The following is a 45,915-nucleotide window of genomic DNA, read 5'->3' as shown; positions in this document are numbered from 1 at the left end:
CTCATCGCGGCGACACGGGAAACGAGCGGCGACCTTTTCGGCAAGGCAATGGTCGCCTGGCTTCGGCAGCATGTCCGCTTCGATCACTGCGTGATCTTCGGCTATCGCGGCGCCTCGCGCCCACCGCTGCTTTTCGAGACATTCTCGCCGGCCGAAAGCCACGTCTTCGTGGCGTTGTACCAGGAAGGGCCTTATCTGCTCGATCCGTTCCATCACGCGGCGGTCGAGCGCAAGGAAGGTTTTTGGCGCATGCGCGAACTGGCGCCTGACCGCTTTTATGCCAGCGAATACTACCGCTCCTACTACAGCCAGACCAAACTGGCCGAGGAGGTCGGCTTCTTCGTGCCGCTGCCAGGCAAGGATGCGCTGGTGCTGTCGCTGATGCGGTTGCGCACTGCGGGGACATTCGGAACCGCCGATGCCAGGCTGCTGCGCGATATGGCGCCGGCAGTGATCGGTTTCGCCAGGCTGCGTTGGCCGGCTCTTCCGAATGACGAACCGGCGAGGACGAAACAATACGAAGCGATCGCTCCGACCCATGAGTTCGACCGCGCCCACATCTGGAAGAGCCTTTCGCTGACGCCGCGCGAAAAGCAGGTCGTCGACCTGGTGCTGCAGGGCCATTCCACGGAATCGATCGCCAGAGCCATGCGGATCGTGCCGGGAACGGTGAAGGTCCACCGCCGCAATATCTACCGCAAGCTGAAGATCAAGTCGCAGGCCGGTCTCTTCGCGCGCTTCGTCGAGATCATAGACGCGCGGATCAGTAGTCCATAATTTCGCAATGGCCTTGCTCAAGCGGTTAGCTGGCGACGCCCTCCCATGAGCCGGACACTGCCATCTGCCGGAGCAGGGGCGTTACCCGAAAGATCTCCTTGCCGGTCTGCTCGTGCCAATGGTCGAGCCGCGCGACGATCTTGTCCACCCCTTCGAGGCCGGCCCAGAACATCGGCCCGCCCTTGCCCACCGGAAAGCCGTAGCCATTGACCCAGACGACATCGATGTCGGAGGCGCGGGCGGAGATCTTCTCCTCGAGGATTTTCGCCCCTTCATTGATCAGCGGATAGAGCGTGCGCTCGATGATCTCATCGGCGCTGATGGTGCGCGGCGCGATACCCTTTTCGGCCGCCTTGGCGCGGATCAGCGCTTCGACGTCCGGGTCGGGAGCCGGTACGCGTGAACCGTTCTCATAGAGATAAAAGCCCCTGCCGGTCTTCTGGCCGAAACGCCCTTGTTCGCACAGCGCATCGGCGATCGCGGCTGTCTGGCCGCGCGCCTTGCGGTTGCGCCAGCCTATGTCAAGGCCGGCAAGGTCGCCCATCTGGAACGGCCCCATCGGCCAACCGAAATCGGTGAACGCCCGGTCGATCTGGCTGGGCGTCGCGCCTTCGAGCAACAGCGCCTCGGATTCGGCGCCACGCGCCGCCAGCATGCGGTTGCCGACGAAACCATGGCAGACGCCGACGACGACCGGCACCTTGCCGATCCGCCGCGCCAGCTCGACGACCGTCGCCAGCGCATCGGGGGCCGTCTTCTCGGCCCGCACGATCTCCAGCAGCTTCATGACGTTTGCCGGCGAAAAGAAATGCAGGCCGAGCACATCCTGGGGACGCGAGGTCGAGGCAGCGATTTCGTTGACGTCGAGATAGGAGGTGTTGGTGGCCAGGATCGCGCCCGGTCTGGCCACCGCGTCGAGCCTGCCGAACACTTCTTTCTTGACCGCCATCTCCTCGAACACCGCCTCGACGATCAGGTCGCAGTCGGCGAGATCGTTATAATCCGTCGTGCCCTTGAACAGGCCGAGCCGCTGGCGCTTGGCCTCTTCGCTCAACGAGCCGCGCGCGACGGAAACGGCATAATTCTTGTCGATCGTCGCCAAGCCGCGTTGCAGCGCCTCGCCGCTGGTTTCCAGCAAGGTGACGGGGTAGCCGCCATTGGCGAAGGCCATGGCGATGCCGCCGCCCATCGTGCCGGCGCCGATAACGCCAATGCGGGCGATCTTGCGCCGTGAAAGATCCTTGCCTGGAATCTTTGCCGCCTCACGTTCGGCGAAAAACAGATGCCGCTGGGCGCGCGACTGGTCGCCTCCGACCAGTTTCAGGAACAGCGTGCGCTCCGCCGCCAGCGCTTCGTCAAAGGGCAGCGTGATGGCATTGCGCACTGCCTGCGCGCAGGCGATCGGCGCTTCGAGGCCCCGCGCCTTTTTGGCAAGCTCAGCAGCCTGCTTGTCGAATTCAGGCAATTCGGCCGGATCGAGGCGATCGAGGCGATCGCGCACCGGCGTAAACCGGCCTCCCTTGGCGGCCATGTCCCTGGCGAAACTGATCGCCTTCGCCGTCAGGTCGCTATCGAAGACGGCATCCACCAGGCCTGCGGCGAGCGCCTCGGCTGCACCGATCGGTGTTCCCGATACAATCATGCCGAGGGCTTTCTCTGCGCCGACAAGGCGCGGCAGGCGCACCGTGCCGCCGCCGCCCGGCAGCAGGCCGAGTTTCACCTCCGGCAGGCCGAGCTTGGCGCCCGCATCGGCGACACGGACGTGGCAACTGAGCGCCAGTTCCAGACCACCGCCGAGCGCGGTGCCGTGAATGGCGGCGACCGTCGGCTTGGCGATAGCCTCCAACACGGCAATGATGGCGCGCAGTTCGGGCTGCTGCATCGGCTTGCCGAATTCGGTGATGTCGGCGCCGGCAACGAAGGTCCGCCCGGCACAGGCGATGACGATAGCGGCGACCTCGGGATCGTCCCGCAACGAAACCAGCGCCTGCATCAGCGGCTCGCGGACATGGAAGCTCAGTGCGTTGACCGGCGGATTGTCGATGCTGACGACCGCGACGCCGCCATCCCTGGTAACGCTGACGAAATTGGACAAGCAAAACCTCTCGCAATGATATTGGCCGACCGCAACCGCGCGACAGGACTTACAGCGCCTATGTCCGGATGGGAACCGGATGTTTTCCGGCAGGACAGGTATGCTCGATTGGCACTGGTCGACCGGAATTGAAGCCGCCTCAGCGCAGCGCCTTCTGCCCACCCGCAGCCGTAATCACACCCACAATAATCAGCCCCGTCAGCACCAGCCGCACTCCGGCGCTTACACCGAATGTGTTGAGCATGGTGAGCAGCAGCACCAGGAACAGTGCGGCGCCCCAGACGCCCGGCACATTGGCCTTGCCGCCCGCCACCGACGTGCCGCCGATGACGACCACGGCTATCGATGCCAGGAGATACTCGTTGCCGATATCGACATTGGCGCCGCGGAAATAGCCGGCGAGCAGCGCCCCGTCGAGGCCACCGAGTGCGCCCGACAGCGTGTAGGTAAGGAAGCGGGTGCGGCCGACATTGACGCCGGCGAGCCAGGCGGCGCGGATGTTCTGGCCGATCGCCAGCACCGAGCGGCCATAGATCATGCGCTGCAATGCGATCGCTGCGCCGATGGTGAACACCACTGTCAGGATCGCCAGAACCGGAATGCCGAAAACCTGCCAGTTGGTGAAATCGGCAAAGCCCGGCGGCGGCTTGATCTGCAGGCCGCGCCCATAGCTGATGTCGATCGACTGGATGATGAAGCTGGCCGACAGCGTGGCGATGATCGGCGGAATGCGCAGCGCCCGGATCAAGAGATAGTTGGCGGCGCCGATGGCCATGCCGCAGGCGAGCGCCGCCAGCAGCCCGACGACAATCATCGCATCATTGCCGTCCATCACCTTCATGGCCACCGCGCTGGCAAGGCCGATATTGGCCGGCAGCGACAGGTCGACATTGCCCGGCCCGAGCGTGATGACGAACATCTGCCCGACGCCGACGATGACGGTGAAGACGGCGAGCGAAAGTGCGGCCGTGATCATGCCGCCGCCGCCATAGCCGCCGGTGAAGGCGACCGTCGCCAGCCACACCAGGCCCGCGCCTATGAAGGACCACACCCAGGGTTTGGCGAGCAGCAATCGCAACGAAGCCATCGCTCACCTCTCCCTGCGGCTGATCAGCACCCGGGCCGCCAGCACGATGATCAGGATCGCGCCGTTGGCCGCCACCTGCCAGTCGGGCGGGATATGCATGAAGGTCAGCAGCGGCGAGGCGGCGAGCGCCAGCGTCAGCGCGCCGAGCACCGCGCCGATCGGCGACACCCGGCCGCCGACGAATTCGCCGCCACCAAGGATGACGCCGGCGATCGACAGCAGCGTATAGCCATTGCCGATATTGGCGTCGGCCGAGGTGGTGATGCCGATCAGCGCCATGCCCGACAGCACGCCGAACAGGCCGGCCAGCGCAAACAGCACGATCTTGGTGCGGAGCAATGACCAGCCGGCGCGCTCGAGTGCCGCGGCATTGCCGCCCGAACCGCGCAGGATCACGCCATAGGAGGTGCGCATCAATCCGAAATGGACGACGGCCGCGATCAGCAGCGCGGCGATGATCGGGAAGGGAACCAAAGGCGGCTTGAAGGCCATCAGCGACAGCAGCCAGTCCGGCGCCTTGCCGCCGGGTTTCGGCAGGACGAGGATCGCCAGCCCCTGCCAGACGAAGCTCATGCCCAGCGTCACCACGATCGAGGGCAGATTGCGCAGATGGATCAGCGCGCCGAGCAGCGCGTAGACGCCGATCGACCCGAGCAGGATCAGGACGCCGATGAGCGGTGCATCCTTCAGCCATGTCGCCGTGACGCAGCCGACAAAACCGACAAAGGTGCCGATCGACAGATCGAGCTCGTTGCCGGCGATGACGAACATCTGCGCGATCGTCGCCAGCGCGATCGGGATCGCCAGGTTGAGCATCAGGCTGAAGCCGAAATAGCTGATGGCGCGCGGGTTGAGCCAGGCGATCGCCAGCAGCACCAGCACCAGCGACAGGGCCGGCAGCAGGCTGCGCAGCATGCGCGCCCTTGCAGCGCCCCGTGCCGAGGAATTGTTGCGGCTGGTTCCCAAAGAGGCTGCCGTCATCTCAGGCCGCGTCGCCGAACGACGACTGGATGATCTTTTCCTCCGTCAGCTCGTCGCGGCGAAGATTGGCGACGATGCGGCCGTTCTTGAAAACATGGATGTGGTCGCAATTGTCGAGCTCTTCGGTTTCGGTTGTGTACCAGAGGAAGGTGCGGCCGTTGCGGGCCTCTTCGCGCACCAAATCGTAGACTTCCAGCTTGGTGCCGATATCGACGCCGCGCATCGGGTCGTCCATCAGCACGATCTTGGCGTCGGAACCGAGCGCCCGGGCAAACAGCGCCTTCTGCTGGTTGCCGCCGGACAGCGAGAAGATGTTGTTGTTCATATCGGGGGTGCGAATTCCGATTTTCTCGCGCCAGAAGGTGGCGAGTTCGGCTTCGCGCTGCGGCGAGATCAAGAGGCCGTTGCGCAGCCGCGCCAGCGAGCGGATGCCGATGTTCTGCACGATCGACCATTGCGGGAAAATCCCGTCCGACTGGCGGTCACCGGCCACCAGCGCCACCGGCGCGGTAACCTCGATGCCGGTCTTGGCGCGCGACGCCGCGGCAAAGATCGCAAGCAGCAGGTCGGTCTGGCCGTGGCCGGCAAGTCCGGCAAGCCCGATGATCTCGCCGGCATGCGCCACGAGCTCCTTGCCATCGTCCTGCCTGGCCGGGCGCGCCCGCACCCGCAGAGGCCCGGCCTCCCGTTTCGCGATCTCGGCCGTGATCTTCTCGCGCGCTTCCGCTCCGCCCATGGCCGTGACCAGCCTGTCGCGATCGAAAGCCTTCGCTGCATCGGACGCGACGATCTTGCCGTCGCGCATCACCACGATGCGGTCGGCATTGCCGAGCACCTCGCCCAGGAGGTGCGAGATCAGGATGCAGCTTTTGCCGCTGGCGACGAAGCGCCGCACGAAGGCCAGCAACTGGCCGGCCGTATGCGCATCGAGCGAGGATGTCGGCTCGTCGAGGATGACCAGTTCGAGCGGATCCTGTGTCACCGTGAAAGCGCGCGCCACCTCCACCATTTGCCGCCTGCCGATGGAAAGGGCGCCGGCGATGTCGTCGGCGGAAATGCTGTGGTCCGGGAATATCTCGTCGAGCTTGGCGGCGATGAGCTCGGCCGCCCTGCGCCGCCAGCCGAAGCCGCTGAGCGAGGCGTGGTTGATGCGCGTGTTCTCGGCGACGCTGAGGTTCGGGCAGAGCGACAGTTCCTGGAACACGCAGCGTATGCCGAGCTCAAGCGCACGCGGCACCGAGTAATGCTCCTCGATGCCGCCACGCACGGCGATCCGCCCGCTGTCGGGCATCAGCGTGCCCGCCACCATATGCATGAGCGTCGATTTGCCCGCGCCATTGTGGCCGACGAGACCGACGCACTCTCCAGCCGCAACGTGGAAATCGACACCGGCAAGCGCCCGGACGGCGCCAAAGTGTTTTTCGGCCCCGTCCAACCTGATGATGTCCATACTGGCGGCGCCAAAGTGCCTTTCGGCGCCGTCCCGCCTGATGATGTCTGCGTTAGCCTCGGCCATTCCTAGCGATATCCGGTTGGCAATGCCCCTGGCAACGATTGTGCAACACTCACTTGATGTTGGCTTTGATGGCCGCGATGGCGTCTTCCTGCGTATATTCATGGCTGGCGACGCCGCCCTTGACGATCTTCGGCAGCTCGGCCTCGAAATCGTCCTGGGTGAAGGCCAGGTACGGTACCAGAAGATCGTGCGGAATATCGGTACGGCCATCGAGCACCTGCTGCGCCACCCAGAAGGCGAGCGACGACACGCCTGGCGCGATGGACGCCGACCAGGTCTGGTAGCCGTCCTTGTCCTTCTGCTCCTTCCACCATTGCAGTTCGTCCTGGCGGTTGCCCATGATGATGGTCGGGCGCGGCTTGCCGGCGGCGGCGAAGGCCTGTGCCGCGCCGTAGCCATCGCCGCCCTGATCGACGACGCCGACGATATCGGGCAGCGACGGCAGGATCGTCGCGACCGCCTTCTGTGCCGTGGTCTGGTCCCAGTCGCCGGTGACAGAACCGACGATCTTGAACTCGGGACGGGCAGCGACACCCTCCAGGATGCCGGCATGGATGGCATCGTCGATCGAGGTGCCGGCAAGACCGCGGATTTCCAGGAGATTGCCGCCCTTGGGCTGGAACTTGGCCATCTGCTCGATTTCCTGCCTGCCCATGTCCTTGAAGTCGACGACGACACGGTAGGCACAGGGTTCGGTGACGATGCCGTCGAAGGAGACGACGACGATGCCGACGTCGCAGGCCTGCTTGATGGCGCCGTTGAGCGCATCGGGCGAAGCGGCGTTGATGACGATGGCGTCATAGCCCTGCAAGATCAGGTTCTGCACCTGGGCCGCCTGGGTCGGCACTTCCTTGTCGGCCGTCGTGAAGATATCCGCGGCGGCGACCACCTTGTCTTCGACCGCCTTCTTGGTGACGATGCTGTAGCTGTCGAGCATCGCCTGCCGCCACGAATTGCCGGCATAGTTGTTGGAGAAGGCGATCTTCTTGCCGCTGGTGTCGGCAAGCGCGGTGCCTGATGCGAGCATTGCCGCGAGTGCGCCCAAAACGAGCATTTTCTTCATGTCATACTCCTCCCTGAGTTGCTGGTCTTTATTGACTGCTGATGGCTGTTAGAACTCACGTCCCTGTTTTTTATCTATTGTCAGACAAATGCAGATGGCTCGCAAGCTGTCAACTGCAATCCGTGCTGGGTTGGCGATCAACTTGCGGTGCAAAGATTGAAAAGCCGCCGGCTCTTGGGCTAGGGAAGAGACTGGAGGCCAAAATGGCAGTGACGCCGACAGTTGCGCCGGGCGCGCCCGGAATCCCGGCGCGCTGGACCTCAAGCGCCAAGAGTGGCGTCGGTACAGCACTTTCTCTGGCCAGCCGTGTCTGGTTCACGATCAGCCACGGCATCCTCAACGAGATCTACTATCCCCACCTCGACAGCGCCTGCACGCGCGACATGGGACTGATCGTCACTGGCCCCGGCGGCTATTTCTCCGAGGAAAAGCGCGACGCCGAGCACAGTGTCGAGCCGTTCGAGGATGGCGTGCCTGCCTACAGGCTGCTGAACATAGCGGCCGACGGCACCTACCGGATCGAAAAGCGGATCATTACGGATCCGAAACGCCCCGCTCTGCTGCAGGAAATCACCTTCACGTCGCTGAAAGGTGGCGCTTCCGACTTCAGCGTCTATGCGCTGCTGGCGCCACATCTCGTCAATGCCGGCATGGGCAACACCGCCTGGATCGGCGACCACGAAGGCAAGCCTGTCCTGTTTGCATCGGGGCGTGGTGTCTGCCTGGCGCTCGCCTCCTCGCTCCCCTGGAGCATATGCTCCGCCGGCTATGTCGGCTTCTCCGATGGCTGGCAGCAATTGCAGAACGGCGGCCGGCTCGATCCGGCCTGCCAAAGGGCAGAGGACGGCAATGTGGCATTGACCGGCGCGATCGGCTTTTCGGCCGAGAACCCGAAGGTCTTGCTGGCGCTGGGCTTTGGCGCAACGCCGGACGAGGCTGCGGAAGTCGCTTCGGCGAGCCTGAAGCAGGGCTTCGAGGCCGCCGCCAAGGCCTATGTCGAGAAATGGCGCGGATGGCAGGCGGGGCTGCTGCCGCTCGACCGGCGCACGGCGCAAGGGCTCAACACCTACCGCGTCAGCACCGCGGTTCTGGCGGCGCATCGGTCGATCGCCACGCCAGGCGCGGCCGTCGCCAGCCTGTCGATCCCCTGGGGTTTCAGCAAGGGCGACGACGATCTCGGCGGCTATCATCTGGTCTGGCCGCGCGATCTGGTCGAAACCGCCGGCGGCTTCCTGGCCAGCGGCGATCCTGAGCGGGCACTGGAGATTCTGGACTATCTCCGTTCCATACAGCAGCCCGACGGTCACTGGCCGCAAAACGCCTGGCTCAATGGAACGGCCTATTGGCCCGGCATCCAGATGGACGAATGCGCCTTTCCATTGCTGCTTGCCGACGCGCTGCGCCGCGCCGGGCACCTGCCGCGCCCCGAACTGACGGCCTTCATGCCGATGATCGAGCGGGCTGCTTCCTATGTCATGCGCAATGGTCCCGTCACCGGCGAGGATCGCTGGGAAGAGGATGCCGGCTACAGCCCGTTCACGCTGGCCGTCGAGATATCAGCACTGCTCGCCGCCGCCGACATGTTCGATGCTTGCGATAAACATCAGCCGGCAAACTATCTGCGCGAAACCGCCGATATCTGGAACGACCAGATCGAGCGCTGGACCTATGTCACCGGCACTTCGCTGTGCCAAGAGGTCGGTGTCAAAGGCTACTACGTCCGCATCGCGCCACGCGACGCCGCGGGTGCTGCCTCACCAAAGGACGGCTACGTGCCGATCAAGAACCGGCCGCCCGGCGATACCGACCGGCCGGCGGAGGCGATCGTCAGCCCGGATGCGCTGGCGCTCGTCCGCTTCGGTCTGAGAGCCGCCGATGACCCGCGCATCGTCGACACGCTGAAGATTGTCGACGCCACGCTGCGCTGCGACCTTCCGCAAGGGCCGGTCTGGTATCGCTATACCGGCGACGGCTACGGCGAACATGAAGGTGGCACGCCCTTCGACGGGACCGGCCAGGGCCGCGCCTGGCCGCTGCTCGCCGGCGAGCGCGCCCATTACGAGCTGGCGGCGGGGCGCAAGGAGAGGGCGGCGAGCCTGCTAAGGACGTTTGAGGGCTCGGCCGGGCATGGCGGCCTGCTGCCGGAGCAGGTCTGGGACGGTCCCGACATGCCGGAACGCGAATTGCGGCGCGGCGGACCCTCGGGCAGCGCCATGCCGCTGGTCTGGGCGCATTCGGAGCATATCAAATTGCTGCGGTCGCTCCGCGATGGCGCGGTCTTCGACATGCCGCCGCAAGGGGTGAAGCGCTACATCAGGGATAAAACAGTCTCGCCGTTCCGGACATGGCGCTTCAACCACAAGGTCCGCGCCATCCCCGCCGGCAAGCTCTTGCGGCTGGAATTGCTGGCACCGGCGATCGTCCATTGGAGCCGCGACAACTGGGCGACCGCCCATGACAGCCGGACCACCGAGAACGCCTTTGGCATCCATCTTGCGGATCTGCCGGTTGCCGACGTTCCGCCCGGCGATACGATCGTCTTTACTTTTCTCTGGTCCGATGCAGGCCGATGGGAGAATGTCGACTTTTCCGTCGCCATCGATAGGTCGGACGGCCAATGATTTCGATTCCTCAAGCCACCGGGACAAGACCATGCAAATAGGAATGATGGGACTGGGCAGGATGGGCGCCAATATGGTGCGGCGCCTGCTGCGCGACGGCCACGAATGCGTCGTCTACGACATCAACCCGGCCAGCGTCGCGGCCCTGGTCAAGGATGGCGCGATCGGCGCTGCCTCGATGGAAGAGTTCGTCGGCAAGCTGGCCAAGCCGCGCAGCGCCTGGCTGATGCTGCCGGCGGCGATCACCGGCAAGATCGCCGACCAGGTGGCAGCGCTGATGGAGCCCGGCGACATTATCATCGACGGCGGCAATTCCTATTACCACGACGCCGTCGACCAGGCCGCCGAGCTCGCGGCCAAGGGACTGCACTATGTCGATGTCGGCACCAGCGGCGGTGTCTGGGGCCTCGATCGCGGCTATTGCCTGATGATCGGCGGTCCCGATGGCGCGGTCCAGCACCTCGATCCGATCTTCGCGACGCTGGCGCCGGGCGCCGATGCCGGCGCCACTCCGGCCAAGGACGCCGGAACAGCGCCCTTCGGCTATCTCCATTGCGGACCGAGCGGCGCCGGCCATTTCGTCAAAATGGTCCATAACGGCATCGAATACGGCGTCATGGCCGCCTATGCCGAAGGCATGAACATCCTGAAGTCGGCGAATGCGGGCAAGCGCAAACGCACGGCCGATGCCGAGACCAGCCCGCTGGAGAACCCGCAATATTACCAGTTCGACATCGACCTTGCCGAGGTGGCCGAGGTCTGGCGGCACGGCAGCGTCATCGGCTCCTGGCTGCTCGACCTGACGGCTGGCGCTCTGAAGAGCGACTCCGCTTTGGCCCAGTTCGGCGGCCGGGTTTCGGATTCCGGCGAAGGCCGCTGGACGCTGAAGGCGGCGATCGACACCGGTGTGCCGGCGCCGGTGCTGTCCTCGGCCCTGTTCGATCGCTTTTCCTCGCAAGGCGAATCCGAATTTGCCGACAAGCTTTTGTCCGCCATGCGCTTTGCCTTCGGCGGCCATGTCGAGAAGCCGAAGACCGGCGTGTGAGCGGGGAAGACAGGATGAGCCAGGAACGGTCCGACACGCTGGTGCTCTTCGGAGCCACCGGCGATCTTGCCCACAAGAAGATATTTCCCGCACTCTACCAGATGGTCGCCAAGGGCACCCTCACCGAGCCGGTGATCGGCGTCGCCTTCGATCCCTGGGACATCGGCAAGCTGCAGGCGCGCGCCCGCGACGGCATCGTCAACGCCATCGGCAAGATCGACGAAAAGATCTTCGCCAAATTCGCCTCGCAATTGCGCTATGTCAGCGGCGACTACCGCGACGGGGCGACCTTCGAGAAGTTGAAGAGCGCGCTTGGATCGGCGCAGCGGCCGCTGCACTATATGGCGGTGCCGCCGACCATGTTCGAGACCGTCGTCCAGGGGCTGGAACAATCCGGAACGGCGAATGGCGCGCGCCTGATGGTGGAAAAACCCTTCGGCCATGATTTGCAATCGGCGCGTTGGCTGAACCGGGTGCTGCATCTGGTGTTCGACGAACAGTCGATCTTCCGCATCGATCACTATCTCGGCAAGGAGGCGATCCAGAATCTGCTCTATTTCCGCTTCGCCAATTCCTTTCTCGAACCGATCTGGAACCGCAACTACGTCGAGAGCGTGCAGATCACCATGGCCGAGGATTTCGGCGTCGAGGGCCGCGGCCGCTTCTATGACGAGGTCGGCTGCATTCGCGACGTCATCGAGAACCATCTGCTCAACATCCTGCTGCTGCTCGCCATGGAGCCGCCGGTCGGCCGCTCGGCCGACGACCTGATTGACGAGAAGGTGCAGGTGCTGCGAGCCATCCGCACGCTGACCAGGGACGATGTCGTGCGCGGTCAGTTCAAGGGCTATCTCGCCGAGCCTGGCGTCGCGCCGAACTCGCCGGTCGAGACCTTCGCCGCGGTGCGTTTCTTCGTCGACACCTGGCGCTGGCAGGACGTGCCTTTCTTCATCCGCGCCGGCAAGAATATGCCGGTGCATGTCACCGAGGTGGTGGTGCGGTTGAAGCGGCCGCCACTCGACGTGTTCGACCCGATCAAGCCGGCGGACCAGAACTACGTCCGCTTCCGCATCGACCCGCAAGTGGTGATCGCGATCGGCGCCCAGCGCAAGGACGCCGGCGACGACATGGTCGGCGAGCAGGTGGAACTGACGGCGCTCGACGACTCGAAGGGCGACATGCCGCCCTACGAGCGGCTGATCGGCGACGCCATGAACGGCAACGGCCAGTTGTTCACCCGCCAGGATGCGGCCGAGCTTGCCTGGCGCATCGTCGGCCCGGTGCTCGGCGACAAGACGGAGCCGCACATCTACCAGCCGAAGACCTGGGGGCCGGTCGACGCCATGGACGGCTTCGGGCCACCGAATGGCTGGATCAATCCATCGAAATAAGTTCCGGAGAGACAAAGAGATGGCCAAGACGGCAAAGCCGGCCGCGGCGAATGGCGAACAGATCGTGCTGTCGATCGACATTGGCGGCTCTCACGTCAAGATCCTGACCAGCACCGGCGGCGAGGAGCGCCGGGTCGATTCCGGACCTGGCTTGACGCCGCGACAGATGATCGCGGCCGTCAAGACACTCGCCGAGGGCTTGCCATACGACGTCATCTCGATGGGTTATCCCGGCCCGGTGAACCACAACAGGCCGCTGATGGACCCCGCCAATCTCGGCAAGGGCTGGGCCGGCTTTGATTTCGCTGCCGCGTTCGGCAAGCCGGTGAAAGTCGTCAACGACGCGCTGATGCAGGCCATCGGCAGCTATGAGGGTGGCCGCATGCTGTTCCTCGGCCTGGGCACCGGCCTGGGCGCCGCGATGATCGTCGACAATGTCGCCCAGCCGATGGAGCTTGCGCATCTGCCTTACAGGAAGGGCGGCAGTTTCGAGGATTACGTCGGCGAACGCGGGCTGGAAAAGCGCGGCAAGAAGAAATGGCGCAAATACGTTTTCGACGTGGTCGATCGGCTGCGCGCCGCCATGCAGCCTGATTACGTGGTCATCGGCGGCGGCAATGTCGACAAACTCGACGAATTGCCCGTCGATTCCAGGCGCGGCGACAACACGCGCGCCTTCGAAGGCGGATTTCGACTGTGGCGCGACAAATCACTGATCGTCTGATATTGTGATGGTGTGAAGTTTTATTTGAGCATGTCGCTGTACCAAAACCGCTGCTCACTTTTCAGGCAACATGCTCTGGAGGCCTGACCTGTTGATCTGGTCCTGCCATTAGTATTATTGTTTCAAAATAATGTGTGGCGTGGTGCGGCGTCATTGCATTGCGCAGATTTGCCGACTAGGAATTCTGCCAGCCCACGGATGGAGAAATTAGATTGACCGACGATAGCAACAACGCTCGCAAGGACATTGACCTTCTCGAGCTGACCGCCCACATCGTGTCCGCCTACGTCGAAAAGAACCGCCTGCCCGCTTCCGGTCTCGGCGATCTCATCGCCAGCGTCAGCGCCTCGATAAGCGGGCTCGGACAACCCGCCATCCCGGCTCCGGTACCGCTGACGCCCGCGGTCAATCCCAAGAAGTCCGTGACGCCGGATTTCATCATCTGTCTCGAAGACGGCAAGAAGTTCAAATCGCTGAAGCGCCATATCGGCGTCCATTTCGGGCTGACGCCGGACGCCTATCGCGCAAAATGGGGCTTGCCATCGGACTATCCCATGGTCGCTCCCAACTATGCCGCCTCGCGCTCGCAACTGGCGAAGGCAATCGGCCTTGGCCGCAAGGCCGCCCCGCCGGCGCCCGTCAAGGGCAAGGACAGGAAGGTCAAGGCTTCGGCCTGAGGCATCGTTCGAAGCCTGGCAAAGCCTCGAAGCTCGGCGGGACAGCCCCCTCTGTCCTGCCGGACAGAGGGGGCGCCAACCTCTCCATCTCCGCCAAGCGCATGCCCGGAAAATCCTTGATCCAGAGCCGTTTTTTGCGCGCGCGTTGCACCGAACCGGACTAAAAGCGTGGTGGCCGGACCAGCGCCCATCATGGAAGAGCCCCGCCGGCCGATACACAATCACGCCGGGGCCACTCTAGGATGACAGCCGAACAGACCTCACCCGACCAGCGCTATGCCGCCTTCCGGCACAAAGCCTTCCTCAGCTACTGGGCGGCGCGCTTCCTCACCACTTTCGCGACCATGATCGTCTCCGTCGCGGTCGGCTGGCAGGTCTATGACCTGACGCGCGATCCTTTCGATCTCGGCATTGTCGGCATCGTCCAGTTCCTGCCGTCACTGCTTCTGGTGCTGGTCACCGGTGTCGTCGCCGACCGCTTCGGCCGCCGTCTGATCATGGCGCTGTCGACGCTGATCGAGGCGGCCTGTGCGCTCGTCCTGCTGTATTTGACGCTGCGCGGTCTCGTCAGCCCGCTGCCGATCTTCGCCGTGCTCGCTCTGTTTGGCGTAGCGCGCGCCTTTTACGGACCGGCTTCGTCCTCGCTGTTCGCCAATCTGGTGCCGCCGGAGGATTTCGGCAACGCGATTGCCTGGAACTCGTCCGCCTGGCAGACGGCGACCATTGTCGGCCCGGTAGCCGGCGGCCTGCTCTATGGCCTCTCGGCCGAAGTCGCATATGCCACCGCCGCCGTTTTGATGGCGGTGGCCGCCCTGCTGATCTACACCATTCCGAAGCCGGCCCAACGGACCGCCACCGACAAGCCGTCGATGCAGACACTGTTTGCCGGCTTCCGCTACATCTGGAGCGAGAAGATCGTGCTCGGCGCCATCTCGCTCGACCTCTTCGCCGTGCTTCTATCCGGCGCCTCGGCGCTGCTGCCGGTCTACGCGCGCGATATCCTCGAACTCGGCCCTTGGGGCCTTGGCCTGCTGCGCTCGGCGCCAGGCATTGGCGCCATCTGCGTCGCGGTCTGGCTGGCCGGCCATCCGATCCGCAACCATGCCGGCGTGATCATGCTCGGCTTCGTCGCTCTGTTTGGCGCTTTTACCGTGCTGTTCGGCCTGTCGACCCTCACCTGGCTGTCGATTGTCGCGCTTGCGTTCCTCGGCGCCACCGACATGTTCAGCGTCTATATCAGGGAGACGCTGATCCAGTTGTGGACGCCGGACGAGGTGCGCGGCCGCGTCAATGCTGTCAACCAGGTCTTCGTCGGCGCCTCCAACGAGGTCGGCGAATTCCGCGCCGGCACCATGGCGGCGTTGATCGGCACCGTTCCGGCGGTGGTGATAGGCGGCGTCGGGGCGGTGATCGTCGCCGGATTGTGGGCGGTGCTGTTCCCGCAATTGCGCAAGGTGCGCCATCTCAACGGGCGAAACTGACCTCTACCGCGCGGCCTGCTTGCCGAAGATCGTCTGCAGGAATTCGCCGAGCCAGCGCTTGAGATGCATGTCCCAGATCAGCCGGCCGCCGAGATGATCGCGGCCGGGCTGGGCGCCGGGCAGTTCGAAGCGATGCGCGCCGCGCACGACCCAGCGCTGCATCATCGCCCTGGTCAATTCGCCATGGAACTGGATGGCCCAGGCATTGTCGCCATAGCGGAAGGCCTGGTTGGGATAGGTCTCGGCCGTCGCCAGAAGCGTCGCATCCTTCGGCAGCGAAAAGCCCTCGCGATGGAACTGGTAGACCATTTCGGGCCAGTGCATCAGCTTGCGGCCCGCTTCGGTCGCCTTCAGCGGATACCAGCCGATCTCGACCAGCCCCTCGCCATGACCCTCGACCTTGCCACCGAGATGATTGGCCAGCATCTGCGCGCCGAGGCAGATGCCGAGGAAGGGCCGGTTCTCCCTCAGTGGAACGTTCAGCCAGTCGGTCTCGCGGCGGACGAACTCGTCCTCGTCATTGGCGCTCATCGGCCCGCCGAACACCACCGCGCCGGCATGGCCGTCCAGTGTTTCCGGCAAGGCGTCGCCGAGCGGCGGGCGGCGCATGTCGAGGTCGAAACCTTCCTCGATCAGCATATGGCCAACGCGTCCGGGGCTCGAATTCTCCTGATGCAGCACGATCAGGATTTTTGGTTTCGGCCTCGGTCTGGATGGCATGGGAAGGCGGGGTCCTATTCGTCGCTCGACGTTCCGGTGGCGCCGGGCGCCTGCGCCGCCGCCTTGCGGCGCGCCTCGACACGGTCGCGGCGATCGACGCCGATCAGCTCGGCGACGCGCCAGACGGTATTGTCCTCGAGCTCATGCAGCTCGCCGTCGGCATAGACGATCTCCCACATCAGGCCGATAAAGGCCTTGCGCGCGTCCGCGTCGAGATGCCGCTTCAGCACGCTGGTGAAGGCGTAGAGGTCGATCGCCTCGTTGTCGGCGCGCTCGCCGGCCGCGGCCAGCGCATCGAGTTCATCGCCGCTGATCGAATAGCTCTCGGCCAGCACCGCCTTGAAGCGCTCCCATTCGACGTCCTGGCGCACGCCGTCGGCGCTCATCACGTGGTAGAGCAGGGCCGATGCGGCAATGCGCGGATCATCACCGCTGCTGCGAGCGCCGCCGCCAGCCGGCAGATCCCTCAGAAATGACAGGACACGTTCGAACATATGGCTATTCCCAACAGACCAGAATCATCGATTTCGGGCCAGGTCAAAACAAGCGGAACCGGCGCGGCGATTTTTCGTGTCCGTCGTCCGGATCGACGCCGGGGTCGTCGGGAAGCCGGGCCAGTTCCTCCGCCGGCTCGACGGCTTCGGCATCGGCCGGCACCGCGGCAAAGGCGGCTGCCGTGACCGGCGCGACCTGATCCTCACCCCGTTCGGAGGCCGCCCCGGCCGCGGCAGTCGATCTTTCGGCAGCGGCAGCAGGCGTCAGCTCGATCGCCTTTTCCTTCGCCGGCTTCTCCGGTGCTGCAATGACCGGCACCACGGCGTCCGGCCTGTCCTCATCGCTGTCGATCAACTGGCCAAGCCGCTCCATCGGCGCGCGCCATTCGAAGGCGTCGAGCTTGCCGGTGATCGGCGACACCGGCGCCCAATGTTCGGAGATGACGCCGTCGGCAACCCATGCCGGATCGCGCGGCGCGCGCACCGCCTTGGACAAGAGCTGGCGCACCTTGCCCTGATCGCCGGTCTCGGCCTCCTCAATGTCGGCCAGCAGCAGATAGGCGCCTTCGCGGCGATCCATGCGAATGGCCGCCTCCGCCTCCTGGCGGGCGGTCTTGTAATCCTGCGCGTCGAGCGCGGCGCGCGCCACCGTCAGCGAGGATTCGGCGTGGTTCTTCTTCATCTCCTGCAGCTTCTTTGCCCGGTTCAGACGGTCGAGTACGGCATCGGCAGGCCGGGCGTGGGTATAGAGCTCGGCGATCTCGGGATGCGGTTCGGCCTTCCATGCCGCTTCGAGGATCTTCGAGCCCTTGCGCATGTCGTTTTGCCGGAACAACGCCTTGGCGGCGGCAACCGCCGCCGGCGCGAAATCGGGCCGCAGCCGGTTGGCCTCCAGGGCGGCGGTCCTGGCGGCGTCGGGATCGCTGTCGGTCAGCGCTAGCGCCTTGGCGGTAAGCAGCACGGCGCGGCGGCGGTTGGCCGCGTCGCGCTCGATCTGCCGCGTCGATTTCTGCGCCTCGACCAGTTTCAGCGCGCCGTCCCAGTCGCCGCGCCCGGTCAGGTCCTCCAGCGTCGATTCGGCCGCCCAGGCCAGTTGCGGCGCCATCACGGCGGCACGCCCGGCATAATGTCTGGCCGCGTTGCGGTCGCCGAGGCGTTCGGCCTCGAGATAGAGGCCGCGCAGGCCGAGCAGCCGCATTTCGGGATCGTCGAGCATGGTCTCGAACTTTTCTCGCGCGCCTTCATGGTCGCCTTCGAGCAGCGAGGCCTGTGCCTCGAGCAGTTGGATCAGCGGCTCCTGGTCGGAGCGGATCAGCTTTGCCGCTTCCTTGGTCTTCTTGCGCGCCAGCGCCCCGTCGCCGGCGCCGGCGGCGATCATGCCGGTCGACAGCGCCTGGTAGCCGCGATCACGGCGGCGCACGCGGAAATAGCGCGAGATGGTGTAGGGGCTGTTCCACAGCGACTTGATCAACCACCAGACAATCATCACCGCGGCAACCACGGCGACCACGGCCACCGCCGCCACCATCAGGCTGACCTGGTACTGATAGCCGCTGAAGGTGACGATCATCTCGCCCGGCCGGTCGGCCAGCCAGGCAAAGCCGAGCCCGAGCGCGAAGACGACGGCGAGGAAGATGAGAATTCGGATCATCTGGTTTTCCTCATGCCTTCATCGCGCCGGCGATCAGCGAATCAATCTTTGTCTCGACCTCGATGCGCGCCTTCAGTTTGCCGGCAAAGTCTGCGCCGGCGGTTTTCACATCCTCCGGCAGCGCGGCGTACTCGCTGAGCGCCTTGGCGTAGTCACCCTGGTTGACAGCCACCTCCATGCGCGCGACGGTTTCCGGCGCACCGGCGCCTTCGACCGCGCCGATCGGCCTGACCTTGACCAGCGATTCGGCGCTGGACAAAAGGTTCTGCAGGAAGCCGGCATTCTGGTCGACAGGTGCCGCCGCGGTAACCATGGCATTGGCCGCGGCCTCCATTTCGGCCGCGATATCGGCGCGCTTTGCAACGCCCTTTTCGGCATAGGGACGCAGCGCAGCTAACTCCGGCGCGTCCGGCGAGATCGCCGCGAAGGTCTCAAGCTCGGCGGCAAACGGCGCGCCACGGTCGAGCGCCGCCTTCAGCGCCGAGGCCGCGATGGCGAGCGCGATCTTTGGCTGCGAGGACTGCGCCTCGACCTTGCCGGAAAGCTGCGACACCGATTGTTCCAGCGCGCCGAGCCGGCCCTCCTGCACCGTCGCCGCCTCACCGGCGGATTTCAGCGCCGCGTCGAGCCCCGCCAGCTTTTCGTCGAGCGGGCCGAGGTCGACCGGCGCCGTATTGCCGGCCTGGCCAAGTGCTGCGACCGCCGTCTCGATCTGCTTGACCTTGTCGCCCAGCGCTGCAATCCCGGCATTGTCGCCTGCTCCGCCCTGCTCGACTGCCGATTTCAGCGCGGCGACGTCCGTTCTGACCTGATCCAGCGCCGACGCCAGCCCGTCCACCTTGGCCGATGCGTCGCTGTTGCCGCCAGCTTCCTTCAAGCCTGCGATCTCGCTCCTCAGCGAAGCGATTTCACCGTTGACGCCGTCGAGCGACACACTGCCTGCAGCTGAACCCGGCGCGCCGAGCAGACCGGCAAACTGCAGCCCGCCCGCCCCGGCCAGCGCAATGACTCCGCCGATGAGGCCGGCGGCGATGCCGTTGATGCCGCCACGCTTCGGCTGCGCTGCCATGTCCGCGCTCCTCGTTTGGCCTGTTTTCGGCGCGTCTTCGGTAACGCGGGACCCTGTCCCACCGGCTTTGGCGGTCGCGTCATCGAAACCGTAGTCAAAAGATCTGGCCTGGCTCGGCGAAGCATCCGAGCTGGCCGGATAAGGAGATTCCGGTTCTTCGGAACGTCTGGCGCTGGCCTCTGCCGGCTCCTCCGCTCCGATTCGCGGCGCCGTATCGGCGTGCTCCCACGGCTCGAGATCGGTCTGGTCGGCATGCACCGGCTCTTCGGGCACTTCCGGCTGCGGAGCTGCTTCCGCGGCCTTCGCCTCGTCGGTCTGCGCCGCATTGTTCGGTGCTTTGGCCGCATCCTCCTCGACGATGCGCGAGACGGAGCCGGGCTCGAGCTCGATGGTCACCGGCTCGCGACGGTTTTTCGAATGTCGCATTTTCGGCGTCTTGACCATGCTTGGGCTCCGCAGAATTCGCTCGGGATGGTTCAGGAAGGGTCTAGCACATCACCAAGCGGTGAAAAGGGGCGGTGTGATGACGCGGCTCAACGCCGCTTCTGCAAAAGCGCCAGCAGCGCCTCTTCATCAGGCTCTTTCGCAATCTGAATTCCTTCGCTGGAAATATCCCCAAGCGCTGCGGCGATACGCCCCGACAGGGCAAAAAAACGAGTGCTTTCAAAAAGATCGTGTAGCGCTGATCGTCCGGTCAGGATCCGCATCGCTTCCGCTGCCTTGGTCGAATAAAGCAGGACCGTCTCGACCGGCCGGCCGGCCAGCCGTTCGATGATATCAGCGTCGGAATAGTCCAGCGCAATTGTGTCGTAGGTCTCGACGGCGCGGACATGTACCGCGGCCGCCTCGAGCCGCTCCTCGAAGGTTGCAAAGCGCACGCGACCGCACAGATAGGCGATCGTCTTGCCGGACAGGCTGCCCGCAATCGCACTGGCAAGCGCTTCGGCATCTCCGGAACCTTCGCTGACCGACAGAAATCCCGCTGCGCGGGCCGCTTCCGCCGTTCTTTTGCCGACGGCATGGCAAGGCAAGGCCGCGACTGTCGCAATCAGCCCCTTCGGCGCATGGCGTACCGCATTGGCGCTGGTAATGGCAACGGCCACGGCATTGTCCGGAACCGCGCCTGCCTCGGCTGGCAAGGCAACCGTTTCCGTCAGCGGCAGCAGGATCGGCAGGAAGCCCGTGTCCTGCAGCCGCCGCGCGGTGCGCGAGGCGCCCGGTTCCGGCCTCGTCACCAGGACGCGGACCATGTCAGGCCCAGCCGTCGAAGAATTTCTCGCCGGCCTTGGCCCGCACGGTCCGGGCGGCGTCCGCGCCGATCAGCGCGGCATCCCCTGCCGGGCCTTGCGTCTTGACCTCATGCCAGTCCGTGCCATCCGGCGAGATGATCAATCCGGCGAAAAAGACCGTCTCCTCCGCGATCGTCGCATGGCCGGCGATCGGCGTGCGGCAGGAACCGTCGAGCGCCGCCAGGAAAGCCCGTTCGCAGGCCAGCGCCTGGCCGGTCGCCAAATCATGGATCGCCGTCAGCATCTTTTCCACATCGCCATCGCCGATGCGGGTTTCGATGCCGATCGCGCCTTGCCCGGGCGCCGGCGGAAAAGTCTCGAGCGGCATCAGGTCGGTGACGACGTGTTCGAGCCCGAGCCGCTTCAGCCCGGCATAGGCAAGGATGGTGCCGTCGGCGACGCCTTCGTCCAGCTTGCGCAGCCGCGTCTGCACATTGCCGCGAAACATCACCACGTCGAGATCCGGCCGCATGCGCCGGATCAGCGCCTGGCGCCTCAGTGACGACGAGCCGACCTTGGCGCCTTGCGGCAGTTCGACAATCGCCTTCGCCGCCTTGCCGATGAAAGCGTCGCGCGCATCCTCGCGCGGCAGGAAGGCGCTGAGTTCCAGCCCGTCGGGCAACAGCGTCGGCATGTCCTTCGACGAATGCACGGCGATGTCGATGCGCCGCTCAAGCAGCGCTTCCTCGATCTCCTTGGTGAACAGGCCCTTGCCGCCGGCTTCCGACAATGGCCGGTCCTGAATGCGGTCGCCGCTGGTCGAGATGACGACCACTTCGAACGCGTCCTCCGGCAGGCCATGCGCCGCCATCAGCCGCGCCTGCGTTTCATGCGCCTGCGCCAGCGCCAGCGGGCTGCCGCGTGTTCCGATTTTCAAGGTTGTTTGCATGGCGCGCGGTCCGTGATAACCCCCGGCAGGTTGTCGGGCTTTCTCCTACCGGGGAACGCTGGGCTATACAATCTCTAGGGACAGCGACGAATTGATCCGCGTTCTGGGCATTGAGACGAGTTGCGACGAAACCGCTGCCAGCGTGGTGGCGCTCGACGGCACGTCTGCGCCCGAAATCCTGTCCAATATCGTGCTCAGCCAGATCGAGGAACATGCCGCTTTCGGCGGCGTCGTGCCGGAGATCGCGGCGCGCGCCCATGTCGAGGCGCTGGACGGGATTATTGAAGCAGCCCTTGCCGATTCGGGCGCAAAACTCGCCGACATCGATGCCATCGCCGCGACCGCCGGTCCCGGCCTCGTCGGCGGGCTGATCGTCGGATTGATGACGGCCAAGGCGATTGCCGCGGCGGCACACAAGCCGCTGATCGCCATCAACCACCTCGAAGGCCACGCGCTGACCGCCAGGCTGACCGACGGGCTCGACTTCCCCTATCTCTTGCTGCTGGTGTCGGGCGGTCACACGCAGATCGTCGCCGTGCGTGGCGTCGGCGATTATCAGCGCTGGGCAACCACCATCGACGATGCGCTGGGCGAGGCTTTCGACAAGACGGCCAAGATGCTCGGCCTGCCCTATCCCGGCGGACCGAATGTCGAGAAGGCGGCAGCAAGTGGCTATGCCACGCGTTTCGCTTTTCCGCGCCCGATGAAGGGCTCGGCGCAGCCCGATTTCTCCTTTTCCGGGCTGAAGACCGCCGTGCGCCAGGCAGCGACGGCGATTGCCCCGTTGAGCGACCAGGACGTCGCCGACATCTGCGCCTCGTTCCAGGCGGCGGTGGCCGATGCGCTGGGCGATCGTGTTTCGCGGACGCTGACCCGGTTCCGTCTGGAGTTTCCGGGCAAGGCCGGGCCGGCGCTGGTCGTTGCCGGCGGCGTCGCCGCCAACCGCACGATCAAGGCGACACTGGAAGCCCTGTGCGCCGAGGCCGGCTTTGCCTTCGTCGCGCCGCCGCTGAAACTCTGCACCGACAACGCCGCGATGATCGCCTGGGCCGGCATTGAAAGGCTGCGCGCCGGCATCGCGCAAGAAAACGCCGCCGATTTCGTGCCGCGTTCGCGCTGGCCGCTGGACAGCGTCTCCGCCCCGATGGTCGGTTCGGGCCGGCGTGGAGCCAAAGCATGACCAAGGGGGGCATGACCGGCGGCGAGGATGGGGCGCCAAGCGGCTGGCGCGTCGCCGTGCTTGGCGGCGGCGCCTGGGGCACGGCGCTGGCGCTGGCCATGCTGCGTGCCGGCCATTTCGTCCGCCTCTATGCGCGCGACCCGCAGACCGTCGCGGCGATCGACCACGGCGAAAATCCGCGCTATCTGCCGGGTATTGCGATCGAGCCCGGCATCGTGGCGACGAGCGACATCAAGGCCGCGCTCGACGGCGCCGATTGCGTGCTGGCGGTGGCGCCGGCGCAATCGCTGCGCGCCATGCTGGCCACCGCGAAAGACCATATGCCGCAAGGCGTCCCGCTGGTTCTCTGCGCCAAGGGCATCGAGCGCGACACCGGCGCGCCGCTGTCGGCCGTCGCCAGGGAGATCCTGCCCGGCAATCCGGTCGCCGCCCTGTCCGGCCCAAGCTTCGCTACCGACGTCGCCAGAGGCCTGCCGACGGCCGTGGTCGTCGCTGCCCGCGACGCGGATCTGGCCGCGGACCTTGCCGCCCGCTTTTCGGCGGAAAACCTGCGCTGCTATTCGAGCGACGACCTGATCGGCGTCGAGATCGGCGGCGCGCTGAAGAACGTCTTTGCTATTGCCGCGGGTGCTGTCACCGGCGCCGGGCTCGGCGCCAGCGCCCAGGCGGCCATGGTGACGCGCGGCTTCGTCGAATTGCGCCGTATTGGCGCCGCCTTTGGAGCGAAACCGGAAACGCTGATGGGGCTTTCCGGCCTCGGCGACCTTTTGCTCACCTGCTCGTCCACGCAGTCGCGCAACTTCGCCTACGGGCTGGCGCTCGGGCAGGGCAAGCCGCTAGCCGGCCTGCCATTGGCCGAAGGCGTGCCGACGGCGGCAATCGCCGCCCGTATCGCCATCGAGCGTGGCATCGACGCGCCGATCATCACAGCTGTATCAGCCATACTGGACGGCGCCATCACCATAAGCCAGGCTGTGACGGCGCTAATGACGCGACCGCTGAAGATCGAAACCGACATATAATCTCGAACAATCCGGAGCTGAAAAAAATGCTGTTTGCGTGGATTTGCAGGGACAAGCCTGGAAAGCTGCAAGTGCGGCTCGATGCACGGCCCGAGCATGTTGCCTTCCTGGAAGGGCTGAACGGTGAGAAGAAACTGGCCTTTGCCGGTCCGTTCCTCGACGCCGACGGCAAGCCGAATGGCAGTCTCGTCGTGGTCGAGGCGCCAGATCTGGCCGCGGCGGAAGCGCTGTCGGCTGCCGATCCCTATGCCAAGGCCGGGCTTTTCGAGAGCGTCGAAATCCGGCAGTGGAACTGGGTCTTCAACACGCCGGCAGCGAACTGATCTCTGGTTGCGAGGAGGAGCAAAAATGAACTACTGGCTGTTCAAATCCGAGCCCTCGGTCTTCTCCTTCGAGACGCTGAAGGCGAAGGGCAAGGCCGGCACGCAATGGGACGGCGTGCGCAACTATGCGGCCCGCAACAACATGAAGGCGATGCAGATCGGCGATCTCGGCTTCTTCTACCACTCCAACGAGGGGCTCAACGTCGTCGGCATCGCCGAGGTCTGCGCGCTGGCCCATCCAGATACCACCACTGACGATCCGCGCTGGGAATGCGTCGACATCCGCGCCTTCAAGGACGTGCCGAACCCGCCGACGCTGGAACAGGTCAAGGCCAATCCCAAACTTGCCGAAATGGCATTGGTCCGGCTCGGGCGGCTTTCCGTGCAGCCGGTGACCCCGGCCGAATGGAAAGAGGTCTGCCGCATGGGCGGCCTGACGCCGGCTCCGTGACGGCGCTGACGCCAGACAGCGCGAAAAAGTTCATCCTCGACAACACGGCGTTGATGGCGCCGCCGCATGTGCCGGAGATTGTCCTGCATCTGGCCGACGAGGCGCATGATCTTTGGCTGCGCACCGAGGATGAGCTGACCGAAATCGGCCTGCCGCCGCCCTTCTGGGCCTTTGCCTGGGCCGGCGGCCAGGGACTTGCCCGCCATGTCCTCGACAATCCCGATACGGTGCGCGGCAAGCGCGTGCTCGACTTCGCTTCCGGCTCCGGCCTTGTCGGCATAGCCGCAGTTAAGGCCGGTGCGGCGGAGGCGATCGCCGCCGACATCGACCCGTTCTGCGCGACCGCGATCCGCCTCAATGCCGAGGCCAATGGCATCGGGATAAAGTTCCTCGGCACGGACTGCATCGGCGCCGATGACGGCTGGGACGTGGTTCTGGCCGGCGACGTCTTTTACGACAGGCCTTTCGCCGACCGTCTGATACCGTGGTTCGCGATGCTGAGAGCGCGCGGCGCCGAGATCCTCGTCGGCGATCCCGGCCGCGCCTATTTGCCGAAGACGGGGCTGGAGCCGCTTGCCGTCTACGAGGTGGCGGTGACGCGGGCATTGGAGGACGCCGAGGTCAAGCGCACCACCGTCTGGCGCCTTGCTTGACGGCAGCGCCGAACAGGCGTTCCATCGCGCATCGATTTTGAGAATGTCGTTGTCCCAAAACCGCTGCGCACTTTTGGGCGACATGGGAGGGGAAACTCATGGATTTTTCAGCAGTGAACTGGCTGGCGGTGGTCGTCGCCGCCGTGGTGGCGTGGCTGTTCGGCGCGATCTGGTACATGGGTTTGAGCAAGCCGTGGCTGAAGGCCGCCAAGCTTGATCCGGCGACGATGAAGAAATCGCCGCTGCCCTTCGTCATCTCCTTCATCGCGGAACTGCTGATGGCATTTGTCACCGCCCTGATCGTCGGCGCGATGACCGGCGGCGAACCGAGCCTGGTCGCCGGGCTGGTCTTCGGTTTCGTGCTGTGGCTTGGTTTCGTCGCCACGACGCTTTCCGTCAACCATCGTTACGAAGGCTTCGGCTGGGATCTCACCCTGATCGATACCGGTCACTGGCTTGGCGTGCTGCTGCTCATCGGCGCGGTGATCGGCTGGTTCGGCATGGCGGAAGTCGCTGGCTGAGCGTTGCCCCTCGAAATGGGGCGACCCTAAAGCTCGTCCCAACTTTGGCGTGTCGGGTCTGGCTGCGGCTTGTGGACTTCGTTGAGGAGCCAGTCCCTGAACGCTACGATCCTGGCGTCATCAGCAGAGCCCTGCGGATAGACCAGGTGATAGGCGAAGTCAGGCGCAACCTTGATGCCCAGCGCGAATGGCCGCACCAGACGGCCTTCGGAAAGATCGTTCGCCACCATGGCGAATTCGGCGAGCGCCACTGCATTGCCGTCGAGCGCGGCCTGCACCGCATCCGATGAACTGCCGAAGACGATGGTCCGGCTGTCATCGAAATCGTCGACGCCGGCCGCCGCCATCCACATGCGCCAGTTCGGCCAGGTCACACCCTGGCGCGACCACGCGATATGGGCGAGCGTATGATGGAACAGGTCGCGCGGCTCCTTCAGCGGCGGTCCCGCCCGCAGCAGCGCCGGACTGCACACGGGAATGATGACATTGTCGAACAGGCGATGGCTGCAAAGCCCCTGATATTTCCCGGTGCCGAAGCGGATACCGACATCGACGTCGTCGCGCTCGAAATCGCGCACTTCATAGGTGATGTCGAAGCGCAGGTCGATCTCAGGCTGGTGCTTGCGAAAATCGTCGACGCGCCGCATCAGCCATTTTGTCGCGAACTGGGCGTCGAGCGTAATCTTCAGCAAAGCCGTGCCGCGCGTCATCTTGTGCGCGCGTGAAACCGCCCGGCCAAGCAGGTCGAGCGCGTCGGCCGAGGCCTCGAACAGCACCGCTCCCGCCTCGGTCAGCCTTATGCTACGGCTGGTGCGCGTGAACAGCACGATGCCGAGCTGATCCTCGATTTCCTTGATCTGGTGGCTGACCGCCGCCGGCGTCAGGCCGAGCTCGTCGGCGGCACGGGTGAAATTGAGGTGCCGGGCCGCCGCTTCCAGCGTCCTCAGGGCACGGGTTCCCGGCAGCAGGCGGGCCATCAGCGCGGGACGATTTTTGTCAGGATCATCGCTCTTGATCCACAAATAAAACTTGATGATCTGGAAAAAACTACTCGTTTCCCTCTTAAATTTCAATACGGCATGATGTGCCCATCGAGAAACTATCAAACCGGATTTGATGTCCAGATGGAACGGAGCACGTCATGTCACACATCGTTTTGAAGTCTCCGGCCGTAGGGCCAACCTGGCTGCGCGCGGCAATTGAGTGGTTCCGCCACGCGAAGATCGCGCTCAAACTCCCGCATGAGCCCAGTCTCCCGCATGAAGATGTCGAGGACCTCTCGGATCGCCAGCTGCGCGACATCGGCGCCGAACGCGAGGATGTCACCCGCGCCATGGACAGGGAGCTAGGCCGGCTCGGCCTGCTCGACATTGGCTGGCAGAAGCGGCGGCGCTAGGGGAGTAAGGCAGTATGGCAGTACGGGAGTAGGGAAGGCTAAGCGGCGCGTGCCGCGCGTCTTGCTGATCACACCCCCTACTGCCCTACTGCCCTACTGCCCTACTGCCCTACTGCCCTATTTCCCTACCTTACCACCTTCACCACCGTCCGATCCGACAGCAACGGCAACAGCCGCGCCATCGTGCGTGCCGTCACCGCCACGCAGCCTTGCGTCGGCGTAAAATCGGGGCGCGCCAGATGGAAGAAGATGGCGCTGCCGCGCCCGCGTCGGCGCGACGCGATGTTCCAGTCGAGCACCAGGCAGGCGTCATAGAGCCGGTCGGCGCGCCGCATCCGCTCATGGCTGGCGCCATAAGGTATCTTCACCGGGCGGTTGTAGTTGCGGTCGTCGGGCACTTCGCACCAGCCGAGGTCGGGCCCGATCGGCGCCATCGCCAGCCGGGTTTTGCGGGCCCCGGAAAAACGATCCCCGCGAAAATAACCTGACAATATCCGCATCGAGCCAAGCGGCGTGGCGCCGTCGCCCTCGCGCTTGCCGGCCGAGATGCCGCCGCGTCCCAGCGCGCAGAAAAACACCAGTCCGCCGGCCTGCAGGAACCCCTGGCTGGCATTGCCGGGCCTGGCGCGCACGGTGAGCACGCGAAGCCCTTTTGGCAAAAATGCGCCGGCTGCATTGCGCTGCCGTTTTTTCTTGTATGATCGTGTCACGGAACAAATCACTGTGATCGGCTGTTGTGCCGGTCAGGTTCAGCATAAACGGGGGGCGGTCAACTGAATTTTCTTTTCAAAACAACGGATTGATCCATGACCTCACGCACCATTCTGATCGTTGACGATGATGACGACCTGCGCGGCACGCTCGTCGAGCAATTGTCTCTCTACGAGGAATTCGATGTCCTGCAGGAAGCAACCGCCGCCAAAGGCGTCGCCGCGGCGCGCGGCGGCCTCATCGATCTGCTCATCATGGATGTCGGCCTGCCCGACATGGATGGCCGGGAGGCGGTGAAGATACTGCGCAAGGGCGGCTACAAGGCGCCGATCATCATGCTGACCGGACACGACACCGATTCCGACACGATTCTCGGTCTCGAAGCCGGCGCCAACGACTATGTGACGAAGCCGTTCCGCTTCGCCGTGCTTCTGGCTCGCGTCCGCGCCCAGCTTCGCCAGCACGAGCAGAGCGAGGACGCGACCTTTTCGGTCGGTCCCTACACCTTCAAGCCCAGCCAGAAGCTTCTGATCGACCAGCGCGGCACCAAGGTGCGGCTGACCGAGAAGGAAGCCTCGATCATCAAATATCTCTACCGCGCCGACCAGAAGGTGGTGACGCGCGACGTGCTGCTCGAGGAAGTCTGGGGCTATAATTCCGGCGTCACCACGCACACGTTGGAAACCCATGTCTACCGGCTGCGCCAGAAGATCGAGCGCGATCCTTCCAATGCGGAAATTCTTGTGACAGAAAGCGGCGGCTACAAGCTGGTTCCTTAAACATTTCATCATCTATTAAGCGGTCGGGGCGAGGACTGCATTCCGGTACGATCCTGAAACTGGAGGTGGTTCCGGGTCGAGCTCTAGAGGGAGGCGTCGGACTGTCGGTTCGGGGACATAGCTAGATGGCGCTGGATGACGACATTCGCATCCTGTCCACCGTGAGGCTCTTCGAGGACTTCACGGAGGAACAGCTGCGTCTGCTGGCCTTCGGCGCTGAAACCACCCTGCTGCAGGCCGACCACAAGCTCTACCGCGAGGACGATGTGGCCGATTCGGCCTATATCGTGGTCAGCGGGCGCATCGTGCTCTATCGCGAGCAGAATGGTGATCGCGTGCCGCTCGGCACGGCCGGCCCCGGTACGATGCTGAGCGAGCTGGCGCTGATCGCCGACACCAACCGGCTGACCAGCGCATTCGCCGAAATCGATTCGGAAGTGCTGCGGCTCAGCCGCAAGATGTTCCGCCGCATCCTGGAAGAATATCCCGATATCGCGGTCCATCTGCACCAGCGCATCTCCGAGGATTTCCAGGCAATGATCCGCCGCATCGAGAAGCTGGCAACGCGTTTCGAGGGTTGAGCGGCGCCCTTACTCTAAATCGAACCGCGCAATCACCGGCACATGGTCCGACGGCCGCTCCCAGCCGCGCGCCGGCCGCAGGATCTCGTAGCCGGCAAAGTTCGGCACCAGGTTTGGCGACGACCAGACATGGTCCAGCCGCCGGCCGCGATCCGACGCTTCCCAATCCTGCGCGCGGTAGCTCCACCAGGTGTAGAGTTTCTGCTCATGCGGCACGTTGAGCCGCATCAGGTCGACCCAGTTACCGGCCAGCCGCATCGCCTCGAAACGTTCCGTCTCGACCGGCGTGTGGCTGACCACCTTCAGGAGCTGCTTGTGCGACCAGACATCGTGCTCGAGCGGCGCGATGTTGAGATCGCCGACCAGGATCGACCCTGACACCTCGTCATGCTCGGCGCGGATGGCGTTCATTTCGGCGACGAAATCCAGCTTGTGCCTGAACTTGCGGTTGATCTCGGGATCGGGCTCGTCGCCGCCGGCCGGCACATAGAAATTGTGCAGCAGGATCGCCTTGCCGCCGGCCCGCACGGTGACCGACAGATGCCGGCTATCGTCGATCTCGCAGAAGCGGCGCTTTTCGACCACTTCGATCGGCCGGCGCGCCACCGTCGCCACGCCGTGATAGCCCTTCTGGCCGTGGAAGGCGATGTGCTCGTAGCCGAGCTTGCGGAAGGCCTTCTCGGGAAACAGCTCGTCGGGAACTTTCGTCTCCTGCAGGCAAAGCACATCCGGCGCTTGCTCCAGGAGCAGGCGCTCGACGATCGGCATGCGCAGGCGGACGGAATTGATGTTCCAGGTGGCGACGGAAAAGGGCATGCGCAGCATCCAGGGATCGACGCCGGAACCTGCCAGCCGTGGGCCTCAAAAACAAGCTGAGCCGCGTCCTGCAGGGCGCGGCTCGCTTCTATCCACAGCTATCGGAATGCCTAGCGCGACTTGGTGTTGAGCTCGCGGTTGGCTGTATAATCGATGGCGAAGGTGTCGGCGGCGAAGCTGACGCCTTCCTTGACGTTGAAGATCATCACCGTCGTGTCCTTGCCTTGCGCGTCGGTGATGGTCCACTGGCGCAATTCGTAGGATTTCGGATCGAACATCATGGTGATCTTCGAATTGCCGAACACCGATTTGTCGGCGAGCTGGATGGTGGTCAGGTCGTTCTCTTCCTTGACGCTTTTGACGCGGCCGCCGGAGAGATCGATCCTGTTGTCGAGCAACAGCTTGAGCGGCGTCTTCGACAGCGGGTAGAGGTCGGACGTGTTAAGCCGCTTGTTGAGGATGACCACCGACTGGCCGTCGGAAATCACCCTGAAATTCGACGCGCCGTCATAGTTGAAGCGGATCTTGCCCGGCCGTTCCAGGAAGAACTTGCCGCCGGTCTGCTCGCCCTTGGGTCCGAACTGCACGAATTCGCCGCTCATCGATTTGACCGAGGAGAAGCGGTCGGCGATCTTCTGCGCCGTCGCCGGCACCGCCGCTTGCGCCGATGCCAGCAGCTGGAACCCTGGCACGACATTGATGGCCGCGGCGCCGGCGAGCACCAGGCCGAGGCCAAGCACCTGGCGGCGGGTTTGGGCGAAAGATGAGTTGTTCATGCCGGTCACTCTCTCGTGGTTCCGGCGCATGATCCGGAAATCGGATTTCGGAAAGGATCATGCGCGAATTAAATGTTGTCGATGTCCTGGACCCCCAGTTGGGCTTAAGTTTGGCGGATCAAACAGAGCTCGATCGCTTGAACGCGCCAGAAGGTCCAAAGGTTGCCGGCTCGCCTAGGCGACTCAGAACTTGTCATCCTCCGTCGGTACCAGGATCTCGCGTTTTCCGGCATGGTTGGCCGGGCCGACAATGCCTTCCTTCTCCATTTTCTCGATGATCGAGGCGGCGCGGTTGTAGCCGATGCCGAGCCGGCGCTGGATGTAGCTGGTCGAGGCCTTGCCGTCGCGCAGCACCACCGCGACCGCCTGGTCGTAGGGATCGTCGGAATCCTCGAAATTGCCGCCGCCACCGCCGGATCCGCCCTTGCCCGACGGTTCGTCGTCGTCCTCATCGTCGTCCTCGGTGATGGCGTCGAGATATTCCGGCACGCCCTGCAGCTTCAGATGCGCAACGATCCTCTCGACCTCGTCGTCGGACACGAAGGGACCGTGCACGCGCTGGATGCGGCCGCCGCCGGCCATGTAGAGCATGTCGCCCATACCGAGCAGCTGTTCGGCGCCCTGCTCGCCAAGGATGGTTCGGCTGTCGATCTTCGACGTCACCTGGAAGGAGATGCGGGTCGGGAAATTGGCCTTGATCGTGCCGGTGATGACGTCGACCGAGGGACGCTGCGTCGCCATGATGACATGGATGCCGGCGGCGCGCGCCATCTGCGCCAGGCGCTGCACGGCTCCTTCGATATCCTTGCCGGCGACCATCATCAGGTCGGCCATCTCGTCAATGATGACGACGATATAGGGCATCGGCTCGAGATCGAGGTTTTCCGTCTCGTAGATCGCTTCGCCGGTCTGGCGGTCGAAGCCGGTCTGCACGGTGCGCGAGATCTTCTCGCCTTTCTTGTCGGCCTGGCTGACGCGGGCGTTGAAGCCGTCGATGTTGCGCACGCCGACCTTGGACATCTTGCGGTAGCGGTCCTCCATCTCGCGCACCGTCCATTTCAGCGCCACCACCGCCTTCTTCGGATCGGTGACGACAGGCGTCAAAAGATGCGGGATGCCGTCATAGACGGAGAGTTCCAGCATTTTCGGATCGATCATGATCAGCCGGCAGTCCTGCGGCGTCAGCCGGTAAAGCAGCGACAGGATCATCGTGTTGATGGCGACCGATTTGCCCGAACCCGTGGTGCCGGCGACCAGCACGTGCGGCATCTTGGCGATGTCGACGATGACCGCCTCGCCGTTGATGGTCTTGCCGAGCGCCAGCGCCAGCTTGGCCTTGGTCGTCTCGAAATCGCGGCTGGCCATGATCTCCCTCAGATACACGGTCTCGCGCTTGGCATTCGGCAGTTCGATGCCGATGGCGTTGCGGCCGGGCACCACGGCGACGCGGCAGGCGATCGCGCTCATCGAGCGGGCGATGTCGTCGGACAGGCCGATGACCCGCGACGATTTGATGCCTGGGGCCGGTTCGAGCTCGTACAGCGTGACCACCGGACCCGGGCGCACGGCAATGATCTCGCCCTTGACGCCGAAATCCTCCAGCACGCCTTCGAGCAGGCGGGCATTCTGCTCCAATGCGTCCTTGGACAGGCTGGCGTCGCGAACGACATTCTTAGGCTCGGACAGGAAATGCAGCGACGGCATCTCGAACGTGTCCGGGCCGATCAGCGAGGTCTGCGCCTCGCGCTGGGCGCGGGCGCCCGGGGCCGGACGCGGCGCCGGCGCCTCGACGCGGGTCGCCGCATCGGAGCGGAAGTTCTGCACCTTCGCATTGGACGCGGCGCGGCGCTGGCCCATCGGTTCCGGCGCAAAGTCCATGTCGTCGTCATCGTCGAAGACATCGGCATCGTCGGGGTCGAGCGAGGCGCCGCGGTCGTTGACCATGGCGGCGAAGAATTCCGGTTCGACGCGGGCGCGGCCATCCAGGCTCATCCGTGACTCGGCGAACTCGGCCGATTCGACCCGCTCGGCGGCACGCCGCCAGGCGCTGGCACGCGGCTCCATCTCGGGTTCGAAATCGTCATGCTCGCGCCGCCGCGCCGCGCGGCGGCGCAGATAGCCACGAAACGACAGCCACCAATGAGTGATAGCGCCAAGCGCCAATATGCCCTCGTCGCCCTCGTCCTCGTCATCGTCGAAGAGCAGCTCGTCCTCACGGGCATCGGGCGCGGCCGGCTCCATGACGGCAAAGCCGTTCTTGCGCGCAATCAGCGCCGAACCATAGGCAAACAGCCACAGCGCCGGCGCGGCCAGAAACACGGCGATCACGCTGGCGATAAGGCCGGTCGGATAGCCGCCGATGACGACGCCCGGAATATTGAGAACCATGTCGCCGAACACGCCGCCGAGGCCGGTCGGCAGCGGCCAGGTCTTGGGCGGCACCACGCAGCCGGCGATCGCGGCGGCAATGAGCGCAAAGCCGAACCAGGCGAGCCCGCGCTTCGGCAACCTGTCGACGCCACGCGCCGAAAACAGCAGAAATCCCCAGATCACCGCCGGCACCAGGGCCGCGACGGCGGCGAGGCCGAAGAACTGCATGGCAAGGTCGGAGAAGACAGCGCCGACATAGCCCATGGCGTTGGTGACGATGTTGCCGGTGGCGTGGGAGAAGCTTGGATCGGCGACGTTCCAGGTGGCGAGGCTGGCGACGCCGAAGGCGACCAGCGCAAACAGGCCGGCGCCGACCAGCCGGCCGACCTGACGCCGCGCGAACGCCCGGATGCCCTGCCCCGTATCGGCCAGCGCGAGCGGTGCTGAAGCCCCTGAACGCATGCTCTTCCCCGTCTGTCATTGCCCGGCCCGAGCGCATGACGCACTCCGGCAGATTCGGCCACCAGACTACCGGCGGGAAGGTTAAGGTCGCATTAACTATAAGAGGTTGAGCGCGCTATTGCTCATCACCGGCGGTTGAGCAACACGTCCGGCACGGCCGGACGAGACGCAAACAAGAAAGCCTCGCGGGCCGGAGCCAGCGAGGCCTTATCTTGAGCAGGCGAGAGTGGGATTTCGCCCTCAGATCGATCCGGGGGGTGGATCGGGATGGGTTCTACCAGCAAGCGGAGCCGGCGCGGAATCACGATCGCTTGAGACGCTCGTGAGCCGACGATGCTCTCTCCGAGGCAGATGCGGATGGCGGGCACGCTGGCCCGCCACCGTTCGGCTGGAAGCGAAATGATTCAGGCTTCAGCCTGGCCCCGCACTTAGTTGGCGCCGCCGAGCGCCTGCACATTGGCGCAGAATTCGGCATACGGCTTGCTCATCGCCGCATCATTGCATTCCTTCTTCATCGCTTCCTGCCTTTCCATCGGCATCGCCTTGAAAGCGGACTTGAACTCCTCCATCGGTTTCATGGTTTTCATGCCGGAATCGGTGAAGAACGGCGCCATGTTGTCCGGCGAGTCGAGCGCGCCGGCAAAGGCCGTGCCGCTGACCATGGCAAAAGCAAGTGCCCCGAGGCAGGCCGACTTGAGGCAGATGTTTCTGATGTTCATGGAATGGTTCCTTCCCAGGTTTTTGCGAGCGCCCGGACGACGGTCGCCACCACAGTTCGGGGCCGGCAGTGCCGATGTTTCATGGTCTTCGGCCGATCGGACCCTGATCAAGCGATTGTGATCGGGCAGCACTCGCCATCGGCGCCCAAAAAAGAGGCCCGGAACATGCCCGGGCCTCAAGGCGTGAGCCCCTTTCGGGAGCGCCACGACGGGATGGGAGGATGCGGGGCGGCGAAAGCCGCCCCCGACATGGCTTACGGGTGGTAAGCCGCTTCGCCGTGCGAGGTGAGGTCGAGACCTTCACGCTCGGCATCGGCCGTCGGACGCAGGCCTACGATCATGTCGACGATCTTGTACAGGATGGCGCTGCCGATGCCCGACCAGAGCACGGTTACCAGGACCCCCTTGAACTGCGCCCACAACTGGGTCGCCGTACCGGCATAGCCGGCGGCGAAGTCGGCCGTCGAATAATCGACGATGCCGGCGCCGCCGAGGGCGGGATTGACCAGGATGCCGGTGCCGAGCGCGCCGATGATGCCGCCGACGCAGTGGATGCCGAAGACATCGAGGCTGTCGTCGTAGCCGAACTTGTTCTTCACCACCGAGACGAAGAAGTAGCAGACGCAGGTGGCGACGATGCCGAGCACGATGGCGCCCATCGGTCCGGCAAAGCCGGCGGCGGGCGTGACGGCGACAAGGCCGGTAAGAGCGCCCGAAACGGCGCCAAGCATGGACGCCTTGCCGCGCAGCAGTGTTTCAAGCACGATCCAGGTCAATGCCGCCGCTGCCGTGGCGACAAAGGTGTTGGCCATGGCCAGCACCGCATAGGCGTTCGCTTCGAGGTTCGAACCGGCGTTGAAGCCGAACCAGCCGACCCACAGCAGCGAGGCGCCGACCATGGTCAGCGTCATCGAATGCGGCGCCATGACGTCCTTCTGGTAACCGATGCGCTTGCCGATCATGAGCGCGCCGACAAGGCCGGCAATGCCCGCATTGATGTGGACGACCGTGCCGCCGGCGAAGTCGATGGCGCCGAACCCGAAGATAAGGCCGGACGGGTCGCTATAGGCGCTCGGGCCGCCCCAGAACCAGACCATGTGCGCGATCGGGAAGTAGACGAACGTGACCCACAGGATGGTGAAAAGGATCACGGCGGAGAACTTGATGCGTTCGGCGAAGGCGCCGACGATCAGGGCAGGCGTGATGCAGGCGAAGGTCATCTGGAAAAGGACGAACACCAGCTCGGGAATGGCGACGCCCTTGGTGAAGGTTTCCGACAGCGTCGTCACGTCGACGCCGGCCAGAAACATCTTGGACAGGCCGCCGACGAAGGCATTGCCGGGGGTGAAGGCGAGGCTATAGCCATAGAACACCCAGATGATCATGACCACGCAGGTGATGGTGAAGACCTGCATCAGCACCGACAGCATGTTCTTGGTGCGAACCAGGCCGCCATAGAACAGCGCCAGGCCGGGAACGGTCATCAACAGCACCAGCACGGTGGAAATCAACATCCACGTCGTGTCGCCCTTGTCGACGGTGAAGGCCGGCGCCGCCGCTGGCGCGGCCGCCGCGGGAGCTGCTTCCTGCGCGAAAGCGGCAACCGTGCCTAATGCCGCGAGCGTAGCCGCGCCCAGCAGCGCGGTGCACGCCGCTGATTTCAAGGTGGAAGAAATATTCATTGAACTCTCCATTGGAATACGTGCGCGGCTCAAAGCGCGTCGGTGTCTGTTTCGCCGGTGCGAATGCGCACGGCCTGGTCGATGCCGAAGACGAAGATCTTGCCGTCGCCGATTTGTCCGGTCTTGGCCGCGGCGGTGATTGCTTCGACGGCCTTGTCGACCATGTCGGCGCCGACCGCGACCTCGATCTTGATCTTCGGCAGGAAGCTCACCGCGTATTCCGCCCCGCGATAGATTTCAGTGTGTCCCTTCTGACGCCCGTAGCCTTTGACTTCGGTGACGGTCAGGCCCTGGATGCCGACTGCGGTGAGCGCTTCGCGCACCTCGTCGAGCTTGAACGGCTTGATGATTGCCATCACGATTTTCATAAGGTTTCACCCTTTGCTGTTGCGGGTCCCCCGCGTTTGCACGACTTCGCCGATCCCATGAGAGCCGGAGAGTGCCCGCTAGGATTCAAGCTCCGTGCCAATTGCCGAAGCAGGCTATTAACCTGTTGTAAACAAAGAGATTAGCCGGCCACCAACAGCCGACTGTTCAGAGTTTCGGCACTGTGCCTGATTAAAAAATAGGCAATTTTTAGAAAATGCCTATTCCGCAGGCGGGCGCTTCAGCCGGATCAGGCCTTCCTGCGCAACCGAGGCGATCAGCGTGCCGTCGCGCGCAAACAGCGAGCCACGCGTGAAGCCCCGCGACCCCTGCGTCGACGGGCTGTCCTGCGTGTACAGGATCCAGTCGTCGAGCGGGTGGCGGCGGTGGAACCACATGGCATGGTCGAGGCTTGCCGCCTGGATGTCGCGGTCGAAGATGGCGCGGCCATGCGCGAAGGTCGAGGTGTCGAGCAGCGTCATGTCGGAGAGGTAGGCGAGCACCGCCGCCTGAATGCCGCGGTCGGCCGGCACCGGGCCGGTGGTGCGGATCCAGATGTTCTGCTTCGGCTCCAGTTTCTCGCGACTGGTGTAGTGCTTCAGCATCACCGGCTTCATCTCGATCGGCCGGTCGCGCTCCCAATAGCGCTTGATGCCGTCGGGCACGGCCTCGCCGAACTTGCCCAGCAATTCGCGCTGCGACAGCAATGTGTCGGGCGCCGGCACGTCCAGCGGCATCGGCACCTGATGTTCGAGGCCGACCTCGTCCTGCTGGAACGAGGCCTCCAGCGAAAAGATCGCCTGGCCGTGCTGGATTGCCACGACGCGGCGCGTGGTGAAGGAACCGCCGTCGCGGATCCGGTCGACCTCGTAGATGATCGGCACCTTGGTGTCGCCGGGCCGCATGAAATAGCCGTGCAGCGAATGCACATGGCGTTCGGGCTCGACCGTTCGCTGCGCCGCGACCAGCGCCTGGGCGATGGTCTGGCCGCCGAAAATCCGCTGCCAGTCGAGTTTGGGGCTGCGACCACGGTACAGGTTGTGTTCGAGCTGCTCGAGGTCGAGAATGTCGAGAAGCTCGTCCATGGCCGCCGTCATGTTTCGCGCCCTCACTGCAAAAGTGTTATGGCGGTTTCCGACAGGAATGGCGGGCAGTCAAGGCCAGAAGGAATTTGGCCGGAAGGAATTTGGCCGGAAGGGAATTTGCCATGGTGGACCGCAAGGCGAATGCAAAAACCTCGCTCGACGTTCTGGTCGCCGGCGCCGGCTATGTCGGGCTTGCCGCGGCGGTATCGCTGAAACAGGCGCGCCCGAGCCTCGCCGTCGCCGTTGTCGACGCGGCACCCGCCGGCGTCTGGCGGAAGGACGGCCGCGCCTCGGCCATCGCCGCCGCCGCCTGCCGCATGCTCGACCAGCTCGGCGTCTGGGCCGAGATCGCGCCGGAAGCGCAGGCGATCACCGAGATGATCGTCACCGATTCGCGCACCGCCGATCCGGTGCGCCCGGTGTTTCTAACCTTCGACGGCGAGGTCGCGCCCGGCGAACCCTTCGCGCATATGGTGGCAAACAAGGACTTGAACGGCGCCTTGCGTGGCAGTGCCGAAAAACTCGGCATCGACATTATCGAGGGCGTTGCCGTCAGTGCCTTCGATCCGAGCGGCGCCGGCGTCACCGTGCATCTTGCCGATGGCGCGACGCTGAAGGCGCGGCTGCTGGTCGCCGCCGACGGAGTCAATTCGAAACTGCGCGACATGGCCGGCATCAAGACGGTGAAATGGGAATATGGCCAGTCCGGCATCGTCTGCACCGTTGCCCACGAGCGCCCGCACAATGGCCACGCCGAAGAGCATTTCTTGCCGGCCGGCCCCTTCGCCACATTGCCGCTGAAGCCTGGCAAGGATGGCAACCGCTCGTCGATCGTCTGGGTCGAACGAATGGAGGACGCGCAGAAGCTGGTCGATGGCGACGATCTCGTCTTCGAGCATGAGCTCGAACTGCGTTTCGGCCTGAAGCTCGGCGAAATCCGCGTTGCCGACAAGCCGCGCGCCTGGCCGCTCGGCCTGACGCTTGCCCGCGCCTTCGTCGCGCCGCGCATCGCGCTCGTCGGCGATGCCGCCCACGGCATCCATCCGATCGCCGGCCAGGGCCTCAATCTCGGCTTCAAGGACGTGGCGGCATTGGCTGAAGTGGTGGTCGAGGCCGACCGGCTCGGCCAGGACATCGGTGCGCTGGACGTGCTCGAACGCTACCAGCAGTGGCGGCGCTTCGACACGGTGCAGATGGGCGTCACCACGGATGTGCTTAACCGGTTGTTTTCCAACGACATCGGCCCGCTGCGTGCCGCCCGCGACATCGGCCTTGGCCTGGTCGAACGCATGCCACGCCTAAAGGACTTCTTCATCCGCCAGGCGTCGGGGCTGTCGGGCGATACGCCGCGGCTACTGAAGGGCGAGGCGATCTAGCTGGCCCGAACGACGGGCGCTCAGGAACCAGGCACATCGTAGATCGCCCTGACCTCGACGGTGCCGATTTCAGCCAACGGAATCCCGTCGGCGATCGCCAGCGCCTCGTCGAGGTTCTCGGCTTCGATCATGACGAAGCCGAGCAGTTGCTCCTTGGTCTCGGCGAAGGGGCCATCGATGACCAGCCGCTTGCCCTTGCGCCGCCGCAGCGACTTCGACGTCTTCACCGACTGCAGCGCCTGCGCGATGATCAACTTGCCTTGCCGGTCCAATGACCTGTCATAGGCCAGCGAATCGGCGTCGAGTTTTGCCGATCGCTGCGGCGTGAGCGCGTAGAGGTCTTTTTCCTGGCCATAAACCAGCAGGACATATTTCATTGTCTATCTCCCTTGTTGTGAGGAACCATAGGATGCGGCCACCACGGTGTCAGCCGCGCCTTTGCCTGCCGCGTGGTCGAGAAGGCATACCGCGATCCCGATGATGGCGAGCGCCGCCAGCAGCCGGCCGAAACCGGAAGGCGGCGGATGCAACCAGTAATCTTCCCGTCGTTCGGGCTTGCGACCTGGCATCTTCCACAGTGCGAAAAACTGATTGTCCATGTGAACCTCCATCCGGCCGCGAAATCCGCGACCGCCCGCAGGACGGTCGAGGCCGATGGAAGTCGACATTTTTGCACGCGCATTTTTTTCAAGAAAAAATTCAGCCCCGCCGCCAACTTGCGCGACTGCGCAAAGAGCGCGGTGGTCTTCGACCGCGCCCGCGCTATAGTCGTGAAGAACGCTGGCGCCGGGCCGGCCGGACAACCAAGGAGGATTTCATGGACCGCACCGCAAACGCCGTCTGGAAAGGCAATCTGAAGGAGGGCAAGGGTACGCTCGACACCCAGAGCGGGACCCTGAAGGGCACGCCCTATTCGTTCAAGGCACGCTTCGAGGACGAGAGTGGCAAATCCGGCACCAACCCGGAAGAGCTGATCGCCGCCGCCCATGCCGGCTGCTTCGCCATGCAGTTCTCCCACTTCCTGGCCGAGAACGGCACACCCGCCGCCGAACTCCACGCCAAGGCGGTGGTCACGCTGGTTCCCGGCACCGGGATCACCGGCAGCGCTCTCACCGTGGTCGGCAAGGTGCCGGGCATCGATGCCGCGAAATTCAAGGAATTGGCCGAAAAGGCCAAGGCCGGCTGCCCGGTGTCGAAGGCGCTCGGCGCCATAAATGTCTCGCTCGACGCCAGGTTAGGCTGAGCGAGACGACCTCGCGTTGGGAAACGCCGGCCTCGCGGCCAGCGTTTCCGTTACCGGTCAATCGTTCAGGCGGTCTTCGCCGGTGAGGGCGTCGATGCGTGCACGCAACCGCGCGATCTCGTCCTCAAGAGCCTGCACGCGCGTTTCCAGGTCCGAGGCCGGCGAAGGCGTTCGCAGCGGCGTTGCGGCCACCGGCACCTGCGGTGCCCCGCTCAGCAGATGCACATAGCGCTCCTCGCGCTGGCCCGGCGCCCGGTCGAGCAACTGAACCAGCGGCGGCCTGCGGCCGATCAAAAGGTCGAGATCGCCGCGAAGCGCCTCGATGGAGGAGAACCGCGCCATCCGCTCGGCCCGCGCCAGCAATTCATGCGCCGTCTGCGCGCCGCGCAACAGCAACAGGCCGATCACCGCGATCTGCGACGAGGTCAGCGAAAAATGCTGCGCGACAGTGTGCTCATAGCGCTCGACGCGCGAGGCGAAGGCGCGCCGGACCAGACCTTTCTGCTCAAGCTGGCCGAATGCCCTGGCGATCTCGCCGAGCTCCAGTGCCATCACCGGCTCACGCGCCGTCTTCTGGTTGGCGGCTTGATGTGCTGCATTGAGCGTCAGCGGATAGATGTCGGGCGTCAGTTCCTTCTTCTCGATCAGGCTACCGAGCACGCGCGCTTCGGCGGGGGAGAGGATGGGAAGGTCGTCGCTCATGGTATGGTTGTGGCCAGTTAGCCCTTCTTAGCGGTAGTCTGGCCGGCGAAACGTCCCTTATACCCCTGAACGGGGGTTCCGACCGTTTGCTCAAAAATCAACTGGCAGACACGCATACCAACCCTGAGCCTTATTGGGATAACGTTGTGATTCACCATTTCGAGCCTTATCTGGCCCATGAAACCAGCATGTATCGTGGGTGCCGTTAGGTGAATGCCAATGCCTAGTCGGGCTAATGAGCTCTTTCCCTCAACACGGGCGGCAATTCTCGAATGATATGTGAGCTCAACGTACTCACGGGTCCACGCTAGGATCATATCTCCCGGCTGGAAGTCATAGCCGTTTTTTTCGCTGATCTCGAACTCCGTACTCAGTTCCGAGAGCACGTCCTCGTGATTATATTCTTTGCTTGACGGGTCGATACAGACGCTTACGCCGCCTTTTGGGCGTTTGAATTCGGTCAAGATCTTATCGAGCGTGAGATCTAGGCTGGTAGAACTGTATTGGAGTTCGCCGGGAGTTGGCTCAACAACAATTGCCTTGCTTTCCAAGGCAATTTGAATTTCTCGATCGGTTAAGATCATTTACGCCCCCCCGGCGAGTTTTCCCTATGAAACTAATTCAGCAGGCACCCAAACCCTCCAAGATCCGCTGATTGTTTCGCGTGGAAGTTCGACCAAATAATTACTTGATTCTTGGTTGATCGGATAGCCGATTTCCAACGTATCGCCTTCTCGCAAAGAGCGCGGGTGTACGACAAGGCGCTCCTCTCCCTGCGTAGTCTTTACGGATACTAATACCTCGCTTGGATGACTACCTCCGCGAATTTTTTCGACCTTAACTCTCATGTCCTATCTCCCGTGCTGGTTCTATTTTTTGTTCAGAGTGATCTCGAAAATCTGATTCGGATACGGTCGTGACACGATTTTGTCACATTTACCTTGTGCGTGCCTTTCGAGTCACAGCGAACATAACAGGAACATTATGATCCAAGTTTGACCATTGAGCGAATCACAACGTGTTGCAGTGTCGCCGGTTCCGGGTTAACCGCACATGAAGCGGGGCTTCGCCATATAGGCCTTGCGCAACCCGCGAAGTATCTCAAATCAAACCCTTCGCTCCACCATCATCTTCTTGATCTCGGCGATCGCCTTGGCCGGATTGAGCCCCTTGGGGCAGGTCTGGGCGCAGTTCATGATGGTGTGGCAGCGATAGAGCCGGAAAGGGTCTTCGAGATTGTCGAGCCGCTCGCCCTTGGCCTCGTCCCTGGAATCGATCAGCCAGCGATAGGCCTGCAGCAACGTCGCCGGGCCGAGATAGCGGTCCTCATTCCACCAATAGCTCGGACAGGAGGTCGAGCAGCAGGCGCACAGGATGCATTCATAGAGCCCGTCGAGCTTTTCGCGGTCCTCATGGCTCTGCAGCCATTCCTTTGCCGGCTGCGGCGACACCGTCTTCAGCCATGGTTCGATCGAGGCGTGCTGGGCATAGAAATTGGTAAGGTCGGGCACCAGATCCTTGACCACCTGCATATGCGGCAGCGGATAGACTTTGACCGCGCCGGAAATGTCGTCGCAGCCCTTGGTGCAGGCGAGCGTGTTGGAGCCGTCGATGTTCATGGCGCAGGAGCCGCAAATGCCTTCGCGGCAGGAGCGGCGCAAGGTCAGCGTCGGGTCGATCTTGTTCTTGATCCAGAGCAGCGCGTCGAGCACCATCGGACCGCAATCATCCATGTCGACGAAATAGGTGTCGATGCGCGGGTTCTCGTCATCGTCCGGCGACCAGCGGTAGATGCGGTATTCCCTGAGATTGGCGGCACCTTCCGGCTTCGGCCAGGTCTTGCCCTGCTTGATCTGCGAGTTCTTGGGGAGCGTCAGTTCGACCATTACCTCAAATCCTTTCGGATGACGAGCTTCAGCCCGGACCAGACATCGTTGACGGCGGCGACCTTGACGTCGACAAGGTCGAGCTTCAGCGCTTCGGCGCGGATGACGTCCTCGGTGACGTCGGTCGGCACTTTCGATGCCTTCTTCGGCCAGGAGACCCAGACCATGCCGTCGCGCTTGATCGCCGTCTCGACATCGCTCAGCCGATCCTCGATCTCGGCCCGCTGCCGGGTGAAGGCATGCACGGCATCGTATTTCAGGACAGCGCCGGAAATCTTCGACCAGTCCGCCAGCCTGTCGACATGGGCGAAGTACACGGCATCGGCCAGATCGCCGAGTTCCGCCGGCAGAGCGATGAAGGCCGCGGTCATCCCGTCCTTCAGGCCAAGCTTGGCCGGGAGGGGCGTACCGGAATATCCTGAGGCCGCCAGCGCCATGATCAATACACCCGGGCCTTCGGCGCGATCTTGGCGAGGCTGATGCCGCCGTCCTTTTCCGCGACCAGCGGCTCGGTGTGCACCGGCCGGTAGCTGAGTGTCACCTTGCCGTCCTCACTGAGCCGCGCCAGCGTATGCTTGCGCCAGTTGGCGTCGTCGCGAGCCGAGAAATCTTCCCGCGCATGCGCGCCACGGCTCTCTTTGCGCGCCGCCGCGCCTTGGACCGTGGTGATGGCGTTGGCCATCAGGTTTTCCAGCTCCAGCGTCTCGACCAGATCGGAGTTCCAGATCATCGAGCGGTCGAACACCTTGATATCCCTAAGCTCGCCCCAGATCTGCGAAATGCGCTTGCAGCCATTGTCCAGCGAGTGCTGCGTGCGGAACACCGCCGCGTCTTCCTGCATCGCCTTCTGCATCTTCTCGCGCAACACCGCCGTCGGCGTCGAGCCGTTGGCGTGGCGCAGCTTGTCGAAGCGATCCATGATCTTTTCGACCGAAGCCTCGTTGGGCGATGGGATCGCCGATGTGCGGTCGATGATCTGGCCGGCGCGGATCGCGGCGGCGCGGCCGAACACCACCAGATCGATCAGCGAGTTCGAGCCCAACCGGTTGGCGCCATGCACCGAGGCGCAGCCGGCCTCGCCAACCGCCATCAGGCCGGGCGACACCTTATCCGGGCTCCTCGCCGTCGGATTGAGCACTTCGCCCCAGTAATTGGTCGGCACGCCGCCCATATTGTAGTGCACCGTCGGCAGCACCGGGATCGGTTCCTTGGTCAGGTCGACGCCGGCAAAGATCTTCGCCGATTCCGAAATGCCCGGCAGCCGCTCGTGCAGCACGGCCGGATCGAGATGGTCGAGGTGGAGGAAAATATGATCCTTGTTCTTGCCGACGCCGCGACCCTCGCGAATTTCCAGCGTCATGCAGCGCGAGACGACGTCGCGCGACGCCAGATCCTTGGCCGACGGCGCGTAGCGCTCCATGAAGCGCTCGCCTTCGGAATTGACGAGATAGCCGCCCTCGCCGCGCGCGCCCTCGGTGATCAGGCAGCCGGCGCCGTAGATGCCGGTCGGATGGAACTGCACGAATTCCATGTCCTGCAGCGGCAGCCCGGCGCGCGCGGCCATGCCGCCGCCGTCGCCGGTGCAAGTGTGCGCCGAGGTGGCCGAGAAATAGGCGCGGCCATAGCCGCCGGTCGCCAACACCACCATCTTGGCCGAAAAGCGGTGGATGGTGCCGTCGTCGAGGTTCCAGGCGACGACGCCGGTGCAGGTGCCGTCCGACTCCATGATTAGATCGAGCGCGAAATACTCGATGAAGAACTGTGCGTTGTTCTTCAGCGACTGGCCGTAGAGCGTGTGCAGGATGGCGTGGCCGGTGCGGTCGGCCGCGGCGCAGGTGCGCTGCACCGGCGGGCCGTCGCCGTAATTCATCATGTGGCCGCCGAACGGCCGCTGGTAGATTTTGCCTTCCTCGGTGCGCGAGAACGGCACGCCGTAATGCTCGAGCTCGTAGACCGCCGCCGGCGCCTCGCGCACCATGTATTCCATGGCGTCGACATCACCCAGCCAGTCCGAGCCCTTGACGGTGTCAAACATATGCCACTGCCAGGAATCCGGCCCCATGTTGGACAGCGAGGCGGCGATGCCGCCTTGCGCCGCCACGGTGTGCGAGCGCGTCGGAAATACCTTGGTGATGCAGGCGGTGCGCAGACCCTGCTCGGCCATGCCGAGCGTGGCGCGCAGGCCGGCGCCGCCGGCGCCGACGATCACCACGTCGAATTTGTGATCGACATAAGTGTAACCAGCCGGGTTGGCCGATTTCGCGTCCTTGGCCAAATCAGCCTCCGAATGCCAGTTTGAGCAGGGCGAAGAGCGAGGCGACGCCGACCGCTATGGTAAAAAATGTGTTGAGCGCTATCAGCGCCAGCTTCATGCCTTCGCCATGCACATAGTCCTCGATGATCGCCTGCATGCCGAGCCGCATATGGTAAAGGCCGGAGATGAGCACCAGCGCCAGGACCAGCGCCACGAACGGATTGGCAAGCGCGGAACGCACTTCAGCATAGCCGGCGCCGTTGAGCGCGATCAGGAAACCGACGAAGAACAGGATCAGCGGGATGTTGGCGATCGCCGTCAGCCGCTGGCGCCAGAAATGCCCGGTGCCCTCGCGGGCGGAACCGAGGCCGCGGACCTTGGCCAGCGGCGTGCGCATGTCGGTTTTGCCGCCGCTCATGTCAGGCTCCCCGCGCCATGTAGCCGGCGATCCAGATCAAGAGCGTCAGCACGATCGAGCCGGCGAGCGTCGCCCAGGCGATCTTCGACGCGGTGTGCTTTTCGAGGCCGGCGCCGGTGTCCCAGACCAAATGGCGCACGCCGCCCAGCATGTGGTGCATCAGCGCCCAGGTGTAGCCGAACAGCACCAGTCGCCCCAGCCACGAACCGAACGCCCAGTTGACCCAGTCGAAGGCGCCTTGCGAGCTCGCCGCCGCCATCAGCCAGATAGCGACCAGCAAGGTGCCGAAATAGAGCGCACCGCCGGTGATACGATGGATGATCGACATCGTCATGGTGATCGGCGGCCGGTAGACGGTCAGATGCGGCGAAAGCGGCCGTTCACGTCTGGCAGATGCGCGGGTGGCTGGTGATTTGCTCATGGCTCCCCCAGTTCGACGTCTCTGGAGCCCCAGGTGGAAATGCGGCGTTACCGCTTCCGGTTGCGACTTCGGACAGCCGGTTTCTAATGCTCTTTTTGCACCGCGTCAAAGCCAGAAAATCGTTTCGAAAACGTAATTTAGGACAGTCGTCA

At 64.1% G+C, this 45,915-nt stretch carries 48 protein-coding genes; 18 read left to right on the top strand and 30 right to left on the bottom strand.

The features are described from left to right. Positions 1–777 (top strand): helix-turn-helix transcriptional regulator (locus tag MESS2_RS07240; protein ID WP_083918413.1); only part of this gene is annotated, 777 nt, incomplete at its 5' end. A 25-nt stretch (positions 778–802) separates the two neighbouring features. Here the strand turns inward: MESS2_RS07240 and MESS2_RS07235 are convergent. From MESS2_RS07235 to MESS2_RS07215, 5 genes are all read right to left on the bottom strand, one after another. Beyond that, positions 803–2,872, bottom strand: a complete 2,070-nt coding sequence (locus tag MESS2_RS07235) for a 3-hydroxyacyl-CoA dehydrogenase NAD-binding domain-containing protein (protein WP_008873504.1) — start codon at positions 2,870–2,872, stop codon at positions 803–805. Between the two features lie 139 nt (positions 2,873–3,011). Beyond that, positions 3,012–3,959, bottom strand: a complete 948-nt coding sequence (locus MESS2_RS07230) for an ABC transporter permease (RefSeq protein ID WP_008873503.1) — start codon at positions 3,957–3,959, stop codon at positions 3,012–3,014. Positions 3,960–3,962: 3 nt separating this feature from the next. Then, on the bottom strand, positions 3,963–4,940 hold the full coding sequence (locus MESS2_RS07225) for an ABC transporter permease (protein WP_008873502.1): 978 nt from the start codon (positions 4,938–4,940) through the stop codon (positions 3,963–3,965). A 1-nt stretch (position 4,941) separates the two neighbouring features. After that, positions 4,942–6,456 carry a sugar ABC transporter ATP-binding protein gene (locus tag MESS2_RS07220; RefSeq protein ID WP_008873501.1) on the bottom strand — a complete coding sequence of 505 codons (1,515 nt, stop codon included), beginning with the start codon at positions 6,454–6,456 and terminating at the stop codon, positions 4,942–4,944. 49 nt (positions 6,457–6,505) lie between these two features. Further along, the gene (locus MESS2_RS07215) at positions 6,506–7,519 is read right to left on the bottom strand and encodes a substrate-binding domain-containing protein (RefSeq protein WP_008873500.1); all 1,014 of its coding nucleotides are present in this window, start codon (positions 7,517–7,519) and stop codon (positions 6,506–6,508) included. Positions 7,520–7,722: 203 nt separating this feature from the next. Between MESS2_RS07215 and MESS2_RS07210 the strand changes: the two genes are divergently transcribed. The 6 genes from MESS2_RS07210 to MESS2_RS07185 all read left to right on the top strand — a co-directional run bounded on the left by MESS2_RS07210 (position 7,723) and on the right by MESS2_RS07185 (position 15,458). Further along, positions 7,723–10,140, top strand: coding sequence for a glucan 1,4-alpha-glucosidase (locus tag MESS2_RS07210; RefSeq protein WP_008873499.1), 2,418 nt, complete (start codon positions 7,723–7,725; stop codon positions 10,138–10,140). 31 nt (positions 10,141–10,171) lie between these two features. Next, complete coding sequence (gene gnd / locus MESS2_RS07205) at positions 10,172–11,185, top strand: phosphogluconate dehydrogenase (NAD(+)-dependent, decarboxylating) (protein WP_040592405.1); 1,014 nt, start codon at positions 10,172–10,174, stop codon at positions 11,183–11,185. Positions 11,186–11,199: 14 nt separating this feature from the next. Further along, positions 11,200–12,576, top strand: a complete 1,377-nt coding sequence (gene zwf / locus MESS2_RS07200; protein ID WP_008873497.1) for a glucose-6-phosphate dehydrogenase — start codon at positions 11,200–11,202, stop codon at positions 12,574–12,576. A 19-nt stretch (positions 12,577–12,595) separates the two neighbouring features. Continuing rightward, complete coding sequence (locus MESS2_RS07195; protein WP_008873496.1) at positions 12,596–13,300, top strand: ROK family protein; 705 nt, start codon at positions 12,596–12,598, stop codon at positions 13,298–13,300. Positions 13,301–13,512: 212 nt separating this feature from the next. Next, the gene (locus MESS2_RS07190) at positions 13,513–13,977 is read left to right on the top strand and encodes a Ros/MucR family transcriptional regulator (RefSeq protein ID WP_008873495.1); all 465 of its coding nucleotides are present in this window, start codon (positions 13,513–13,515) and stop codon (positions 13,975–13,977) included. A gap of 242 nt (positions 13,978–14,219) precedes the next feature. Continuing rightward, positions 14,220–15,458, top strand: coding sequence for an MFS transporter (locus MESS2_RS07185; RefSeq protein ID WP_008873493.1), 1,239 nt, complete (start codon positions 14,220–14,222; stop codon positions 15,456–15,458). A 3-nt stretch (positions 15,459–15,461) separates the two neighbouring features. On the opposite strand, the gene MESS2_RS07180 is transcribed toward MESS2_RS07185, so the two are convergent. The 6 genes from MESS2_RS07180 to hemC form a co-directional block, all read right to left on the bottom strand. Further along, the gene (locus tag MESS2_RS07180; RefSeq protein WP_008873492.1) at positions 15,462–16,178 is read right to left on the bottom strand and encodes a glutamine amidotransferase; all 717 of its coding nucleotides are present in this window, start codon (positions 16,176–16,178) and stop codon (positions 15,462–15,464) included. A 14-nt stretch (positions 16,179–16,192) separates the two neighbouring features. Beyond that, complete coding sequence (locus MESS2_RS07175; RefSeq protein WP_008873491.1) at positions 16,193–16,672, bottom strand: tellurite resistance TerB family protein; 480 nt, start codon at positions 16,670–16,672, stop codon at positions 16,193–16,195. Between the two features lie 43 nt (positions 16,673–16,715). Further along, on the bottom strand, positions 16,716–18,323 hold the full coding sequence (locus MESS2_RS07170) for a heme biosynthesis protein HemY (RefSeq protein ID WP_008873490.1): 1,608 nt from the start codon (positions 18,321–18,323) through the stop codon (positions 16,716–16,718). Positions 18,324–18,333: 10 nt separating this feature from the next. Beyond that, the gene (locus MESS2_RS07165; protein WP_008873489.1) at positions 18,334–19,836 is read right to left on the bottom strand and encodes a COG4223 family protein; all 1,503 of its coding nucleotides are present in this window, start codon (positions 19,834–19,836) and stop codon (positions 18,334–18,336) included. Between the two features lie 89 nt (positions 19,837–19,925). Next, complete coding sequence (locus MESS2_RS07160) at positions 19,926–20,642, bottom strand: uroporphyrinogen-III synthase (RefSeq protein ID WP_008873488.1); 717 nt, start codon at positions 20,640–20,642, stop codon at positions 19,926–19,928. Position 20,643: 1 nt separating this feature from the next. After that, positions 20,644–21,570, bottom strand: a complete 927-nt coding sequence (hemC, locus tag MESS2_RS07155) for a hydroxymethylbilane synthase (RefSeq protein ID WP_008873487.1) — start codon at positions 21,568–21,570, stop codon at positions 20,644–20,646. Positions 21,571–21,664: 94 nt separating this feature from the next. Here hemC and tsaD point away from each other — a divergent pair, with 94 nt between their 5' ends. From tsaD to MESS2_RS07125, 6 genes are all read left to right on the top strand, one after another. Next, positions 21,665–22,750, top strand: a complete 1,086-nt coding sequence (gene tsaD / locus MESS2_RS07150; RefSeq protein ID WP_209436083.1) for a tRNA (adenosine(37)-N6)-threonylcarbamoyltransferase complex transferase subunit TsaD — start codon at positions 21,665–21,667, stop codon at positions 22,748–22,750. Then, on the top strand, positions 22,747–23,772 hold the full coding sequence (locus MESS2_RS07145; protein ID WP_008873485.1) for an NAD(P)H-dependent glycerol-3-phosphate dehydrogenase: 1,026 nt from the start codon (positions 22,747–22,749) through the stop codon (positions 23,770–23,772). Before tsaD ends, MESS2_RS07145 begins: the two co-directional genes overlap by 4 nt. Before the next feature lie 26 nt (positions 23,773–23,798). Beyond that, the gene (locus tag MESS2_RS07140; RefSeq protein ID WP_008873484.1) at positions 23,799–24,095 is read left to right on the top strand and encodes a YciI-like protein; all 297 of its coding nucleotides are present in this window, start codon (positions 23,799–23,801) and stop codon (positions 24,093–24,095) included. Positions 24,096–24,120: 25 nt separating this feature from the next. Continuing rightward, complete coding sequence (locus tag MESS2_RS07135; protein WP_008873483.1) at positions 24,121–24,546, top strand: EVE domain-containing protein; 426 nt, start codon at positions 24,121–24,123, stop codon at positions 24,544–24,546. Continuing rightward, a complete protein-coding gene (locus MESS2_RS07130; protein WP_209436082.1) occupies positions 24,501–25,199 on the top strand; it encodes a class I SAM-dependent methyltransferase in 699 nt (232 codons plus the stop codon). The genes MESS2_RS07135 and MESS2_RS07130 overlap by 46 nt, the downstream gene beginning before the upstream one ends. Before the next feature lie 98 nt (positions 25,200–25,297). Then, positions 25,298–25,720 (top strand): DUF1761 domain-containing protein, encoded by a 423-nt coding sequence (locus tag MESS2_RS07125; protein WP_008873481.1) that lies wholly within the window; start codon positions 25,298–25,300, stop codon positions 25,718–25,720. A 26-nt stretch (positions 25,721–25,746) separates the two neighbouring features. Here the strand turns inward: MESS2_RS07125 and gcvA are convergent, their stop codons facing one another. After that, entirely contained in the window at positions 25,747–26,697 is a 951-nt protein-coding gene (gcvA, locus tag MESS2_RS07120) for a transcriptional regulator GcvA (protein ID WP_008873480.1), read from the bottom strand. A gap of 164 nt (positions 26,698–26,861) precedes the next feature. Here gcvA and MESS2_RS07115 point away from each other — a divergent pair, with 164 nt between their 5' ends. Next, a complete protein-coding gene (locus MESS2_RS07115) occupies positions 26,862–27,116 on the top strand; it encodes a hypothetical protein (protein WP_008873479.1) in 255 nt (84 codons plus the stop codon). 125 nt (positions 27,117–27,241) lie between these two features. Here the strand turns inward: MESS2_RS07115 and MESS2_RS07110 are convergent, their stop codons facing one another. After that, positions 27,242–27,775 (bottom strand): L,D-transpeptidase family protein, encoded by a 534-nt coding sequence (locus MESS2_RS07110; protein ID WP_244439899.1) that lies wholly within the window; start codon positions 27,773–27,775, stop codon positions 27,242–27,244. Between the two features lie 147 nt (positions 27,776–27,922). Between MESS2_RS07110 and MESS2_RS07105 the strand changes: the two genes are divergently transcribed. Further along, positions 27,923–28,606 carry a response regulator transcription factor gene (locus MESS2_RS07105; RefSeq protein WP_008873477.1) on the top strand — a complete coding sequence of 228 codons (684 nt, stop codon included), beginning with the start codon at positions 27,923–27,925 and terminating at the stop codon, positions 28,604–28,606. Between the two features lie 125 nt (positions 28,607–28,731). Then, on the top strand, positions 28,732–29,187 hold the full coding sequence (locus tag MESS2_RS07100; protein WP_008873476.1) for a cyclic nucleotide-binding domain-containing protein: 456 nt from the start codon (positions 28,732–28,734) through the stop codon (positions 29,185–29,187). Positions 29,188–29,196: 9 nt separating this feature from the next. Here the strand turns inward: MESS2_RS07100 and MESS2_RS07095 are convergent, their stop codons facing one another. The 7 genes from MESS2_RS07095 to tesB all read right to left on the bottom strand — a co-directional run bounded on the left by MESS2_RS07095 (position 29,197) and on the right by tesB (position 37,475). Then, positions 29,197–30,003: an exodeoxyribonuclease III gene (locus tag MESS2_RS07095; protein WP_040592407.1), complete on the bottom strand. Its 807-nt coding sequence runs from the start codon at positions 30,001–30,003 to the stop codon at positions 29,197–29,199. A gap of 110 nt (positions 30,004–30,113) precedes the next feature. Next, positions 30,114–30,779 (bottom strand): outer membrane lipoprotein carrier protein LolA, encoded by a 666-nt coding sequence (locus MESS2_RS07090; RefSeq protein ID WP_008873474.1) that lies wholly within the window; start codon positions 30,777–30,779, stop codon positions 30,114–30,116. A 183-nt stretch (positions 30,780–30,962) separates the two neighbouring features. Continuing rightward, on the bottom strand, positions 30,963–33,611 hold the full coding sequence (locus MESS2_RS07085; protein ID WP_008873473.1) for an FtsK/SpoIIIE family DNA translocase: 2,649 nt from the start codon (positions 33,609–33,611) through the stop codon (positions 30,963–30,965). Positions 33,612–34,039: 428 nt separating this feature from the next. Next, positions 34,040–34,330, bottom strand: coding sequence for a hypothetical protein (locus MESS2_RS07080; RefSeq protein WP_008873472.1), 291 nt, complete (start codon positions 34,328–34,330; stop codon positions 34,040–34,042). 254 nt (positions 34,331–34,584) lie between these two features. Further along, positions 34,585–36,012 (bottom strand): ammonium transporter, encoded by a 1,428-nt coding sequence (locus tag MESS2_RS07075; RefSeq protein ID WP_008873471.1) that lies wholly within the window; start codon positions 36,010–36,012, stop codon positions 34,585–34,587. 29 nt (positions 36,013–36,041) lie between these two features. After that, the gene (locus MESS2_RS07070) at positions 36,042–36,380 is read right to left on the bottom strand and encodes a P-II family nitrogen regulator (RefSeq protein WP_006327120.1); all 339 of its coding nucleotides are present in this window, start codon (positions 36,378–36,380) and stop codon (positions 36,042–36,044) included. Positions 36,381–36,599: 219 nt separating this feature from the next. Continuing rightward, positions 36,600–37,475 (bottom strand): acyl-CoA thioesterase II, encoded by an 876-nt coding sequence (tesB, locus tag MESS2_RS07065; RefSeq protein WP_008873470.1) that lies wholly within the window; start codon positions 37,473–37,475, stop codon positions 36,600–36,602. A gap of 110 nt (positions 37,476–37,585) precedes the next feature. Between tesB and MESS2_RS07060 the strand changes: the two genes are divergently transcribed. Next, positions 37,586–38,839, top strand: coding sequence for a ubiquinone biosynthesis hydroxylase (locus tag MESS2_RS07060; protein WP_008873469.1), 1,254 nt, complete (start codon positions 37,586–37,588; stop codon positions 38,837–38,839). A gap of 20 nt (positions 38,840–38,859) precedes the next feature. On the opposite strand, the gene MESS2_RS07055 is transcribed toward MESS2_RS07060, so the two are convergent. Both MESS2_RS07055 and MESS2_RS33220 read right to left on the bottom strand, forming a co-directional pair. Further along, complete coding sequence (locus tag MESS2_RS07055; RefSeq protein ID WP_008873468.1) at positions 38,860–39,216, bottom strand: YciI family protein; 357 nt, start codon at positions 39,214–39,216, stop codon at positions 38,860–38,862. A 3-nt stretch (positions 39,217–39,219) separates the two neighbouring features. Beyond that, positions 39,220–39,642, bottom strand: coding sequence for a hypothetical protein (locus MESS2_RS33220; RefSeq protein WP_244439897.1), 423 nt, complete (start codon positions 39,640–39,642; stop codon positions 39,220–39,222). 14 nt (positions 39,643–39,656) lie between these two features. Between MESS2_RS33220 and MESS2_RS07045 the strand changes: the two genes are divergently transcribed. Next, entirely contained in the window at positions 39,657–40,082 is a 426-nt protein-coding gene (locus tag MESS2_RS07045; RefSeq protein ID WP_008873466.1) for an OsmC family protein, read from the top strand. Between the two features lie 57 nt (positions 40,083–40,139). Here the strand turns inward: MESS2_RS07045 and MESS2_RS07040 are convergent, their stop codons facing one another. From MESS2_RS07040 to sdhC, 8 genes are all read right to left on the bottom strand, one after another. Further along, positions 40,140–40,784, bottom strand: a complete 645-nt coding sequence (locus tag MESS2_RS07040) for a YceH family protein (RefSeq protein ID WP_008873465.1) — start codon at positions 40,782–40,784, stop codon at positions 40,140–40,142. Positions 40,785–40,801: 17 nt separating this feature from the next. Continuing rightward, positions 40,802–41,368: a dCTP deaminase gene (gene dcd, locus MESS2_RS07035; RefSeq protein ID WP_008873464.1), complete on the bottom strand. Its 567-nt coding sequence runs from the start codon at positions 41,366–41,368 to the stop codon at positions 40,802–40,804. A gap of 24 nt (positions 41,369–41,392) precedes the next feature. Continuing rightward, positions 41,393–41,632, bottom strand: coding sequence for a hypothetical protein (locus MESS2_RS32160; protein WP_157357634.1), 240 nt, complete (start codon positions 41,630–41,632; stop codon positions 41,393–41,395). 258 nt (positions 41,633–41,890) lie between these two features. Beyond that, positions 41,891–42,670, bottom strand: a complete 780-nt coding sequence (locus MESS2_RS07030) for a succinate dehydrogenase iron-sulfur subunit (protein ID WP_008873462.1) — start codon at positions 42,668–42,670, stop codon at positions 41,891–41,893. Continuing rightward, positions 42,670–43,107 carry a DUF3052 family protein gene (locus tag MESS2_RS07025; protein WP_040592399.1) on the bottom strand — a complete coding sequence of 146 codons (438 nt, stop codon included), beginning with the start codon at positions 43,105–43,107 and terminating at the stop codon, positions 42,670–42,672. Before MESS2_RS07025 ends, MESS2_RS07030 begins: the two co-directional genes overlap by 1 nt. A 2-nt stretch (positions 43,108–43,109) precedes the next feature. Continuing rightward, positions 43,110–44,945 (bottom strand): succinate dehydrogenase flavoprotein subunit, encoded by a 1,836-nt coding sequence (sdhA, locus tag MESS2_RS07020; RefSeq protein WP_008873460.1) that lies wholly within the window; start codon positions 44,943–44,945, stop codon positions 43,110–43,112. A 1-nt stretch (position 44,946) separates the two neighbouring features. Next, the gene (gene sdhD / locus MESS2_RS07015) at positions 44,947–45,342 is read right to left on the bottom strand and encodes a succinate dehydrogenase, hydrophobic membrane anchor protein (protein ID WP_008873459.1); all 396 of its coding nucleotides are present in this window, start codon (positions 45,340–45,342) and stop codon (positions 44,947–44,949) included. Between the two features lies 1 nt (position 45,343). After that, on the bottom strand, positions 45,344–45,763 hold the full coding sequence (gene sdhC, locus MESS2_RS07010) for a succinate dehydrogenase, cytochrome b556 subunit (protein ID WP_008873458.1): 420 nt from the start codon (positions 45,761–45,763) through the stop codon (positions 45,344–45,346). Positions 45,764–45,915: the final 152 nt, after the last annotated feature.

Origin of the sequence: Mesorhizobium metallidurans STM 2683 (assembly GCF_000350085.1) — a bacterium.
Lineage (GTDB): Bacteria > Pseudomonadota > Alphaproteobacteria > Rhizobiales > Rhizobiaceae > Mesorhizobium > Mesorhizobium metallidurans.
This window is presented reverse-complemented; position numbering and strand designations above follow the sequence as displayed.

Coding starts and splice junctions, on each gene's coding strand:
- MESS2_RS07230 (WP_008873503.1), bottom strand. CDS start 3,959: ATGGCTTCGTTGCGATTGCTGCTCGCCAAACCCTGGGTGTGGTCCTTC.
- MESS2_RS07225 (WP_008873502.1), bottom strand. CDS start 4,940: ATGACGGCAGCCTCTTTGGGAACCAGCCGCAACAATTCCTCGGCACGG.
- MESS2_RS07220 (WP_008873501.1), bottom strand. CDS start 6,456: ATGGCCGAGGCTAACGCAGACATCATCAGGCGGGACGGCGCCGAAAGG.
- MESS2_RS07215 (WP_008873500.1), bottom strand. CDS start 7,519: ATGAAGAAAATGCTCGTTTTGGGCGCACTCGCGGCAATGCTCGCATCA.
- MESS2_RS07210 (WP_008873499.1), top strand. CDS start 7,723: ATGGCAGTGACGCCGACAGTTGCGCCGGGCGCGCCCGGAATCCCGGCG.
- gnd (WP_040592405.1), top strand. CDS start 10,172: ATGCAAATAGGAATGATGGGACTGGGCAGGATGGGCGCCAATATGGTG.
- zwf (WP_008873497.1), top strand. CDS start 11,200: ATGAGCCAGGAACGGTCCGACACGCTGGTGCTCTTCGGAGCCACCGGC.
- MESS2_RS07195 (WP_008873496.1), top strand. CDS start 12,596: ATGGCCAAGACGGCAAAGCCGGCCGCGGCGAATGGCGAACAGATCGTG.
- MESS2_RS07185 (WP_008873493.1), top strand. CDS start 14,220: ATGACAGCCGAACAGACCTCACCCGACCAGCGCTATGCCGCCTTCCGG.
- MESS2_RS07180 (WP_008873492.1), bottom strand. CDS start 16,178: ATGCCATCCAGACCGAGGCCGAAACCAAAAATCCTGATCGTGCTGCAT.
- MESS2_RS07175 (WP_008873491.1), bottom strand. CDS start 16,672: ATGTTCGAACGTGTCCTGTCATTTCTGAGGGATCTGCCGGCTGGCGGC.
- MESS2_RS07170 (WP_008873490.1), bottom strand. CDS start 18,323: ATGATCCGAATTCTCATCTTCCTCGCCGTCGTCTTCGCGCTCGGGCTC.
- MESS2_RS07165 (WP_008873489.1), bottom strand. CDS start 19,836: ATGGTCAAGACGCCGAAAATGCGACATTCGAAAAACCGTCGCGAGCCG.
- MESS2_RS07160 (WP_008873488.1), bottom strand. CDS start 20,642: ATGGTCCGCGTCCTGGTGACGAGGCCGGAACCGGGCGCCTCGCGCACC.
- hemC (WP_008873487.1), bottom strand. CDS start 21,570: ATGCAAACAACCTTGAAAATCGGAACACGCGGCAGCCCGCTGGCGCTG.
- MESS2_RS07145 (WP_008873485.1), top strand. CDS start 22,747: ATGACCAAGGGGGGCATGACCGGCGGCGAGGATGGGGCGCCAAGCGGC.
- MESS2_RS07140 (WP_008873484.1), top strand. CDS start 23,799: ATGCTGTTTGCGTGGATTTGCAGGGACAAGCCTGGAAAGCTGCAAGTG.
- MESS2_RS07135 (WP_008873483.1), top strand. CDS start 24,121: ATGAACTACTGGCTGTTCAAATCCGAGCCCTCGGTCTTCTCCTTCGAG.
- MESS2_RS07130 (WP_209436082.1), top strand. CDS start 24,501: ATGGAAAGAGGTCTGCCGCATGGGCGGCCTGACGCCGGCTCCGTGACG.
- MESS2_RS07125 (WP_008873481.1), top strand. CDS start 25,298: ATGGATTTTTCAGCAGTGAACTGGCTGGCGGTGGTCGTCGCCGCCGTG.
- gcvA (WP_008873480.1), bottom strand. CDS start 26,697: ATGGCCCGCCTGCTGCCGGGAACCCGTGCCCTGAGGACGCTGGAAGCG.
- MESS2_RS07115 (WP_008873479.1), top strand. CDS start 26,862: ATGTCACACATCGTTTTGAAGTCTCCGGCCGTAGGGCCAACCTGGCTG.
- MESS2_RS07105 (WP_008873477.1), top strand. CDS start 27,923: ATGACCTCACGCACCATTCTGATCGTTGACGATGATGACGACCTGCGC.
- MESS2_RS07100 (WP_008873476.1), top strand. CDS start 28,732: ATGGCGCTGGATGACGACATTCGCATCCTGTCCACCGTGAGGCTCTTC.
- MESS2_RS07095 (WP_040592407.1), bottom strand. CDS start 30,003: ATGCCCTTTTCCGTCGCCACCTGGAACATCAATTCCGTCCGCCTGCGC.
- MESS2_RS07090 (WP_008873474.1), bottom strand. CDS start 30,779: ATGAACAACTCATCTTTCGCCCAAACCCGCCGCCAGGTGCTTGGCCTC.
- MESS2_RS07085 (WP_008873473.1), bottom strand. CDS start 33,611: ATGCGTTCAGGGGCTTCAGCACCGCTCGCGCTGGCCGATACGGGGCAG.
- MESS2_RS07080 (WP_008873472.1), bottom strand. CDS start 34,330: ATGAACATCAGAAACATCTGCCTCAAGTCGGCCTGCCTCGGGGCACTT.
- MESS2_RS07075 (WP_008873471.1), bottom strand. CDS start 36,012: ATGAATATTTCTTCCACCTTGAAATCAGCGGCGTGCACCGCGCTGCTG.
- MESS2_RS07070 (WP_006327120.1), bottom strand. CDS start 36,380: ATGAAAATCGTGATGGCAATCATCAAGCCGTTCAAGCTCGACGAGGTG.
- tesB (WP_008873470.1), bottom strand. CDS start 37,475: ATGACGGCGGCCATGGACGAGCTTCTCGACATTCTCGACCTCGAGCAG.
- MESS2_RS07060 (WP_008873469.1), top strand. CDS start 37,586: ATGGTGGACCGCAAGGCGAATGCAAAAACCTCGCTCGACGTTCTGGTC.
- MESS2_RS07055 (WP_008873468.1), bottom strand. CDS start 39,216: ATGAAATATGTCCTGCTGGTTTATGGCCAGGAAAAAGACCTCTACGCG.
- MESS2_RS07045 (WP_008873466.1), top strand. CDS start 39,657: ATGGACCGCACCGCAAACGCCGTCTGGAAAGGCAATCTGAAGGAGGGC.
- MESS2_RS07040 (WP_008873465.1), bottom strand. CDS start 40,784: ATGAGCGACGACCTTCCCATCCTCTCCCCCGCCGAAGCGCGCGTGCTC.
- dcd (WP_008873464.1), bottom strand. CDS start 41,368: ATGATCTTAACCGATCGAGAAATTCAAATTGCCTTGGAAAGCAAGGCA.
- MESS2_RS32160 (WP_157357634.1), bottom strand. CDS start 41,632: ATGAGAGTTAAGGTCGAAAAAATTCGCGGAGGTAGTCATCCAAGCGAG.
- MESS2_RS07030 (WP_008873462.1), bottom strand. CDS start 42,670: ATGGTCGAACTGACGCTCCCCAAGAACTCGCAGATCAAGCAGGGCAAG.
- MESS2_RS07025 (WP_040592399.1), bottom strand. CDS start 43,107: ATGGCGCTGGCGGCCTCAGGATATTCCGGTACGCCCCTCCCGGCCAAG.
- sdhD (WP_008873459.1), bottom strand. CDS start 45,342: ATGAGCGGCGGCAAAACCGACATGCGCACGCCGCTGGCCAAGGTCCGC.
- sdhC (WP_008873458.1), bottom strand. CDS start 45,763: ATGAGCAAATCACCAGCCACCCGCGCATCTGCCAGACGTGAACGGCCG.